Here is a 56186-nt window from a genome sequence, read left to right as displayed (position 1 = left end):
TGCCGTTCACGGGCGGCGAGGATGGCTTGCAGGGTGTTCCACGTGGAACCTTGCTGGGCACGATAGACCTGGCCAACGACACGGTGTTGTACTACGTCGTGCTGGCCATTTTTGTCGCCGGCTTCGCCCTGATCGTGCGCACCATCCATTCGCCGTTCGGACAAGTGCTCAAGGCGATCAAGGAAAACGAACCACGCGCGATCTCGCTCGGCTACGACGTCAACAAGTACAAGCTGATGGCTATCGTGCTGTCGGCGTCGCTGGCCGCGCTGGCCGGCGCCACCAAGACGCTGGTGCTGGGCTTTGAGACCCTGACCGATGTGTACTGGGGCATGTCGGGCCTGGTCGTGCTGATGACCTTGGTGGGCGGCATGGGCACCTTGTCCGGTCCCATCCTCGGCGCCGTATTGATCATCGCGCTGGAAAACAAGCTGGGCGATGTCGGCACCTACCTGGCCACGCACACGGGCATCGAGTGGTTCGGCACCCTGGGTGAATCGGTGGGCATGGTCACGGGCGTGATCTTCGTCATCTGCGTGCTGCTGTTCCGGCGCGGCATCGTCGGCGAAGCCATCGCGCGTTTCGGCGGCAGGAATGCCAAAGCCGCTGTCTGATTTTCAAGCAACGCCGGACGGATCGTCCGGCGTTTTTCATTGTGCGTCCACTGTTACTTCAACGGAGAGAACCACCATGCAAATGACGATCACGCGCGCGGGCACTGTTGGCACGAGCCTGTGCACCCTGCTGGCGTTGGCAGCCTGCGGCAGCAACCATGCGCCGGAAGAACTGAACCAGATGCCCAGCTACCTGGGGACGATTGCGCGCGCCGACTACGACGGCAAGACGAACGATCTGCTGACGGCAGGGCTGGGCAAGACGGGGCTGGCGGGCGCCACCCCCGCGTATGCGAATGCGGAACAGCCGACGCCGCTCGAGCTGCGCCGCAATGCGATCTATGCCAATTACCGCGCCGTGCTCGACATCGCCGCCAACAGCGGCTACGGCACCCTGTACGGGCCGAACGTGGATGCGGCCGGCAACGTGGGGCCGGGCGAGGGACTGGTCGCGGGCAGCGAATACATCGCCTATGCCGATGATGGCACGGGCAAGAAAAATGTCACCCTGATGGTGCAGGTGCCGGCCAGCTTCGACCCGGACCGCGCCTGCATCGTCACGGGCACGTCCAGCGGCTCGCGCGGCATTTACGGCGCCATCGGCAGCTCGGGCGAATGGGGCCTGAAAAAAGGTTGCGCCGTGGCGTATGCGGACAAGGGTTCCGGCACGGGCCTGTATGTGTTCGAGGACGACAGCGTCAACCTGCAGAACGGCGTGCGCGCGGGCAGGGTCGCCGCCGGCAAGAACGCGCTCTTCGCGCCCGACTTGAGCGACGCGGACCGGCTGGCCTGGTCTGGCGCCTATCCGAACCGCATCGCCTTCAAGCATGCGCACTCGCAGCAGAACCCGGAGAAGGACTGGGGCAAGGTCACCTTGCAGGCGGTCGAGATGGCGTATTACGTCTTGAATGAACGCTACGGCGTGCTGGCCCGCGACGGCAGTTCGCGCATCGTGCGCTTGACGCCGAAGAACACCATCACGATCGCCTCAAGCATTTCCAACGGCGCTGGCTCGGCCTTGCTGGCGGCGGAACAGGATACGAAAGGCTTGATCAGCGGCGTGGCGGCCAGCGAACCGCAAATCCAGCCGGTGGCATCTAACGCCTACAGCGTGCGCCAGGGCGGGGCGGTGGTGGCCAATCCGGGCCGCGCGCTGTTCGACTACGCCACCTATGCGGCCCTGTATCAGCCGTGCATCGCTTCCGTGGCCGGCAATGCGGGACGCTGCACGGCGCTGGTGGCCAAGGGCTTATTGAACGGCGCCGACCTGGCGGCGCAGCAGGCGGACGCGAAGCAGCGCTTGCGCGCGTATGGCTGGCTGGTCGATTCCGATCCGCTGCAGGCTTCGCACGCGGGCACGAACATCCTCGTGGCCGTCACGTATGCGTATGCCTACGGGAAATTTTCCGTGACCGATAAAGTCTGCGGTTTCACGTTTGCGCAGACGGACGGCAGCGGCAATCCGATCGCGTTCACGTCGGCGCAAAAGGCGGCCAGCTTTGCCGCGCAAAACGGCATCCTCGGCAATGTCGTGTACGAGAACAGCGTGGGCGGCGCCAAAGTCTACACGGCCGGCGTGTCGCCATCGACCAGCCTGGCGGACCAGTCGCTCGACGGCTTCCTGTGCCTGCGCAGCCTGGCGACGGGGCGCGATGCCGTCAGCGGCGCCAACTTGCAGGGCACCCTGGGCGGGCAGAGCGTGCGCGTGCGGGCTGGCATGGCCGAAGTCGCGGCCAGCGGCAAGTTGAACGGCAAGCCGGCCATCATCGTGCACGGCCGCAGCGACACCTTGATTCCCGTCAATCACGCCTCGCGTGCCTATCTTGGCCTGAACGCCGCGGTGGAAGGGGCAAATAGCCAGCTGCGCTATATCGAGGTGACCAATGCCAACCATTTCGATTCCTTCAGCAGCGCCTTGCCGACCCTGATCGTACCGCTGCACGTCTACCTGAACCGGGCGCTGGACGCCATGTATGCGCACTTGAACGCCAAGCAAGCCTTGCCGCCATCGCAGGTGGTGCGCACGGTGACGCGTGCCGATGCGTCGACCCTGATCACGAATGTCAACGTGCCAGCGATCGCCACGGCGCCGGCGCCCGCCAATGCCGTCAGCGTGACGGGGACTGTCGTCGATATTCCCAACTAGCCAGTATCGTTGGTGGAACCTGCGGCCACGTTTCACGTGGCCGTTTTTATTCCCAGGCCGACTCGGCGATCTGGCCCAGTCCCTGGAAGACGGGCTTGGAAAACCAGTAGCCCTGCATCAGGGAAATGCCGCAGCTGGCTAGGAAGTCGCGCTCGGCGCGTGTCTCGATGCCTTCGGCCAGCACGCGGATACCGAGCTCACGGCACAGGCTGGCGATGGCGCGCACGATCGCCTGGCGCGGCGCCTGCGTATCGATGCCGCGCACCAGGTCCATGTCGATCTTGATGATGTCGGGCTGATATTCGGCCAGCAGGTTCAAGCCCGCATAGCCGGCGCCGAAATCATCGATGGCCGTCTGGAAACCGAAGCGCCGGTAGGCGCGGAAAATCTCGACCAAGTGGGGACGGTCTTGCACCCGTTCGCCTTCCGTCACTTCAAAGATGATTTTATCGGTGGGGAAGCTGTGCAGCCTGGCCGCTTCCAGGGTGCTGCGGATGCACACTTCCGGACGGTAGACGGCGTTGGGCAAAAAATTGATCGACAGGAAGCCCTGCATGCCGAGGCGCGCTGCACCGGCCACGGCCTTGACGCGGCACGCCTGGTCGAAGCGGTAGCGGTTGGCGTCGTTGACTTGCGCCAGCACGCTGGCCGCGCTTTCGCCGTTCGGGCCGCGCACCAGCGCCTCGTGCGCATAGATGCTGCGCGTGGCCAGATCGACGATGGGCTGATAGGCATACTCGAAGGCAAACGGCAGCGGCGCGCTGTCATGGCAGCCGGCACAGGCACCGTACGGAAAGTGGGTGCTGTCGGGATGAATGGGGATGTCGGGAGGCGTCATGGCGTCAGTGTAGCTGGGTGGGTTGGCAGATTCCGTCTGCTGGTTCACAGTGCGGCCGCATAGATGGCGCGCGCATCGGCGCGCGTGAGGGGACGCGGATTGTTGCCCAGCAAGCGCGTTTGCAGCATGGCTTCATCGGCCAGGCGGTCCAGGTCGCCGGACGTGATGCCCACTTCGCGCAGAGTGCGCGCGATACCGGTAGCCACGGCAATCTCCTGCATGGCGTCGATCAGGGCCTCGGCCCGCGCTTCCTCGCTGCCCGTGATGCCGGGTTGCAATACGGTCGCCAGTTGCGCATACAGGGGCGCCGCATGGGATAGATTAAAACGCAGCACGTGCGGCAACACCAGCGCGTTCGACAGGCCATGCGGCACGTGGAACAGGCCGCCGATGGGATAGGCGAGCGCATGTACAGCGGCCACGGGCGCATTGGCAAACGCCTGGCCGGCCAGCATGGCGCCCAGCAGCATGGCTTGCCGCGCCGGCAAGTTGCTGCCATCGCGGCAGGCTGCGAGCAAGTTGCTGGAGAGCAGCGACAGCGCCTGGGTGGCCAGCATGTCGGACAAGGGATTTTTCAGCAGGCGGCTGGTGTACGCTTCGATCGCATGCACCATGGCGTCGATGCCGGTGGCGGCCGTTACGGCGGGCGGCAAGCCCAAGGTCAGCGTGGCGTCGAGGATGGCCAGGTCCGCATACAGTTGCGGCGCGACGACGCCCATCTTGCTGGTGGCGCCCGTGGTGACGATGGCGATGTGCGTGACTTCCGAGCCCGTGCCGGCCGTCGTCGGCAATTGCACCAGCGGCAGGCGCTGACCGTGCACGTTGCCGATGCCGTACAGCTGGGTCAGTTCCTGGTGGCCGGGCGCCAGCACGGCGATCAGCTTGGCCACGTCCAGCGAGCTGCCGCCTCCAAGGCCGATAATCAGTTCCACGTGAAACATCTGCGCCTGGGCCACGCCAGCCAGCACGACGGTTTCGGGCGGATCGGCTTGCACATCGGAAAAGACATGCGCCTCGATGCCCGCCGCTTGCAAGCTGCGCAGCGGTGCATCGGCCAGACCCGTGCGCAAAAAGCCCGCGTCGGTGACGAGCAGGGCGCGGCGCACGGTGGGGAAGTGGTGGGCGATATGGGCGCCCAGTTGGGCAGCGGCGCCCGGTTCAACGATCAGATGCGGCACGGTACGGAACTGGAAGGCGGACATGCATGCTCCTGACAGTGAAGACAGAAGTCCAGCATACTCCGCTTTCCTGCCCCGTGCCTGTTTCACGTGGAACCAAAAGCGGAGCTTACTCCCACTCGAGCGCGCCGCGCTTCCATTCATAGGCCAGGCCAATGGCCAGCGCGCCGAGAAAGCCCATGACGGCCCAGAAGCCGGGCAAGCCCAGTTCGTTGACGTTGGCCGCCCACGGCATCAGGAAGATCACCTCGATATCGAACAGGATGAACAGGATGGCGACCAGGTAGAAGCGGATGTCGAACTTCATGCGCGCATCGCCGAACGCCTCGAAGCCGCATTCGTACGGTGACATTTTTTGCGGATCGGGCTTGTGCGGCCCCAGTACGCGTCCCAGCAGCATGGGCACGATGCCGACCAGGATGCCGATCAGAATGAACAGCAGGACGGGAAAATAGTGTTCGAGGAGCATGGGGATTCCTCTCAGTGGCTCGATGACAGTTTCATCAGCACGATGCCGCACACGATGAGCACGGCGGCGAACACGCGCATAGCATTGACTTGTTCGCCCAGAAAGACGATGCCGACGATAAAGGCGCCGACGGCACCGATGCCCGTCCAGATGGTGTAAGCCGTGCCCAGGGGCAGGGTGCGCATGGCCAGCGACAGCAAGCCGAAGCTGGCGATCATCATGACGACGGTTACAACGGAGGGAGTGAGTCTGGTGAAACCCTCGGAGAGTTTCATCGAGTATGCCCACACGACTTCAAACATGCCGGCAATTATTAACAGTATCCAGGCCATGGCGGCTCCTATACAGAGCGGGCCGTCCCGGTGTGTTCCCATGATGGGGGAGGCCGTCCTCCTGGATGATCGTCGCGCTGGCCACTGGCGTGAGCACGGGGCGAACGATGCGGCAATTGTAGCAAACATTGCCGGACCCCGCAGCGCGGCGCGGGCCTGTCCTGGCACCGCTGCGTGTTCCACGTGAAACAAAAATCGCTGTCGACTTGCCCTCGCTGAGTAAAAATTAAGCAAAAATTGACCCGTGGAAGGTTGCGTTCGCAAAAAGACTCTATAATCGGAGCTCTCTTCCCGCATTTTTACTTGCACTGTTGCCTATTTATCATGTTATTTCCTACAGAATTCGACGTCATCGTTGTCGGTGGTGGTCACGCCGGTACCGAGGCGGCCCTCGCTTCCGCCCGCATGGGGCAGAAGACGCTATTGCTCACGCATAATATTGAGACACTGGGCCAGATGTCGTGCAACCCCTCCATCGGTGGCATCGGCAAGGGCCATCTGGTCAAGGAAGTCGATGCCATGGGCGGCGCGATGGCGATTGCCACCGACGAGTCCGGCATCCAGTTCCGCATCCTGAATTCCTCGAAAGGCCCGGCAGTGCGCGCCACGCGCGCCCAGGCCGACCGTATTTTGTACAAGGCCGCCATCCGCACGCGCCTGGAAAACCAGCCTAACCTGTGGCTGTTCCAGCAAGCGGTCGATGACCTGATCGTCGAAGGCGACCGGGTCGTCGGCGCCGTGACGCAGATCGGCCTGAAGTTCCTCGCGCGCGCCGTCGTGCTGACGGCCGGCACTTTCCTCGACGGCAAGATCCACGTGGGCTTGAATAACTATTCGGCCGGCCGCGCCGGCGATCCGCCCGCCATCTCGCTGTCGGCCCGCTTGAAAGAGCTGAAACTGCCGCAGGGCCGTTTGAAAACGGGCACGCCGCCGCGCATCGATGGTCGCACGATCGACTTTTCCGTGATGCAAGAACAGGCGGGCGACCTCGATCCCGTGCCCGTGTTTTCCGTCATGGGCAACACGGCCATGCACCCGCGCCAGGTGCCATGCTGGGTCACGCACACGAATAGCCAGACGCACGACATCATCCGCGCCGGCCTGGACCGCAGCCCCATGTACACGGGCGTCATCGAAGGCGTGGGCCCGCGTTACTGCCCCTCGATCGAAGACAAGATCCACCGCTTCTCGGGCAAGGAATCGCACCAGATCTTCCTCGAGCCGGAAGGCTTGACGACGCATGAGTTCTATCCGAACGGCATCTCCACGAGCTTGCCGTTCGACGTGCAGATCGCCCTGGTGCAGTCGATGAAGGGCATGGAAAACGCCCACATCCTGCGTCCCGGCTATGCCATCGAATACGATTATTTCGACCCGCGCGGCTTGAAGGCCTCGCTGGAAACGAAGGCCGTTGCCGGCCTGTTCTTCGCCGGCCAGATCAACGGCACCACCGGTTACGAGGAAGCGGCCGCACAAGGCATGCTGGCGGGCCTGAATGCGGCCTTGCTGACGCAGGACAAGGAAGCCTGGGTACCGGGCCGCTCCGAGGCCTATCTGGGCGTGCTGGTCGACGATCTGATCACCCAGGGCGTGCAGGAACCGTACCGCATGTTCACCAGCCGCGCCGAGTACCGTTTGAGCCTGCGCGAAGACAATGCCGACATGCGCCTGACGGAAATCGGGCGCGCGCTGGGCTGCGTGGGCGACGCCCAATGGCAAGCGTTCGAGACCAAGCGCGAAGCGGTGGCGCGCGAGCTCGAGCGCCTGCGTTCCACGTGGGTCAATCCGCGCATCCTGGCGGCCGCCGAATCGGAACGCATCGTCGGCCAGGCCATCGAGCGCGAGTACTCGCTGGCGGACCTGCTGTGCCGCCCGAACGTGGCCTACGACACCCTGATGAGCATGACGGGCATGGAAGGCCAGGCCCTGGCCGGCCCGGGCGTGGAAGACCCCGCCGTGCGCGAGCAGGTGGAAATCCAGCTCAAATATGCGGGCTACATCGAGCGCCAGAGCAAGGAAATCGAGCGCCATGAACACTATGAAAACCTGGCCTTGCCGGAAGGTTTCAATTACCTCGATATCGGCGCGCTGTCGGTCGAAGTGCGGCAAAAACTCGACAAGCAGCGCCCTGAAACCCTGGGCCAGGCATCGCGCATATCGGGCGTGACGCCGGCGGCGATTTCGCTGCTGCTGGTGCATCTGAAAAAGCGCGGTTTTGGCGCAGGGCAAGCCGAAATACAGACCACCACTTTAAAGGACGAGGTTGTTGAATGAAGCAGTTTGACCGGGCCGCATTGGCCCAGATTTTGAATGAAGGCATCGCCGCGCTGGGGCTCGACCTGAGCGCGGATCAGACGGAAAAACTGCTCGATTACCTGGCCTTGCTGGCCAAATGGAACAGCGTGTACAACCTGACGTCGGTGCGCGATCCCCTGCAGATGCTGACCTTGCACGTGCTCGATTCGCTGGCCGCCGTGCCGGCGTTCGCGGATGCAAAGCATGTGCTCGACGTGGGCGCCGGCGGCGGCTTGCCGGGCATGGTCCTGGCCATCGCGCGGCCCGATGTGAAGGTGTCGATGATCGACACGGTGCATAAAAAGACGGCTTTTCTGACGCAAGTGAAGGCGGAACTGGGCCTGGCCAACGTCACCGTGTACACGAAACGGGTGGAACAGCTGGAAGTGGCGCAAAAATTCGACGTGATCACCTCGCGTGCCTTTGCCGACCTGTCCGACTTCGTCAACTGGTCGCACCACGTGCTGGCCGAGGGCGGGCAATTCATCGCCTTGAAAGGGGTGGCGCCGCCAGACGAGCGCGAGCGACTGCCGGCAAACTGGAAAGTGACGGAATTACGGGCGATCCAGGTGCCAGGGCTAAATGCAGAGCGTCATCTGGTCTTTATAGCAAGAATTTAAAGGCCGCGGAATTAAACGGTATAAATCATATAAATAGTTTATACGGTATGAATGATATAAACCATATAAACGATTTATATCGTATAAATAAAATAAACAGTATAAATCGTTTCGGCCAGATGCCGGGGCGCACGATGAAGTTTGCATCTCTTTACAACTAGAAGATACATGGCCAAAATTTTTTGTGTAGCAAATCAAAAGGGTGGTGTTGGTAAAACCACAACGAGCGTCAACCTCTCCGCCGGTCTGGCCAAGTTGAACCAGCGCGTGCTGCTGGTCGACCTCGACCCGCAGGGCAATGCGACCATGGGCGCCGGCATCAACAAGGCCGGCCTGAAGGCGTCGACCTATGAAGTGATGCTGGGCGAGTCCGATGTCAAAACGGCACGCCAGCGTTCGGAAGCGGGGCGCTTCGATGTCTTGCCGTCGAACCGCGAGCTGGCCGGCGCCGAAGTGGAGATGGTCGAACTCGACAACCGCGAACGCCGCCTGAAGGATGCGCTGGCCGAAGTGGACGGCGAATACGATTTCATCCTGGTAGATTGCCCGCCGGCATTGTCGATGCTGACCCTGAATGGCCTGTGCGCCGCGCATGGCGTGATCATCCCGATGCAGTGCGAGTACTACGCGCTGGAAGGCTTGTCCGACCTGGTCAACACCATCAAGAAGGTGCATGCGAACCTGAACCCGGATTTGAAGATCATCGGTTTGCTGCGCGTGATGTTCGATCCGCGCATGACATTATCGCAACAAGTGTCGGCGCAGCTGGAACAGCACTTCGGCGACAAGGTCTTCAATACCATCATCCCGCGCAACGTGCGCCTGGCCGAAGCGCCGTCGTACGGCTTGCCCGGCGTGACCTTCGACCCCAGCTCGAAAGGTGCCCAGGCGTATATCGCCTTCGGCGCCGAGATGGTCGAGCGCATCAAACATATGTAAACAAGAGGCGGGCGCCTGCACAGTTTGATGTAAGCGCTTACTCTGAAAACACGATTAGGACAGCATGGCTACGAAAAAATTAAAAGGACTGGGTCGCGGACTCGACGCCCTGTTGGGCGGCGGCGGCGATTTTGCCAGTCCGGACACGACACAACCGTCGAACTTGCCCGTATCACAAATGCAAGCCGGCAAGTACCAGCCGCGCACGCGCATGGACGAGGGGGCCTTGAATGAACTGGCCGCTTCGATCAAGGCGCAAGGGCTGATGCAGCCGATCCTGGTGCGCCCGATCGGGCAGGACACCCTGAGCGGACTTGTCAAATATGAAATTATCGCAGGCGAGCGCCGTTTCCGCGCCTCGCAGCTGGCCGGCCTGACGGAAGTGCCGGTGCTGGTGCGCGACGTGGACGACCTGGCCGCCGCCGCGATGGCGCTGATCGAGAACATCCAGCGCGAAGACCTCAATCCTTTGGAAGAGGCGCAGGGCATCCACCGCCTGATCGCCGACTTCAGTTTTACGCATGAGCAAGCGGCCACTGCGCTGGGACGCTCGCGCAGCGCCGTGTCGAACCTGTTGCGTTTGATGAACCTGGCCAGTCCCGTGCAAACCATGCTGATGGCCGGCGATATCGACATGGGCCATGCGCGCGCGCTGCTGGCCGTCGATGCGGCCAGCCAGATCACCCTGGCGAACCAGGTCGTGGCCAAGCGCCTGTCGGTGCGCGAAACGGAAAAGCTCGTCACCCGCACGCTCGAGGAAGCGGCCAACCCGGTTGAGCCGCGGCAAAAGGAAAAGTCGGGCGACATCGCGCGCCTGGAAGAAGAGCTGTCCGATGCGCTGGCTACGCCCGTGGTGTTCAAAATGGGCAACAAAGGCCGTGGCCAATTGGTCATCGATTTTGCCGATCTTGACGTGCTCGATGGCTTGTTGACACGTTTGCGTGGTTAAATAGCAAGCTGCAAAGACAGGGGCCATGCGGGTGTGGCCGATCCGGCCATGCTTTCCAGATGCACCACGTGATTCCTTGATAACACGGCTGGAAGCGGCCAGACAAGCGACTTTGCCATATAGTGGTGCAAATGGCGGCGAATAGTCGGTAAAGCGTCAGTTTCACGCAGCAATTGCCCTGCTGCGGTGCACCAACGTTTGACTCTATAGATCAAAGCCAACTATAATCCCGTGTCTTTGCGTGTGTAGATTTTTCTGGGAACTTGGCAATTGAGTGATTCACAACAAAGTATTGCCAAGCCAGTCTACAAAGTAGTTGCATTGCAGCTAGCAATCGCTATCAGTTTTGCCACGGTTACCCTGTTTTTTGGTGGCAGTGTCAGAGGCTGGTCCGCCGCATACGGCGGCGCTATCGCAGTCATCGGTAGCCTGGTGTATGCCCTGTTGGTGGTTCGCGGTTCTAGCGACGCCAATAAGGCATTCCGGGCGCATTTGCGCGCAGAAGTGGTGAAAATATTTATCACAGCGGTGCTGTTTATATTGGCACTGGTGTTGTTTCAGTCGGCCGCCTGGTTATGGCTGATCTTGGGTTTCGCGGTGGCAACCTTAGCATACTGGTTTTCATTGCTCGCTGTTTAATCATTGGTTTTGGGGCCTGTTGAGCTCTGAAACGACAAATCTAAATTCATTATGACCACAGAACACGCTATTGAAGCGGGCCATGCTGCCCCGGCCAACGCCACAGAATACATCAGTCACCATCTGGCCCACCTGAGAAGTGCCGACGGCATGATCAATCTGGATACGTTCTGGATTTCGGCCATTCTGGGCTTTGTTTTCCTGGCTGTTTTCTATATGGCGTCGCGCCGCGCGACGGCTGGTGTCCCTGGCAAGTTGCAAAACTTCGTCGAAATGGTCATGGAAATCGTCAATGACACTATTAATGGGGCCTTCCACGCGAAAAGCAAGGTCATCGCGCCGCTGGCCATCACTATTTTTGTGTGGGTCTGGTTGTTGAACGCGATGGACTTCCTGCCGGTTGACCTGTTGCCGAAGATCCTGAGCTGGTTTGGCGTGCATAAACTGCGCGCCGTGCCGACCGCCGACGTCAACCACACCTTCGCCATGTCGCTGTCCGTCGTGCTGTGCGTGATCGCCTTCTCGATCAAGGCCAAGGGCCTGGGCGGCTGGATCAAGGAACTGTTCACGGCACCGTTCCATGCGAGCGGCCTGATCGGCACGATCGCCCTGGCACCTGTCAATTTCCTGCTGCAAATGGTTGAGCTGGTTGCAAAACTGATCTCCCTGTCGCTGCGACTGTTCGGCAATATGTATGCCGGCGAACTGATTTTCATCTTGATCGCGTTGTTGCCTTGGTGGGCACAGTGGGCGTTGGGTGGTCCATGGGCAATTTTCCATATCTTGATTGTAACTTTGCAAGCTTTTGTGTTTATGGCGTTGACGGTTGTGTATCTGAGCCTTGCGGTTGAGAAACATTAATCATTAACTTTATATTTTGTTTTTTTAGTATCTTTCGTTTTTAAATTTAGGAGAATTTTATGCAAGCTCTGATCGCACAAGTACAAAGCATGACCGTTCTGGCAGCAGCAATCATCATCGGCCTGGCCGCAATCGGCACCGCTCTGGGCTTCGCTATCTTGGGTGGCAAATTCCTGGAAGCTTCGGCACGTCAACCAGAACTGATGCCACAACTGCAAACCAAACTGTTCGTTATCGCTGGTCTGCTGGATGCTATTTCGATGATCGGCGTTGGTGTTGCTCTGCTGTACACGTTCGCTAACCCGTTCCTGTCCGCTCTGACGGCTGTTGCTCAGTAATTCGCTCCAACCCTAGGAGAAACTTTTAGTTAGGAGCAAAGGTATGGACATCAATATGTCGCTCATCGGCCAGATGATCACCTTCGCGGTGTTGGTCTGGTTCTCGATGAAGTTCGTATTTCCAGCGCTGAACAACGCGCTGGATGAGCGTGCCAAACGAATCGCGGATGGATTGGCTGCGGCCGATCAAGGTCAGGCTTCGATGGCAGTCGCTGAAAAGCGTGCGCAAGAGGCATTGAACAGTGCACGTGAAGAAGCGTCGCAACGCGTTGCGGACGCTGAAAAGCGCGCGCAGCTGGTTGCTGAAGAGATCAAGCAAAATGCACAAGCTGAAGCTGCGCGTATCATTGCGCAAGCCCAGTCGGACGCCGAACAGCAACTGTCGAAAGCACGCGAACAATTGCGCGCTCAGGTGGCTGACCTGGCTGTCAAGGGTGCCGAGCAGATCCTGAAGCGTGAAGTCAACGCTACGGCTCACGCCGAAATGTTGCAGCGTCTTGCTGTCGAGCTGTAATCATGGCAGAACTCGCAACCGTCGCCCGTCCCTACGCGGAAGCTTTGTTCCGCGTAGCCCAAGCTGGTAAGGAGTCAAGCAACCTCGCGGCGTGGTCCGAGCTGGTGTCCGAACTGGCACAGATCGGTAGCCACCCCGAGGTACAGGCGTACGCGCGCAATCCGAAGGTTTCGGAAAGCGACGTCGCCGCCACCATCCTGTCGTTGTTGAAATCGCCGCTCAATGAGGAAGTGAAAAACTTCGTCACGATGTTGATCGAAAATGGCCGCATCAGCCTGCTGCCGGAAATCGGCGCGCAATTCCATGCCTTGAAAAATGGCCTGGAAGGTGCGGCTGACGCCGAGATCACGAGCGCTTTCGATCTGAGCGAAGGCCAAACGGCCGAGCTGGTCGCAACGCTGGAAAAGAAATTCAGTCGTAAGCTCAACCCTGCCGTCACAGTGGATCCATCGCTGCTCGGCGGCGTGCGCGTGGTTGTTGGCGACCAAGTGCTCGATACCTCGGTGCGCGCCAAGCTGCAGCAACTGCACGCTGCACTGGTGTCGTAAGACACGCGCTTCGGCAGGCCAGCTTAGACAGACCCTTACCCCTCGCGCAAGCTGAGAGAAACACTTTTAGGAGTTAGTATGCAACTCAACCCATCTGAAATCAGCGAGTTGATCAAGAGCCGGATCCAAGGTCTTGACGGCGGCGCTGAAGTGCGTAATCAAGGCACGGTTATTTCCGTCGCCGACGGTATCTGCCGCATCCACGGTTTGTCGGACGTGATGCAAGGCGAGATGCTGGAATTCCCAGGCAACACGTTTGGCCTGGCAATGAATCTGGAACGCGACTCCGTCGGTTCCGTGATTCTGGGTGCCTACGAGCACATCTCCGAAGGCGACACGGTGAAATGCACCGGCCGCATTCTGGAAGTGCCAGTCGGTCCTGAGCTGCTCGGCCGCGTAGTCAACGCGCTGGGCCAGCCGATCGACGGCAAAGGCGCCATCGAGACCAAACTGACGGCCGCGATTGAAAAAATCGCTCCGGGCGTGATCGCCCGTGAATCCGTTTCGCAACCAATGCAAACCGGCCTGAAGTCGATCGATGCGATGGTTCCCGTTGGCCGCGGCCAGCGCGAACTGATCATCGGCGACCGTCAAACCGGCAAGTCGGCCGTGGCGATTGATGCGATCATCAATCAAAAAGGCCAGGGCATGAAATGTATCTACGTCGCGATTGGCCAAAAAGCCTCGTCGATCAAGAACATCGTGCGCTCGCTGGAACAGCACGGCGCGATGGAATACACCATCGTTGTCGCCGCTTCCGCTTCGGAATCGGCCGCCATGCAATACATCTCGCCGTACTCCGGTTGCGCCATGGGCGAATACTTCCGTGACCGCGGTGAAGATGCACTGATCGTCTACGATGATCTGTCCAAACAAGCTGTTGCATACCGTCAAATCTCGCTGCTGCTGCGCCGTCCACCAGGTCGCGAAGCGTACCCAGGCGACGTGTTCTACCTGCACAGCCGCCTGCTGGAACGCGCAGCACGCGTGAACGCCGACTACGTCGAGAAGTTCACCGACGGCGCCGTCAAAGGCAAGACCGGTTCCCTGACGGCACTGCCGATCATTGAAACGCAAGCTGGCGACGTGTCCGCATTCGTTCCAACCAACGTGATTTCGATTACCGACGGTCAGATCTTCCTGGAAACCTCGCTGTTCAACGCCGGTATCCGTCCTGCGATTAACGCCGGTATTTCCGTATCGCGCGTCGGTGGCGCCGCCCAGACCAAGGTCATCAAAAACCTGTCCGGCGGTATCCGTACCGACTTGGCGCAGTACCGTGAACTGGCCGCGTTTGCGCAGTTCGCTTCGGACCTGGATGAATCGACCCGCAAGCAGCTGGACCGTGGTGCCCGCGTAACGGAATTGCTCAAGCAAGCCCAATACTCGCCACTGTCGATCTCGCTGATGGCCGTATCGCTGTTCTCGGTGAACAAAGGCTTCATGGACGACGTGCCAGTCAAGCAAGTGCTGTCGTTCGAAGCTGGTGTCCACGCTTACATGAAGACCAAGCAAGCTGCTCTGCTGGCCAAGATCGAAGAAACCAAGCAACTCGACAAAGACAGCGAAGCAACTCTGTCGGCGGCCATTGCTGATTTCAAGAAATCCGGCGCATATTAAGCGGCCAGGCGGCGCCCGCCTCGAGTGAGGCGCCGCCCTACGCGCAGAAGGAGTAAGGACTCATGGCATCAAGCAAAGAGATACGAGGCAAGATCAAGAGCGTAGAGAATACGAAGAAGATCACCAAGGCGATGGAAATGGTCGCCGCGTCCAAAATGCGCAAGGCGCAAGACCGGATGCGGGCCGCTCGTCCCTACAGTGACAAGATTCGGAATATCGCCGCCAATCTGGCGAACGCCAATCCGGAATACACGCACCCGTTCCTGGCAGTTGCCCAGGGTACGCAAGCGAAGGCAGTGGGTTTCATCGTTGTCACGACCGACAAAGGTCTGTGCGGCGGCATGAACACCAACATCCTGCGCCAGGTGACGTCGAAGTCGCGCGAGCTGGAAGCAGCTGGCAACCGGATTGAAGCAGTTGCCATCGGTAACAAGGGTTTGGGTTTTTTGAATCGCATCGGCGTCAAGATCGTCGCCTCTGCCATTCAAACCGGTGATACGCCGCACCTGGATAAATTGATCGGACCTGTCAAGGTCATGCTCGAAGAATTCCAGGCTGGCAAGCTCGACGCAGTGTACCTGTGCTACACCAAATTCATCAACACGATGAAGCAGGAACCAGTGGTCGAACAGTTGCTGCCGTTGACGGCTGACAAAATGGTCGCCGACAAGAGCGCACACTCGTGGGATTACATCTACGAGCCGGATGCACAAAGCATCATCGACGAATTGCTGGAGCGCTATGTAGAAGCGCTGGTGTACCAGGCAGTCGCGGAGAATCTGGCGTCCGAGCAATCGGCACGGATGGTCGCGATGAAAGCTGCAAGCGACAACGCGGGTAGTGTGATCGGCGAATTGAAGCTGATCTACAACAAGACCCGCCAAGCTGCGATTACCAAAGAACTCTCCGAAATCGTCGCCGGTGCGGCTGCGGTTTAAACGAATTTAACTATATTGAAGGAACGAACATGGCTGATGGCAAAATCGTTCAGTGTATCGGCGCTGTGGTGGACGTTGAGTTTCCCCGCAACGCGATGCCTAAGGTATTTGATGCCTTGAAGATGGCAGGCTCGGAACTGACCCTGGAAGTACAACAGCAGTTGGGCGACGGCATTGTCCGTACCATTGCACTCGGCTCGTCCGATGGCCTGCGTCGCGGTATGATGATCCAGAACACCGGCAAACCTATCATGGTGCCAGTCGGTAAAGCAACCCTGGGTCGCATCATGGACGTGCTGGGCAACCCGATCGACGAATGCGGCCCCGTGTCGCACGAGCAGATCGCGTCGATCCACCGCACCGCTCCCGCATACGACGAACTGTCGCCATCGCAAGAACTGCTGGAAACCGGCATCAAGGTGATCGACCTGGTGTGCCCGTTTGCAAAAGGCGGTAAAGTTGGTCTGTTCGGCGGCGCTGGCGTAGGCAAGACCGTCAACATGATGGAACTGATTAACAACATCGCCAAGGCGCACAGCGGCGTGTCCGTGTTCGCCGGCGTCGGTGAGCGTACCCGTGAAGGTAACGACTTCTACCACGAGATGGCTGACGCGAAAGTGGTTGATCTGGAAAACCCGGAGAACTCCAAAGTGGCGATGGTCTACGGTCAGATGAATGAACCGCCAGGTAACCGTCTGCGCGTCGCGCTGACCGGCCTGACGATCGCTGAATCGTTCCGTGATGAAGGCAAGGACGTGTTGTTCTTCGTCGACAACATCTACCGCTTTACGCTGGCCGGTACCGAAGTGTCGGCACTGCTGGGCCGTATGCCGTCGGCTGTGGGTTACCAACCGACCCTGGCGGAAGAAATGGGCCGTCTGCAAGAGCGTATTACGTCGACCAAGACCGGTTCGATCACCTCGATCCAGGCCGTCTACGTTCCAGCCGATGATTACACCGATCCGTCGCCTGCTACCACGTTTGCTCACTTGGATTCGACCGTTGCGCTGTCGCGTGACATCGCTTCCCTGGGTATCTACCCAGCCGTGGACCCGCTGGATTCGACCTCGCGTCAGCTCGATCCGTTGATCGTTGGTCAAGAGCACTATGACACCGCGCGTGCCGTGCAAACGACCCTGCAACGCTACAAGGAATTGCGCGACATTATCGCGATTCTGGGTATGGACGAGCTGGCACCGGAAGACAAACTGCTGGTTGCCCGTGCACGTAAGATGCAGCGTTTCCTGTCGCAGCCTTTCCACGTCGCTGAAGTCTTTACCGGCGCGCCTGGTAAATACGTTTCGCTCAAAGACACGATCAAGGGCTTCAAAATGATCGCTTCGGGCGAACTCGATCACCTGCCGGAACAAGCGTTCTACATGGTCGGCACGATCGAAGAAGCAATCGAAAAAGCCAAGAAACTTAACTAAGTTAAGTCTGGGCCTAACCCCGCCCGTTAGACGGCGGGGTTCTTCAACCCGATAGGACACACATGGCACACACAATTCACGTTGACGTGGTTTCCGCTGAAGAACTGATTTTTTCAGGCGAAGCAGAATTCGTCGCGTTGCCGGGTGAACAGGGCGAGCTGGGTATCTACCCACGCCACACGCCTTTGATTACCCGCATCCGTCCGGGCGCGGTCCGCATCAAGGTAGTCGGCCAGGCTGAAGAAGAGTTCGTCTTCGTTGCCGGCGGCCTGCTGGAAGTGCAACCGGATACCGTGACCGTCCTGGCCGATACCGCGATCCGCGGTCACGACCTCGACGAAGCGAAAGCGCTGGAAGCGAAGAAGTTGGCGGAAGAAAATATCCACAACAAGGATTCGGGCATCGACTACGCGCAAGCGCAAGCCGAGCTGGCCAGCGCGATTGCGCAGCTGGCAGCGATCCAGAAGCTGCGCAAGCATTAATTTGCTCGCATGCAGTAATACAAGAAGGCAGCCTGCGGGCTGCCTTTTTTATGCTTCAGCCGCTTGGCTTATTCGCAGCTTGGCTGCCAGGCGCTATCGCGCAACTGGGCAGCCAGGCTGGCATTGCCCTCATTGACCAGCTTCAGGCTAGCCTGCCTGCCCGCCGCTGACTGGTCCGCGCCCGCCGGTGTCTTTACCGCATATTGAAACTGCAGCAGGCCACCACAGGCGGCAGCGCCATGAAAGCTCTTGCTGACGTTCGATTCATACACGGGGTTGGCCGCATCCGGTTCATATACCGACCGCATCAGCACGTGGCCGTTCTCGACAGTGACGGAGGAAATGGGTTCCGGCTTGGTGGCTGCCAGCGACTTGAGCAGGGCGGCCGAGAAGTCCAAGGGATCGGTCTTGGAATTGCCTTCGTAGAGTATGGTAATCAGGCTGCTCCATTTTTCCACCGCTTCGCCATTCGTCGTATATTCATACAAGGCCCGTTTGCTGTTGCGACCCTGCGGCGCGGTAAACGCCAGCGTGTAGACTTTGTCGGCATGGTGAATCTCTTGCGGCACGATCAGCTTCTGCGCGAACAGCGAGCTGCTGGCGAACAGGCAAGCTGACAATGTACTCAGTAGTAAAACGGTTTTTCCCTTGAACACAGTGCATCCTCATGTCATGGTTGGCGGACCGCGCGCATTGCGTGCGGGGCATCTCTGTTGGTAGTGCATTTGACTATACCTTGCATATTTCTCAATTGCAACTTTGATATATTCCAGCATCCTGGCTGTGGCTCGGCTGTTCACGCCATTCCATCCTTGTCACGTTGCCTGAAGGCCTTCATCGTCACTTTCCACTTGGCGCGCGCTGCGCTGCGCTCGAGCGGCGTCTCCTCGCTGCGGCGTGCGTCGCGCAGCAGCTTGTGATAGTTGCGCAGGCGGTCCCCGTCGACGGCGCCACGCACCTGGCAACCGGGTTCGCTGGCATGCTGGCAATCGCGGAACTGGCACGTTGCGGCAAGCGCCGCGATGTCGTCGAACGTGGCCGCCAGGGTCTGCGCATCGGCGTCGGCGCGCCAGCTGCGCAAGCCCGGCGTGTCGATGATGCAGGCGCCATCCGCACACAGGTGCAGCGAGCGGGCCGTTGTCGTGTGCCGGCCGCGGCCGTCGCCATGGCGCACGCCGTTGGTCGCTTGATCCGCCGCGCACAAGGTATTGGTCAGGCTGGACTTTCCCGCGCCCGATGAGCCGAGCAGTACCAGGGTCTGGCCGGCACCCAGCCAGGGTTCCAGGATGGCCACGTCATACGCATGGCGTGTATCGATGGCGAACAGCGGGACGTGGGGCGGCAGGCGCTGTTTCAGCAGCGCCAGCTTGCCCGGCACGTCGTCGGCCACGTCGGCCTTGCTCAGCACCACCACGGGGCTGACCTGGGCCGCCAGCACGATGGCCAGATAACGCTCCAGGCGGCGCGGATTAAAATCCTCATCGAGTCCCATCACCAGCAGGGCCGTGTCGACATTGCTGGCCAGCACCTGGCGCCGGCCGTCATTGCCGCGCCGCGCGATCTGCGTGACTGGGGATAAGTGCGCCGTTATCCACAGCGCGCCGTGAAGATCGGGTTCGGCGGCGATCCAGTCGCCGACAGCAAGGATGGTGTCGTGTTCCAGCAGCGCGTGCAGCAGGCGCGGCAGGATCTGCGCCGGCTGTTCCAGGCTGCCGTCGTGCACGCCGATGCTGTCGCGGTGCACGGAGCTCACGCGCATCAGCTGCGCGGCGGGGGAAGATAAGTCGAGTTGGGTGGCTGCGCTGGCGATGGCCTGCTGCAGCCCGATAAGGCGTAGTTGCGCAAAATCGAATGCGATCATGGTAGCGTGATTCCAAATTCTGTCGTCCGCGTGCGGACGTGTAGCCTGCGCGTGCAGGCACCGCCAGTCGCGATGACTGGCACGAAAGAAGGGGAAGTCGGCTACGCGATCACGCGTATGGGGAATTGCGGGCTAAGGGGCTTAGCCGGGAAATACAGTGATCAGGCAGCCGACAGCACGGCAGTATCCGAATGGCGCATGTTGTCTACTCCTGTTGTGTGATGGAAAACGCCAGTGTGCCAGCGGCACGCACTGCCGTCAATGGACGGTGTGGTTCAGCTGCACATGCCGTATGCCTGGCGTTCGGGGAAATAGCGGTACGTAAACGTGCGTACCGGGTAGCGCTTGCCGCCGACGAGCATGTCGGGCATGGACAGATCAAAGCGCTGCGGCAGCTGGCGCGGCAGTTGCAGGCGCAAGCGCCACTGGGTTTCCTTGCTGTTGCCGACGGCGGCAAACATGATGGGCAACTGCTCGATGACGTCGACGATCTCCGCCTTCTGGTTCATGCCGCGCTGGTAAATGGTGAGTATCTTGGCTTCCGCGAAAGGCGGCTTTTTCGGTTCTTCCAGCAGGAAGGACAGGCGCGTAAAACTGGCTTGGGTGCCGACGGGCAAGGTAAAAATCAGCGCCAGCTCCGTGCCGCCTTCCTTCAGGGTGACAGGCGGCGTGGCGTAGATGCTGATACCGCGCGGCAGTTCGAAACGCGAGCCATCCGTCCACGTCTTGCACTCGGGCGTGGTGGCCTGGTACAGGCTGGGCGCCGTGTAGTCATCGCAGGCGGAAACCAGCAGCAGCAGGGGCAGGGCAAGGAGGGCGGAACGGCGCATGGGAGTCACGGTTGGGGGATCAGCCGACAGTGTAAGCGATCCCCGCGCGATCCACCAGCGACGCCAGGCCTACCCGGGCGGGGCGCGCCGCACGGACTGCAGCTGGCAATGCGCCGGTTGCAGCGCCGCCTGGATGATGTCCAGCGCCAGCTGCGGCCGGGCCGCGCCGCACATGAAGATGTCGACGGCAGCAAAGCCCACTTCGGGCCAGGTATGCAGCGAGATGTGCGACTCGGCCAGCAGCAGCACTCCCGTGACGCCCTGGCCCGGGCCAAAGCTGTGGAAATGGCCGTGCAGTACTTGCGCGCCGGCCGCGATGGCAGCGTCGCGCAGCAGGCGCTCGAGCGCGGCGCAGTCGCGCAGGCGTTCCGGGGCGATGCCCGACAGGTCGGCCAGCAGATGGATGCCCAGTGGCAGATGCGGTGCGGACGCCATGCTTATTTGTGGCTGCCGCCGCTGGAGCCGCCGCCATAGCTGCCGCCGCCGCTGCCCGTGCGCGAACTCCAGCTGCTGCCGCCGCTGCTGCCGCTGCCGGCCACCTTGAACATGCGCACCCAGTTGGCGGCCGTGACACTGAAGGTCACCATCAGGGCGTAGATCACGTATTTACTCATGGGGGATTCTTTGCATTCTTGTCGAGGAAAACGGCGGGCAGGAACAGCGCAAGGCAGCCCAGCAAACTCCACATCAAGGTGCTGGAGAACGACACGAACATGGGGATCGCATTCAAGACCAGCACGATGACGATGAAGACCTTGGCGATGCCGCGGTGACTGAGCTGGATATTCCGCACCTGGTCGCCGCCATGGAAGGCGGCGCCGAACCAGGCGGCCATCTGGTCGTAGGCGACGGGCGCGGAGCGCGACCAGGTCATTTCCTCGCTCGTGAGTTCCGCCGCCAGCTTGGTCTGTCCCTGCTCGAATTCATAGACGCGCGTGCTGTCGCCGACGGCCACCTTCCAGTTGAAGGCGCCGGCCGCATACACGACCTGCGAGCCGTAGTCATACAGTTTGCGGTAGGTGGCGCCATCGAGCGTGCAGCTGGCGGCGTCCAGCGAGGCCCAGCTGGGCCAGTTCGGCAGCACGTTCGAGCGCGACCAGCCCTCGTCCGTTTCCACCAGCCAGAAGAAGCCGGCGCGCGCGTTGTACAGCAGGTATTCGTTCCACTCGCTGCCCTCGTCGTCGGCGCGGCGCATCATGCCGATCACCGTGAAATCCACATTGCTGATCTTCGCGCTGGCGCCCAGTTCCAGCGTGATGTCGGCGTTCTCGTGCACCTGCTTGCCGATGGCCAGCACCTGCGCTTCCGGGCCGCTGGCGTCGAGCTGCGCGTGGCAGGCGGGACACACGAGCTGCGCCGCCGCACCCGGCACATATTGAATGCCGCTGCCGCAGGAGGGGCAGTCGAGCGCATCGAGCTTGCCGCGGTACTTGCCGGCGCTCCTGGCGATGGCCTCGTCGTCGCGCAGCAGCTGGCACTGCAAACTGTCCAGGGTGACGGCGACACCCTGGTAGACGACCGGTTGCGGGCCATCCGTGTAGTCGAGCGTGACGAAGCTCGCGTAGTTGCGGAAATCCGCCACCTGGATGCGCCAGCCGGCGCCCACCTTGAAGGGCTGCTCGCCCTGGCCGGCGATGCACTCGGCGTTGCGGATCTCGGCGGCCGTATAGGGCTCGCCGCAGATCGTGTAGCGCCTGCCCGGCGCCAGCTCGCCAAAGGCGGGCAGTGCGTCCTGCGTGCCGCGCTCGCGCGTCAGCGTGTACAGGCCGGACGAGTCGCCCAGCCACGCCGTGCTGGCGTCGTCGAACAGCAGATACCACTCGTTCCACGTGCCGGCGCTGTAGCGCTGCTGGATGCGCCCGACGACGGTGAAGTGCACGCCGTCGTGCACGCCGGCCGTGCCGATCTGGATCGGCGAATAGTCTTCCAGGACGGCCGACATCTTGCCCACGTCCCTGACGGAATCGGCGTCCTTGAGGATGGTGCTGTGGCAGTACTCGCACACGGCGAGCACGGAAGCATGCGAGCGGAAATGCACTTCCGCGCCGCAGCTGGGACAGGAAACAGTTTGCATGCAGTCGTATTTCGCCCTAATCAGCCGATCAGTTTTTTCAGCAGTTCAGCCTTGGCGCCATCGTAGTCGGCGGGCGAAATGAGTCCCTTGTCCAATAAACCCTTGAGTTTTTCCAGGCGCGCCTCGATCGGTTCTTCCGCGGGTGCCGGTGGCGCCGCCGGAGCGGGGGCCGGGGCGGGCTGCTGCAGCGCACCGCCCATGCTTTGCGCCATCACCTGGCCGATCGACAGCCCGGCGCCGAGGCCCGCGCCGATGCCGGCCATGCCGCCCTCGTTCTGCGCCGCCAGCGGGATCGCGTTGGCCACCTGGAATTTGGTGTAGCCGCTCATCTTGTCGGCGCCCAGGCCGCCCTTCATGCCGGCGGAAATACGCTCGTCGAGCGCCGCCTGCAATTCCTCGGGCAGGCTGATGCTGGCCACGTTGAATTCATCGAGGCCCACGCCGTAGCGGGCAAACGCCTGCGCCAGGCCATCCTTGACCTCTTGCGCCATCAGCGCCTGGTTGGCCGCCATGTCGAGGAAGGGGACATTCGCGCCGCCCAGCGAGCTGGCCATGCTCGACATCAGAATGCCGCGCAACTGGTCTTCCACCTCGTCGCGCGTATAGACTTCGCGCGTGCCGCTGATCTCGGTGAAGAAGGTGCGGGCGTCGGCGATGCGGTACGAATACATGCCGAAGGCGCGCACGCGGATCATGTCGAAATCCTTGTCGCGGATGGTGATCGGCTGCGGCGTGCCCCACTTGCGGCCGGTCTGCACGCGCGTGCTGAAGTAATACACGTCCGACTTGAACGGCGAATCGAACAGCTTGTCCCAGTTTTTCAGGTTGGTCAGCAACGGTAACGTTTGCGTCGTCAGCTTGTGCGTGCCGGGACCGAAGACGTCGGCGATCTTGCCTTCATTGACGAAGACGGCGACCTGCGATTCGCGCACATTCAGGATGGCGCCGTTCTGGATCTCGAAATCGTGCATGGGGAAGCGCCAGGCCAGCACGCCTTCCGTCTCTTCGTTCCACTGCAGTACGTCGATAAACTGCTTCTTGATAAAGCTGCCGAGGCTCATGATGGATGTCCTTGAATAAGATAAAGCGGTGTCAGGAAATGCAGGCGGCGTTGATGGCGCCGATCGACAGCGAGATGGCGCCCAGCAGGCCGCCGAAGGCGCTGTTGTTCGATTCGATCTGATCCTTCGACATGCGCAGCAGGCGCGTGGTGACCACATACGCGAGCAATTGCACCACCATGGCGCCGAAGGCCCAGGCGAAGAATTGCTGGTAGTCGGCCGTGTGCATCAGGGACGAGGCGATGGTGGCGGAAAAGCCCAGCAGCGCGCCGCCCAGCGACAGGGCCGCCGCCTGGTTGCCCTGTCGGATCAGCAGCACTTCGTTATACGGCGTGACGCGCGTGTAGATGATAAAAAAGGCAATCAGCAGCGCGGCGGCCAGTATAAGATGGATCAGATAGTTTAGGATGGCGGGCACGGCTTTCCTCGCAATGAGTATTTGATAACGTCAACGCATATTAGAACAAAAAAAAGTCCAATGAACAAAAAGATTCTGATTTTGTCCGTCTTCGTGGTCGCCTCCTGCGGCCTCGCGTATGAACTGATCGCCGGCGCCATGTCCAGCTACCTGCTCGGCGATTCCATCCTGCAGTTTTCGACCATCATCGGCTGCTATCTGTTTGCCATGGGGGTGGGCGCCCACTTTTCCAAGTATGTGCGGGACGACGACGTGCTCTCGCGCTTCGTCGACATCGAGCTGGCCGTGGGCCTGATCGGCGGCTTGTCGGCCGCCATCCTGTTCATGACGTTCTCGTGGATGGCCGCGCCATTTCGCACCTTATTGTATGTGATGGTGTTCCTGATCGGCGCACTGGTCGGCATGGAAGTGCCGCTGGTGATGCGCGCCCTGAATTCGCGCCAGACGGAGTTTTCCGAACTGGTCAGCCGCGTGCTCACCTTCGATTACCTGGGTGCGCTGGCCGTCTCCCTGCTGTTCCCGCTGGTGCTGTCGCCCTACCTGGGCCTGGTGCGCACGGGCTTTTTGTTCGGCATGCTCAATGTGGGCGTGGGCCTGTGGACGATTTACGTGTTCCGCGCGGAGCTGAAGAACCTCACGGGGCGCTTCCTGCGCGCCTGCGCCGTGATGCTGGTGCTGGTCGCCGGCTTTGCCATGTCCGACCGCATGGTGGCCTGGGGCGAGCACGGCCTGTTCGGCGACCAGATCGTGTATTCCACCACCACGCCCTACCAGCGCCTGGTGATCACGCGCTGGAAGGACGATACGCGGCTCTACATCAACGGCAACCTGCAGTTTTCCTCGCGCGACGAGTACCGCTACCACGAGGCGCTCGTGCACCCCGTGCTCGAAGCGCTGCCGTGGGCGCGCCGCGTGCTGGTGCTGGGCGGCGGCGATGGCCTGGCGCTGCGCGAAATCCTCCGTTATCCACAGATCGAACACGTCACCGTGGTCGACCTCGATCCTGCCATGACGGCCGCGTTTACCACGCGCCCGGAACTGGCAAAGTTAAATAACAACTCGTTCTCGGACAAGCGCGTCACCGTCGTCAATGCCGATGCCGCCGTCTGGCTGCGCAACAACGGCGACATGTTCGACGCGGCCATCGTCGATTTCCCCGATCCGTCCAGCTTCGCGCTCGGCAAACTGTACTCGGTGCCGTTCTATGACCTGGTGAAAAAACACCTTGCCGCCAAGGGCCTGATGGTGGTGCAATCGACGTCGCCGTTCTTTGCCCCCCACGCCTACTGGACCATCAATTCGACCCTGCGCGAAGTGGGCATGCGCACCTGGCCTTATCACGCCTACGTGCCCTCGTTCGGCGAATGGGGTTTTATCCTCGCCTCGCCCCAGCTCGACTACGCACCGCCGACGCAATACCGCCTGCCGATGCGCTACCTGAATGCGGACACCACGCGCGAGATGTTCATCTTCCCGCCCGACATGCAGTCGCTGCCCATGGCGCCGAACCGCTTGAATACCCAGTCGCTCGTGCATGAATTCGAGCAGGACTGGAACCGGGTGATCCGCTGATGCAGCGCCGTTCCTTCATGCTGTGGGCCGCCGGCGGCACCGCGGCGGCGGCCGCCGGCATCGGCAGCATCGCCGCGTATCTGCGCTGGCAGGAAATCACGCCCAAGGTGCTGTATCCGGGCCGCAGCGAGGGGCATTATTTGCGCAAGCTGCTGCGCGAGGGCACGGCGCTGCCGCCGCCTGCACGCACCTTGACGACCGATGTGGCCATCCTCGGCTCCGGCATCGCGGGCCTGACGGCCGCCTGGCGTTTGAACAAGCTGGGGCACAGGGATTTTCTCATGATCGATGGCCCGCAGCCGTATGGCAACGCGGCCGGCGGCCACTTCGGCGACCTGGCCTATCCGACCGGTGGCCATTACCTGCCGTTGCCGTCGCCCGAATCGACCCATGTGCGAGAGATTTTGTTCGACCTGGGGATTATCCAGCGCGATCCGCAGGCGGAAAAGCCATATTACGACGAGCGCTACATCCTGCACGCTCCGGAAGAGCGATTGCTGTTCAACGGCCACTGGCAGGACGGCTTCATTCCCACCGAAGGCGTGCCGCCTGCGGAACTGGCGCAGCATGAACGCTTCTTTGCCGAGGTGCGGCGTTTGCGCCAGGCGCATGGCAACGATGGCAAGCGCGTCTTCGTCTTTCCTACCGTGGAGTCGTCGCAAGATCCGGCCTGGCAGGCGCTCGACACCATCACCTTGAAGCAGTGGATGGAGCGCGAAGGCTATACCTCGCCCACCCTGCACTGGTATCTGAATTACTGCTGCCGCGACGATTACGGCACGCGCTACGACCAGGTCTCGGCCTGGGCCGGCCTGCATTACTACTGCAGCCGCTGGGGCCAGGCGGCCAACGCGGGCAATGGCGCCTGGCTGACCTGGCCGGGCGGCATGCAGCCGGTCGCCACGGCCATGGAACAGGCGTCCAAGGTCCGGCGCCATGCGGGCACGGTGGTGTCCGTGACCACCACAAAACAGGGCGTGGAAGCGCTGTGCCTGGAGCTGGTCGACGGCCAGCCGCGTACCTACCTGGTCAAGGCGCGCAAGGCCATCTGCGCCATGCCGCTGTACGTGGCGGCGCGCGTGGTGAAGAACATCGCCGAGTATGGCTTCGACGCGAAACGCGATACGCCCGCGTATGCGCCGTGGATGGTGGCGAATTTTTTACTGAAACGCTTTCCCGACGAACTGTCGCATGCGCCCCTGTGCTGGGACAACGTGGTGTACCAGGAACCGGGCCTCGGCTATGTCGTCTCGACCCACCAGGACATCCGCGTGCGCCCGCCCGAGAAGACCGTCTTCAGCGCTTACGTGGCCCTGTCCGACCGCACGCCGCAGCAAGCGCGCAAGTGGCTCGACACGGCCAGCCCCGAAGAACTGCTGGCGCTGGCCAGCATCGATTTAAAGACGGCGTATGGGCGCGATTTTGCCAGCTGCGTCGAGCGCGTCGACATCACCGTGCGTGGCCACGCCATGGCGGCACCCTTGCCGGGATTTCGCAGCAACGCGGGCTTGAAGGCCTTGCGCGAGCACGACGGCGCCATCCTGTTCGCGCATGCGGATTTGTCGGGCTTTTCCGTGTTCGAGGAGGCGGCATGGTGGGGGGATAGGGCGGCGCGGCTGGCGGCTGTCTGACGCGATGCAAAAGTCGCCTTAGATGATTTCTGTCAACCTCTTCATTTTTTTCCAAAACATAATAAATAGCTGTACCGCTTGTGCGGACAGCTTTCTTTTTGTGTTAACAATGGAGCGAAAATGAAGCAGACAAAGCATCGGTTTGAGGACGGCAGGATGGAAAAAATACGCCGTAGTGTCACGTCTATTTTCTTTCCGCTAGCAAAGTGGCGCTACTTTGTGCTGTTTCAATCCAAGGCCCAGGCAACTTCCTGGATCGTTACCCTGCTGATATGCATGGTAGCCATCACTTATCTTTTTTCTCTGGATCGTGAATCGAAGGCGCCACTTGAGGTGGTATTGCTGGGGGCGGGGATAGGATCGTCGTTCTCGCTGATAGCCGTCCTTCCGGCCGCATTCAAGGTACGGGATAATGGACTTGGCATGCTTGGGGAAATAGAAGTGCGTCTGTTAAAAATGCATTATGTCGAGGAAGCGCGCCATACTGGCATCGTTATCTATCGGCAGAATTTGCCGCGCTTGCTGCGCTGGGATGAGGGCAATATCGAGATCAGGAACGAGGAAGGTGTTTTCGTGGTCAGTGGTGGGTATCTTTCGTTGCGAAAGCTTCGTGGTGGCTTGCTGAAATCATATTGATGATGTGAATGGAATAAAAAAGGCCGGCGCGAACGCCGGCCAGAGCCCCCTAAGGCTCGAACCTGTGCTTCCTTGTTCTTCTCATTTATTTTTATTAATCACGTCAATGAACACGGCCGCCAGCAGCACCAGGCCCTTGATCACCTGCTGGTAATCGATGCCGATGCCCATGATGGACATGCCGTTGTTCATCACGCCCATGATGAAGGCGCCGATGACGGCTCCCATCACCTTGCCCACGCCACCCGAGGCCGAGGCGCCGCCGATGAAGCAGGCGGCGATCACGTCCAGCTCGAAACCCGTGCCCGCCTTCGGTGTGGCCGTGTTCAGGCGCGCCGCGAAGATCAGGCCGGCCAGCGCGGCCAGCATGCCCATGTTGACGAAGGTGTAGAAGCTGACCCGTTCCGTCTTGATGCCCGACAGGCGCGCCGCCTTTTCGTTGCCGCCCACGGCATACACGCGGCGGCCCAGCACGGTGCGGTTGGTGATGAAGGTGTAGGCGACGATGAGCAGCGACATCACGGCCAGCACGTTGGGAAAACCACGGTACGACGCCAGCAGGTAGCTGAAATACACCATCACGGCGGCGAAAATGGCATTTTTCAGCAGGAAGAAGGCGCGCGGCTCGTTTTCCATGCCGTGTTTCAGTTGCTTGGCGCGGCTGCGCAGCGAGGTGACGATCAGCGCCGCGGCGGCGATCACGCCCAGCAGCAGCGACAGGCCGCGCAGGTTGTCGCCGCCGAACGGGTCGGGCAGGAAGCCGGAGCTGAGCATCTGGAAGCCTTCCGGGAAGGGACCGACCGACTGGCCTGCCAGCAGCGCCAGGGTCAGGCCCTTGAACACCAGCATGCCGGCCAGCGTGACGATGAAGGACGGAATTTTAAAGAAGGCGACGAAATAGCCTTGCGCGCCGCCGATGACGGCGCCGGCCAGCAGGCAGAGGATGCTGGCGGCGACAAAATGCATGTGGTAGTTGACGATCAGGACGGCGGCCAGCGCGCCGACGAAGCCGACCACCGAGCCGACGGACAAATCGATATGGCCGGCCACGATGACCATCAGCATGCCCAGCGCCATGATGACGATGTAGCTGTTTTGCAGCACCAGGTTCGTCAGGTTCAGCGGCTGCATCAGGGTGCCGTCGGTCATGTACTGGAAAAAACCCATGATGACGATCAGCGAGAGCAGCATGCCGTAGTCGCGCATATTGTTTTTCAAGAAGCCGGCATAGCTTTTCGCTTGCGGCGCGGCCGCTGGCGCTGCTGCCGCCGGCGCGCCTGCTGTCAATTTATTGTCCATTGTTTTCTCCGTGTGTAACGATCGCGCGCATGATGCGTTCCTGCGATGCTTCTGCCGCGCTCAGTTCTGCCGCGAAGCGGCCTTCGTTCATGACATAGATCCGGTCGCACATGCCCAGCAATTCCGGCATTTCCGAGGAAATCATGATGATGCATTTGCCTTCGGCGGCCAGCTCGCTGATGATGCTGTAGATCTCGTACTTGGCACCCACGTCGATGCCGCGGCTCGGTTCATCGAGGATCAGCACGTCGGGGCGCGAAAACAGCCATTTCGCCAGCACCACTTTCTGCTGGTTGCCGCCGGACAGGTTGACCACCTTCTGCGCCACGCTCGAGCAACGGGTCTTGAGCTTGCGGCGGAACTCCTCGGCCACGCCGAATTCACGCTGCTCGTCGATCACCATGTGCCGCGAAATCGCGTCCAGGTTGGCCAGGCTGGTGTTCTTCTGGATGTCTTCCTCGAGGATCAGGCCCAGGCCCTTGCGGTCTTCCGTGACATAGGCGAGGCCGTGCGCGATCGCCTTGCCGATGGTGCTGACGTCGATCTCCTGGCCGTGCTTGAGCACCGTGCCGCTGATGCGCTGGCCGTAGGCGCGCCCGAACAGGCTCATCGCCAGTTCCGTGCGCCCGGAGCCCATCAAGCCCGCGATGCCGATGATCTCGCCCTTTTTCGCGTGCAGATTGATGCCCTTGATGACGGGGCGGTCGGCATGCTCGGGATGGAAGACGCGCCAGTCGCGTACTTCGAAAATGGTCTCGCCGATGGTGGGCGTGCGCGGCGGATAGCGGTCCGCCATTTCGCGCCCGACCATTTTTTCGATGATGCGGTCTTCGCTGACGGGCTCCGTGCGGCAGTCGAAACTGTCGACCGTGTTGCCGTCGCGCAGCACCGTGATGGCATCGGCGACCCGCGAGATTTCATTGAGCTTGTGCGAAATCAGGATCGAGGCGATGCCCTGGGCTTTCAGGCCCAGCAGCAGGTCGAGCAGGGCCGCGCTGTCGCTTTCATTCAGGCTGGCCGTCGGCTCGTCGAGGATCAGCAGCTTGACGTCCTTGCACAGCGCCTTGGCGATCTCGATCAGCTGCTGCTTGCCCACGCCCAGGTTGGTGATCAGGGTGTCGGGGGACTCCTTCAGGCCGACTTTGTGCAGCAGTTCGCGCGTCTTCGCTTGCGCGTATTCCCAGTCGATGACGCCCATGCGGGCCGGCTCGTTGCCGAGAAAGATATTCTCGGCGATCGACAGCTGGGGCACCAGCGCCAGTTCCTGGTGGATGATGATGATGCCGATTTCTTCGCTGTCCTTGATGCTGCGGAAGTGCCGCGTCTGGCCCAGGTAATCGATGTCGCCCGTATAGCTGCCATGGCCGTAGACGCCGCTCAGCACTTTCATCAGGGTCGATTTGCCGGCGCCGTTTTCGCCGACGATGGCGTGGATCTCGCCGCTGCGTACCCGCAGGTTGACATTGTCGAGCGCAACGACGCCCGGGAATGTTTTGCGTATCCCGCGCATTTCCAGGATAGTGTTCGTCATATAACCTCTCTGGCACGGCCGCGCTGGTGGGCAGCGGCCGTGCGGCAGTCTTGTTCTTGATCGTGCGTGAAGCGAAAGGCCCGGCAATGCCGGGCCTTCAGTACCATGGATGCTTATTTCACTTGCGCTTCCGTGTAGTAGCCGCTGCCGGTGACGAGCACCTGCTTCCAGTTCGCCTTGTCGACGGTGACCGGTTTCAACAGGTAGGACGGCACGACCTTCACGCCGTTGTTATAGGTCTTGGTATCGTTGACGGCCGGCGTCTTGCCGCTCATCATCGCGTCGACCATATTGGCCGTGACCTTGGCCAGTTCGCGCGTGTCCTTGAACACGGTCGATGCCTGTTCGCCGCGGATGATCGATTTCACCGACGGAATTTCCGCATCCTGGCCCGTCACGACGGGGAACGGCTGTTTCGGCGTGCCGTAGCCGACGCCCTTGAGCGAGGACAGGATGCCGATGCTCAAGCCGTCATACGGCGACAGCACCGCGTCGACTCTCGCATTGCCGTAGTAGGCGCTGAGCAGGTTGTCCATGCGGGCCTGCGCCACGGCGCCGTCCCAGCGCAGGGTGGCGACCTTTTCCATGCCCATCTGCTTCGAGCGCACCACCAGCTTGCCGCTGTCGATGTACGGTTTCAGGACCGACAGCGCGCCGTTGTAGAAGAAGTGCGCATTGTTGTCGTCGGCCGAGCCGCCGAACAGTTCGATATTGAACGGACCCTTGCCTTCCTTGAGTTTCAGCGCCGATTCGATATAGCCCGCTTGCAGCACGCCGACCTGGAAGTTGTCGAAGGTGGCGTAGTAATCGATGTTTTTCGTGCCGCGGATCAGACGGTCATACGAAATGACCTTGATGCCCTTGTCGGCCGCCTTTTGCAGCACGTTCGACAAGGTGGTGCCGTCGATGGCGGCGATCACCAGCACCTTGGCGCCCTTGGTGATCATGTTTTCCACCTGCGCCAGCTGGTTCGGGATATCGTCGTCGGCAAACTGCAAGTCCGTCTTGTAGCCGCGCTCCTTGAATACCTTGACCATGTTGTCGCCGTCGGCGATCCAGCGCATGGACGATTTGGTCGGCATCGAGATGCCGATCGCGCCCTTGTCCGCGGCGCTTGCCACGGGCATTACCGCCATGCCGGAGATGGCCAGCGCCAGGCTCGCGGTCAGCATTTTCATTGTTGTTTTCATTTCAGGTCTCCACCGTCTTCGATAGTTGAATGTGCCAGGGCCGTCGTCCAGCGGGCGGGCTCCGTGCGAATGGCCGATTGCGGGCCACGGCTGATACTAGTTTGTCCATCCATCCCTCACCAATCACTTTTTTCGCATAGCCGATATCCAAAACGATATCGATAGGCCAATTGATGCAATGCGCCATAGTGCCCCTTCCCGCCTGCGGACAGGGCGGGAGCGCAGGCCGGGCGGCGGCTTTTTTTTGTGCGCTGCAATACCAATAATCATCATTCAATTTGGTGATTTTCGTAATTGCGGCGACACAGGGCGGCGCGCAGAATCGGTCCGAACTTGAAGACCAGCCATCCCGTCACGACCTTTTGAAAGCTTGTCATGCAGCCGATTTCCCCCGCCTCCCTGTTGCCCGCCGACCTGGCGCAGGCTCTCCTCATCGGCCGCATCTGGCGTGACGGCCCCTGCGTCGTCGCCGTGCGCGGCGGCGAGGTGGTCGACATCACGCAGACGGTAGCGACGGTGGCCGAGCTGTTCGAACGCAGCGATGCGCTCGATATCGCCCGCCATGCGCCCGGCACTGCGCTCGGCTCCGTGCAGGCGCTGCTGGAGCAGGCGCTGGCCGCGCCGGCCGGCGAGCCGCTGCTACTGGCACCGTGCGACCTGCAGGCCGTCAAGGCCTGCGGCGTGACCTTCGCCGTCAGCCTGCTCGAACGGGTGATCGAGGAACAGGCGGGCGGCGACGCGGCGCGCGCGGCAAGCTTGCGCGCCGCGCTGCAAACGACGCTGGGCGGCGACTTGTCCGCATTAAAACCCGGCTCGGAGGCGGCGCAGCGCTTGAAACAGCAGCTGCAGCAGCGCGGCGCCTGGTCGCAATACATGGAAGTGGGCATCGGCCCCGATGCGGAAGTGTTTACCAAGGCGCAGCCGATGTCGTCGGTCGGCTGCGGCGCGCAGGTGGGCTTGCTGCCATCGTCCGCCTGGAACAACCCGGAGCCCGAGATCGTCCTGGCCGTCAACAGCCGCGGCGAGGTGCTGGGGGCGACCCTGGGCAACGACGTCAACCTGCGCGACATCGAAGGGCGCAGCGCCCTCTTGCTGGGCAAGGCCAAGGATAACAACGGTTCCTGCGCCATCGGCCCCTTCATCCGCCTGTTCGACGAGCACTTCACGCTCGACACCGTGCGCGAGGCGGAAGTGTCGCTGCTGATCGAAGGCGCGGACGACGGCTTTGTGCTCGAAGGCGCCAGCTTCATGCGCGAGATCAGCCGCGACCCGCTCGACCTGGTGCGCCAGACGGCAGGCCAGTACCACCAGTATCCAGACGGCTTCATGCTGTTCCTGGGCACCATGTTCTCGCCCGTGAAGGACCGCGGCGCGCAGGGCGGCGGCTTCACGCACCACCTGGGCGACCGCGTGACGATTGCCAGCGCCGCGCTGGGCGCGCTGGTCAACGAAGTGCAGCGCTGCGATGCGATTGCCCCCTGGACGTTCGGCGTGCGCGCGCTGTACCAGAACCTGGCCCGCCGCGGTTTGCTTTGATCCGATTATTTTAAAAAGAGAGACACCATGCAGCATGCAACTTACCCCAGCCTGGCCGGCAAGCGCGTCGTCATCACGGGCGGCGGCACCGGCATCGGCGTGGCCATCGTCGAGGCGTTCGCGCGCCAGGGCGCCCACGTCACCTTCCTCGACATCGCCCGCGAGGCGTCGCTGGCGCTGCAGGAAAAGCTGGCGCACCTGGCGCAGCCGCCCGTTTTCCGCTATTGCGACCTGACGGACCTGGCAGCCCTGGCCGCCACCTTCGCCGAGATTGAACACAGCGCGGGCGCCACGGATATCCTCGTCAACAACGCGGCCAATGACGACCGCCACCAGCTGCAGGACGTCACGCCCGCCTACTGGGACGAGCGCATGGCCGTCAACCTGCGCCACCAGTATTTCTGCGCCCAGGCAGTGGCGCCGGGCATGCGCGCCAAGGGCAGCGGCGTGATCCTCAACCTGGGCTCGATTTCCTGGCACCTGGCGCAGGCAAACCTGTCGATCTACATGACGGCGAAAGCCGGCATCGAAGGGCTGACGCGCGGCCTGGCGCGCGACCTGGGTGCCGACGGCATCCGCGTCAACTGCATCATTCCCGGCGCCGTGCGCACGCCGCGCCAGGAGCGGCTGTGGCATACGCCGGAAGCGGAAGCCGTGATCCTGCAGGGACAATGCCTGCAACTGCGCGTGGAGCCGGAAGACGTGGCGGCGCTGGCGCTGTTCCTCGCGTCCGACAACGCCGCCAAGTGCGCCGGCCGCGAATACTATGTCGACGCAGGCTGGTACGGCGCATGAGTACCCCAGGCAACCGCCAGGCGCGGCGCTTCCGTTCGCAGGACTGGTTCGACAATCCCGATCACATCGACATGACGGCGCTGTACCTGGAGCGCTTCATGAACTACGGGATCACGGCCGAGGAACTGCGTTCGGGCCGGCCCATCATCGGCATCGCGCAAAGCGGCAGCGATATCAGTCCCTGCAACCGCATCCACCTGGAGTTGGCCCAGCGCGTGCGCGACGGCATCCGCGACGCGGGCGGCATCCCGATGGAATTCCCGCTGCACCCGATCTTCGAGAACTGCCGCCGTCCCACGGCCGCGCTGGACCGCAACCTCGCGTATCTGGGCCTGGTGGAGATCCTGCATGGCTATCCGATCGACGCCGTGGTGCTGACGACGGGCTGCGACAAGACCACGCCGGCCCAGCTGATGGCCGCGGCCACGGTGGACATTCCCGCCATCGTGCTGTCGGGCGGCCCCATGCTTGATGGCTGGATGGACGGCGAACTGGTCGGTTCCGGCGCGGCCATCTGGAAGGGCCGCCGCCAGCTGTCCGCCGGCTTGATCGACAACGACAAATTCCTGCAGATCGCCGCCGCCTCGGCGCCGTCGGCCGGCCACTGCAACACCATGGGCACGGCATCGACCATGAATGCGCTGGCCGAAGTGCTGGGCATGTCCCTGACGGGCTGCTCGGCCATCCCCGCGCCGTATCGCGAACGGGGCCAGATCGCCTATGCAACGGGGCGCCGCATCGTCGGCATGGCGCATGACGACGTGCGCCCGTCGAGCATCCTCACGCGCGAGGCCTTCCTGGACGCCATCATCGTCAACGCGGCCATCGGCGGCTCCACCAACGCCCAGCCGCACCTGATGGCCATGGCGCGCCATGCGGGCGTGGCATTGCACTCGAGCGACTGGATGGAACATGGCTACGACGTGCCGCTGCTGTTGAACATGCAGCCGGCCGGGAAGTATCTGGGCGAGCGCTTCCACCGCGCCGGCGGCGTGCCGGCCGTGATGTGGGAGTTGCAGCAGGCGGGCCTGCTGCATGCGGACCGGTTGACGGTCACGGGCCAGAGCATGGCGGCCAACTTGCAAGGCCGCGAATGCGCGGACCGCGAGATGATCCGCCCGTTTGCCGCGCCGCTGAAGGAAAAGGCCGGTTTCATGGCCTTGCAGGGCAACCTGTTCGATTTTGCCATCATGAAAACCAGCGTGATCTCGCCCGCTTTCCGCGAGCGCTACCTGTCGCGTCCCGGCAGCGAGGGCGTGTTCGAGGCGCGCGCCATCGTCTTTGACGGTTCTGCTGACTATCACGCGCGCATCAATGACCCGGCGCTCAATATCGATGACAGCTGCATGCTGGTCATGCGCGGCGCCGGCCCTGTCGGCTGGCCCGGTTCGGCCGAGGTGGTCAACATGCAGCCGCCCGATGCCTTGCTCAAGGCGGGCATTCTGAACCTGCCGACCCTGGGCGATGGGCGCCAGTCGGGCACCTCGGACAGCCCCTCGATCCTGAACGCGTCGCCGGAAAGCGCCGTGGGCGGCGGCCTGGCGCTGCTGCGCACGGGCGACATCATCCGCGTGGACCTGAACGGGGGCCAGTGCGACATGCTGGTCGATGCGGCTGAACTGGCGCGCCGCGCCCAGGAACTGCCGCCGCCCGTCAACGGCAGCGCCACGCCGTGGCAGGAAATCTACCGCGCCAGCGTGGGCCAGCTGGAAACGGGCGCCTGCATGGAGCTGGCCCTGAAATACCGCGCCGTGGGCCAGACCCTGCCGCGCCACAACCATTAGCAGTCGCAGCACGTAGGTCGGGTTAGCGCTGCGCGCGTAACCCGACACCACCACAGACATAAATTTTTTCAGCAGTACCCGCAGTTAAAAAATGTAGCTAAAAAATCCACAAGGAGACACACAATGAACAAGATCATCAGTGCAGCCATCATGACCGCCATGCTGGCATTGAGCAGCAGCGCCGCCCTGGCCGATGCGAAAAACCCGAAGATCGGCTTTTCCATCGACGACTTGCGCGTCGAGCGCTGGACGCGCGACCGCGATTTCTTCATCGCCGCCGCCGAAAAGCAGGGCGCCAAGGTCTTCGTGCAGTCGGCCGACGCCAGCGAGCAGCGCCAGATTTCGCAGATCGAAAACCTGATCTCGCGCGGCGTCGATGTGCTGGTGATCGTGCCGTTCAATGCCACGGTGCTCAACAACACCGTCAAGGAAGCGAAAAAGGCCGGCATCAAGGTGTTGTCGTATGACCGCCTGATCCTGAACGCCGATATCGATGCGTATATCTCGTTCGACAACGAGAAAGTGGGAGAGATGCAGGCCGAAGGCGTGACCAAGCTGCAGCCGAAGGGCAATTACTATTTGCTGGGCGGCTCGCCCACCGACAACAACGCCAAGATGCTGCGCGAAGGCCAGATGAAGGTGCTCAAACCGTTCATCGACAAGGGCGATATCAAGATCGTCGGCCAGCAGTGGGTGAAGGACTGGAGCGCCACCGAAGCGCTGTCCATCGTGGAAAACGCGCTGACGGCCAACGGCAACAAGATCGACGCCATCGTCGCCTCGAACGACGGCACGGCCGGCGGCGCCATCCAGGCCCTGGCCGCGCAAAAACTGGCCGGCAAGGTACCGGTCTCGGGCCAGGACGCCGATCTGGCGGCGGTCAAACGCGTCATCGCCGGCACGCAATCGATGACCGTCTACAAACCCCTGAAAACCATCGCCGCCGAAGCGGCCAAGCTGGCCGTGCAACTGGCGCGCAATGAAAAGCCCGCCTACAACTCCAGCTATGACAACGGCCTGAAAAAAGTCAGCACGGTGCTGCTCAAACCCACGCCCTTGACCAAGGCGAACGTGAACATTCTCGTCGATGACGGTTTCTATACCAAGGCGCAGCTGGGTAATTGATTACCCGCTTGCTGTCGGCTTACGCGCTGCGCGCTAAGCCGACCTACGATTGCCCGCATCGGCCGTTATCCGACAATCGCCGGCTCCGGAAACGCCGGTGGTGGTGTCGGCCGTCCGCATCGACCGTAGGTCGGATTAGCGGCGCCATGGGCGCCGCGTAATCCGACATTTCCCCCGTATCCGCAACGAGAGTGAGCATGTCTGAATATCTGCTTGAAATGAAAGGCATCGTCAAACAGTTTGGCGGTGTCCGCGCGCTCGACGGCATCGACCTGCAGGTGCGGGCCGGCGAGTGCATCGGCTTGTGCGGCGAGAATGGCGCCGGCAAGTCGACCCTGATGAAGGTGCTGTCCGGCGTGTACCCGCATGGCACCTGGGATGGCGAGATCCTGTGGGATGGCCAGCCCCTGCGCGCGCAATCGATCCGCGACACGGAAGACGCGGGCATCATCATCATCCACCAGGAACTGATGCTGGTGCCGCAGTTGTCCGTGGCCGAGAATATCTTCATGGGCCGCGAGCTCACTCTGCCCGGCGGGCGCATGCATTACGCGGCCATGTACAAGCGCGCCGACGAGCTGCTGCGCGAACTGAAAATTCCCGAACTGAACGTAGCGCAACCCGTGATGAATTACGGCGGCGGCCACCAGCAGCTGGTGGAAATCGCCAAGGCGCTCAACAAGAATGCGCGATTGCTGATACTCGACGAGCCGTCGTCGTCGCTGACGGCCTCGGAAATCGCCGTGCTGCTCGATATCCTGCGCGCGCTGAAGGCCAAGGGCGTCACCTGCATCTATATTTCGCACAAGCTCGATGAGGTGGCGGCCATCTGCGACACCATCGTCGTCATCCGCGACGGCAAGCATATCGCCACCACGCCGATGGCGCAGATGAACGTCGAGCGCATCATCGCGCAAATGGTGGGCCGCGAAATGAGCCAGCTGTATCCGCAGCGTGCGCAGCCGGCACCTATCGGCGAAGTGCTGTTCGAGGCGCGCCACGTAAGCTGCATCGACGCCGACAACCCGCAGCGCAAGCGGGTCGACGATGTGTCGTTCACCCTGCGAAAGGGCGAGATCCTCGGCATCGCCGGCCTGGTGGGGGCGGGGCGCACGGAGCTCGTCTCTGCCCTGTTCGGCGCCTACCAGGGGCCGTGCCAGGCCGAAGTGTGGCTCGATGGCCGCCGCATCGACACTTCGTCTCCGCAAAAGGCGATTGCCATGGGCCTGGCCATGGTGCCGGAAGACCGCAAGCATCACGGCATCGTGCCGGATCTGGACGTGGGGCAGAACATCACCCTGGCCGTGCTGGAGCAATTCGCGCGTGCCACGCGCATCGATGGCGAGGCGGAATTGACGGCCGTGCGCGGCGAGATCGCGCAGCTGGAACTGAAGGCGGCCAGCCCGTCGCTGCCCATTACCAGCCTGTCGGGCGGCAACCAGCAAAAGGCCGTGCTGGCCAAGATGCTGCTGACGCGCCCGCGCGTGCTGATCCTCGACGAACCCACGCGCGGCGTGGACGTGGGCGCCAAATATGAAATCTACAAACTGATGCTGGCGCTGGCCGACCGTGGCGTGGCCATCATCATGGTCTCGTCGGAACTGGCCGAAGTGCTGGGCGTGTCCGACCGCGTGCTGGTGATGGGCGAAGGCCGCCTGCGCGGAGACTTTATCAACGATGGCCTGAGCCAGGAAACCGTGCTGGCGGCGGCGCTGGACCAGCGCCCGGCGCCCGCCGCCAATACAGCAAACAAGGAACCCGCAGCATGAAACCGCACAGTATCAAACAGCTGTTCACCCAATACAAGATGCTGGCCCTGCTGATCGCCGTGGCGCTGATCTGGGCCTTCTTTTGGTGGAAGACGGAGGGCAGCTTCCTCACGCCGCGCAACCTGTCGAATCTGCTGCGCCAGATGTCCGTCACCGGCATCCTCGCCTGCGGCATGGTGCTGGTGATTATCGCCGGCGAGATCGATCTGTCGATCGGCTCCCTGCTGGGGCTACTGGGAGGCATCGCCGCCGTGCTGGACGTCACGCAGCACTGGCCGCTGGCGCTGAACCTGATGGCGGTGCTGGGCTGCGGCCTGGTGATCGGCCTCTTGAATGGCTACCTGACGGCGTACCGGGGCATCCCGTCCTTCATCGTCGGCCTGGGCGGCATGCTCGCGTACCGCGGCATCCTGCTGGGCATCACGGGCGGCATCACGATCGCGCCCGTCTCCGAGCCCATGGTCTACCTGGGGCAGGGCTACCTGCCCGCGGTGCCCGGCATCGTGCTGGGCATCGGCCTGTTCCTGCTGGCCGCCTTCCTGACATGGCGCGCGCGCGCCAGCCGCGCCCATCACGGCTTGCCGCAGACGGCGCCGTGGGCGGACGGCCTGCGCCTGGCCGTCATCGGCGCCGTGCTGTATGCCTTCGTGCGGACCCTGAACGGCTATGAAGGCATTCCGCTGCCCGTGCTGCTGCTGCTGGCCTTGCTGGGACTGTTCAGCTACATCACCAGCCAGACCGTGTTCGGCCGCCGCATCTACGCCGTGGGCAGCAATATGGAAGCGACGCGCCTGTCCGGCATCAACGTCAAAGCCGTCAAGCTGTGGATCTTCGGCATCATGGGCCTGATGTGCGCGCTCGCTGGCCTGATCAACACGGGCCGCCTGGCGGCCGGTTCGCCGTCGGCCGGCACCTTCAGCGAACTCGACGCCATCGCTGCCTGCTTCATCGGGGGCACCTCGATGCGCGGCGGCTCGGGCACCGTGTACGGCGCCCTGATCGGCGCGCTGGTGATGGCCAGCCTCGATAACGGCATGTCCATGCTGGACGTGGACACCTACTGGCAGATGATCGTGAAAGGCAGTATCCTCACCCTCGCCGTGTGGGTCGATGTCAGCACGCGAGCCGGACGCAGATAGCCGTGAAACGATCTGGCACGGGAGGAGACACCATGAAGATGCCGACCGCGCACCGGATCGCGCTGCTGTTTAACGGGAATAAAATCTACGACCGCGACATCATCGCGGGCATCGCCGCCTACCTGAACACCACGCGCGTGTCGTGGGACCTGTTCCTGGAAGAGGATTTCCGCTGCCGCCTGCCCGGCATCGAGCGCTGGCAGGGCGATGGCATCATCGCCGATTTCGACGATCCCGCCGTCTGCGCGGCGCTGGCGCACAGCCGCCTGCCCGTGGTGGCCGTGGGCGGCTCGTATGCGCGCGAGGACGATTACCCGGCCGGCATCCCGTACGTGGCGACCGATAATTTCAAGATCGTCAAGCTGGCCTATGAACACCTGGTGGAAGCGGGCCTGAGCCGCTTTGCCTGCTTCAGCCTGCCCGAGGCCGATGTCAACCGCTGGGCCCAAGAGCGCGAAACAGCGTTTTGCGCCCTGATGGAGCGCGACCACATGCGCGCCGACGTGTACCGGGGCGTGGCCACCAGCGCGCCGTCTTGGGACGAGGCGGTGGAGCAGCAGATCGCCTGGCTCAACAGCCTGGAAAAGCCCGTCGGCATCATCGCCGTGAGCGACGCGCGCGCGCGCCAGCTGCTGCAAGCGTGCATGCACGCGGGGATCGCCGTGCCGGAGCAAGTGGCCCTGATCGGCATCGACAACGACCCGCTGGCGCGCATGCTCACGCGCATTCCCTTGAGCTCCGTGATCCAGGGCACCGAGGAAATGGGCCGCACGGCCGCGCATTTGCTGCACCAGATGCTCAACGGCGCGCGCCTGTCCGGCACGCGCATCCTCGTGCCGCCGGCGGGCCTGAACGTGCTCGCGTCCACGCGCCACCAGCCCTTCCAGCATCCGCAGGTGATGCAGGCGCGCCACTTCATCCGCCAGTACGCCTGCCAGGGCATCAAGACGGAGCAGGTGGCCGATTACGTGGGCGTGTCGCGCTCCTCGCTCGAAGCGCACTTCCGTCACGAGCTGGGGCGCAGCGTGCACGACGAGATCCTGCATTTCAAGCTCGATGCGGCCAAGACCCTGCTGGCGCGCGGTCCGGGACAGGTGGCCGAGGTGGCCGTGCGTTGCGGCTTTACCACGGTGCAGTACATGCACGCCGTCTTCAAGCGCGAACTCGGCTGCACGCCGCGCGAATTCCAGCAGCGCAGCCGGCCACCGCCAGCCCCCGGGCAGGCGCCATGATGCATCTGCTGCGCAATGCGCGCGGCATGCGCGTGGCCATCGACGCGCACGATGCCAGCGTGCGGGCCTGGTGGGCGCCCGACCGTTATGGCCGCCTGGCCGACGTGCTGGGCGCCGCGCCCCCTGCGTGTCGGTCGTCCACGGTCTGGCAGTGCGCGCCGCCGGACGACGGCCGCTTGCTGCTGCGCCTGGCGCACGACGGCCTGTCGGTGCGACTGGCCTACCGGCTTGACGACGATGGCAGCTTGCACCTCGACTGCGCCGCCACAGCCGATGCGGTTTCCCGTTTTGCGCTTGCCGCGCCCCGCTTCAATCTGCAGGGCGGCCGCGCTGCAGTGGGAGACCATGTGCTGCGTCTGGCAGCGGACCGCTACTGGCCTGGCGGCCACTCTTGCAGCGCTCCGCTCGACGTGGCGGGCAGCGCGTTTGACTTCCGCCAGCCGGCACCGCTTGCTTCACGCCTGGCCTGGCCCGCGCTGGCGCAATCGGCGGGATTCCGGCATGACTTTTACTGGACGGGCAGCGGCCAGCTGCGCGAGGCGGCGCGGGTTGCCGACCCCGCTTCCGGCCGGGTCCTGCGTTTTTCCAGCACCCAGGACAGCTGCCATCTGTATTCCGATGCGCGCTGTTTTTCCCTGCTGGCGCAGGGCGTGCAATTGCAGCCGGGACAGGTGAGGCGGTTCCAGCTCGCCTACCGTTTGGGCGTGCAGGATATCGATGCGTTTGACATATCCGAACCGGTATCAATGATGTCAAATAAGTGATTGGTCAGATATGCGGGGCAGTTCTACCATGGGGTAGTTTTTCCCTCATTTATTTTTGCCCTTACCGACGCTGCGAACCTGCCCATGAACATACTCACCATCGATGCCGGCACCACCAATACGCGTACCTTGCTGTGGCGCGGCGGCGCCGTCGTCGCCCAGGCGCAGCTGGAAACGGGCGTGCGCAATACCGCCATCGATGGCCATAACGGCGCGCTGAAACAGGCGCTGCGCGACACCATCGCCAGCGTGCTGGCCAGCGCCGGCATCGCGCCGTCGGCCGTGGACCTGGCGCTCGCTTCGGGCATGATCAGTTCGCCCATGGGGGTGCAGGAAGTGCCGCATTTGCCGGCGCCCGCCGGCCTGGCCCAGCTGGCGCAAGGCATGCAGGCGGTGGACTTGCCCGACGTGCTGGCGCAGCCCCTGTGGCTGATTCCCGGCGTGCGCAACCAGCATGGCGCCGTCGGCCTGCATAACGTCGAAGCGATGGACATGATGCGCGGCGAAGAGACGGAAGTCGTCGCGCTGCTCGAGCGCCTGCAGTTGCGGGGCGCGGCGACCCTGATCATGCCCGGCTCGCATACCAAATTGATCAGCGTGGACGAGCAGCGCCGCATCCTCGGCTGCAGCACCACCATCGCTGGGGAACTGCTGCAGGCGATCACGCAGCACACCCTGATCAAGCAATCGGTCGATGGCGGTTTTGCCCAGACCCTGGTGCCGAAAATGCTGCTGGCCGGCGCGGCCGCGGCGCAAAAAACGGGGCTGGCGCGCGCCTGTTTCAGCGTGCGAACCCTGGGCCAGTTCAGCGCCATCGAATGCAATGAGCGGGCCAATTTCCTGATGGGCGCCGTCCTCAGCGGCGACCTGCTGGCGCTGCGCAACAGCACCGCCATCCAGATGCGGCCCGAAACGCCGCTCGTCATTACCGGCAAGCCCATGTTGCGCCAGGCGCTCGGGCTGCTGATCGAGGAACATGGATTTTTTTATGGCAAGCGCATCATCGTCGACGACCAGCAGCAAGACTATCTGGCCGGTCACGGTGCGCTGCTGATCGCCGCCGCGCGCGGCTTGATTTCCCCGCAGGAGACAGTATGAGCAGCAACAAGAACAAGCGTCCCTTGCGTTCGCAAGCGTGGTTTGGCGGCGACGACAAGGACAGTTTCATTCACCGCAGCTGGATGAAGAACCAGGGCTATCCCAGCGACGCTTTCGATGGCCGTCCCGTCATCGGCATCTGCAATACCTGGTCCGAACTGACGCCCTGCAATGGGCATTTCCGCGACCTGGCCGAGATGGTCAAGCGCGGCGTGCTCGAAGCGGGCGGCTTTCCCGTCGAATTTCCCGTCATGTCGCTGGGCGAGACGAATCTGCGCCCGACGGCCATGCTGTTCCGTAACCTGGCCAGCATGGACGTCGAGGAATCGATCCGCGCCAATCCGATCGACGGCGTGGTGCTGCTGACGGGCTGCGACAAGACCACCCCGGCCCTGCTGATGGGCGCGGCCAGCGTGGACTTGCCCACCATCGTGCTGTCTGGCGGCCCCATGCTGAACGGGAATTACCGGGGCAAGCCGATCGGCTCGGGCACGGACGTGTGGAAGTTTTCCGAAGACGTGCGCGCCGGGCGCATGACCTCAAACGAATTCAAGCAGGCCGAATCGTGCATGTCGCGCTCCGCCGGCCACTGCATGACCATGGGCACGGCATCGACCATGGCCAGCATGGTCGAAGCGCTGGGCGTGACCCTGCCCGGCAACGCGGCCATTCCCGCCGTCGATGCGCGCCGCAAGCTGCAGGCGCAGCTGACGGGCCGGCGCATCGTCGACATGGTGCATGAAGACCTGAAACTGTCGCAGATCCTCACGCGCGAAGCGTTTGAAAACGCCATCATGATCAACGGCGCCATCGGCGGCTCGACCAATGCCGTGATCCACCTGCTGGCCATTGCCGGGCGTATCGGCGTGGACATGCGCCTGGGCGACTGGGACCGCCTGGGCCGCGACATTCCCTGTTTGCTCAACCTGATGCCGTCGGGCCAGTACCTGATGGAAGATTTTTATTATGCGGGAGGCCTGCCCGTGATCATCCGCGACCTGCTGGGCAAATTGCATGGCGGGGCGCTCACCGTCACGGGGGCGACCATGGCCGTCAACGTGGCCGAAGCGGAAAATTTCAATCCCGAAGTGATCACCCCGCTGGCGCAGCCATTCAAGGACGAAGGCGGCATCGCCGTCCTGCAGGGCAACCTGGCCCCGCGCGGCGCCGTCATCAAGCCCTCGGCCGCGTCGCCCGAGCTGATGCAGCACCGTGGCCGCGCCGTCGTCTTCAACAGCATCGAGCATTACAAAAAGCGCGTCGACGATCCCGCGCTCGACATCGATGCCAGCTGCGTGATGGTGCTGCAAAATTGCGGCCCGCAGGGCTACCCTGGCATGGCCGAGGTGGGCAATATGGGGTTGCCGAAAAAACTGCTGGAGCAGGGCGTGCGCGACATGGTGCGCATCTCGGACGCGCGCATGAGCGGCACGGCCTACGGCACGGTGGTGCTGCACGTGGCGCCGGAAGCGGCCGTGGGCGGGCCGCTGGCCCTGGTGCGCGACGGCGACATGATCGAACTGGACGTGGCGGGACGGCGCTTGCACCTCGACGTCGACGAGGCCGAGCTGGCGCGCCGGCGCGCAGAATGGCGCGCCCCCGAACCGGCCATGAAGGGCGGCTACCAGTCCATGTACATCAAGCACGTGACGCAGGCCGACGAAGGCGCGGACCTCGATTTCCTCGTCGGCTGCCGTGGTTCGGCCGTTCCGCGCGAGTCACATTGATAACGCACGATCAAACCTGCTGCGCGTCTCGGCCACAACTGACTTCCGCTCGCGACGGTTTTATCATGCGTTATACAGAGTTAAAGGAAAAAAAATGATGGGGACACAGGCCCAATTACTGGTCGATGCGCAGAACTTCCTGGGCGAGGGCGTGCGCTGGTGCGAACGCAGCGGCCGCGTTTTCTGGACGAATATCGAAGGCTGCCAGCTGCATGCGCTGGTGCTGGCCACGGGGGAGCGCCAGCGCTGGGACATGCCCGAGCGCCTGGCCTGTTTCGCGCTGACGGAGCGCGACGACATCCTGTTGCTGGGACTGGCCTCGCGCCTGGCGTGGTTCGACGCGTGCAGCGGGGCCGTCACGCCCTTGCACACGGTGGAGGGCGACCTGCCCATGACGCGCCTGAACGATGGCCGCTGCGACCGCCAGGGGCGCTTTGTCTTCGGCACGCTCGATGAACGCCCGTGCCGCGATGCGATCGCCAGCTTCTACCGCCTCAACCTGGACCTGAGCCTGGAACGGCTGCCGCTGCCGCAGATCGCCATCTCGAACAGCATCTGCTTCAGCGTCGATGGCACGGCCATGTATTTTTGCGATTCGATGAAGAAGGCGATCTACCGCTGGGATGATTACCTGGGCGGCGACGCCAGCCGGGTGCGTGTGTTTGCCGTGCTCGATCCGGGGCCGGGCGCCGCCGACGGCGCCACCATCGATGCGGATGACCACTTGTGGAGCGCGCAGTGGGGCGCCGGCAGGGTCTTGCGCTTCGCGCCGGACGGCAGCGTCGAACGGGCGATAGCCTTGCCCGTCTCGCAGCCCAGCTGCGTGAGCCTGGGCGGCCCGCACTACGACGAATTGTTCGTCACGACGGCGCAGGAAAGCTTGACCCCGGCCCAGCTGGCGGGCGAACCGCTGGCCGGCGGATTGTTTCATGCGCGTCAGGTGGGCGTGCGCGGTTTGCCGGAAGTGCGCTTTGGCGCCCTGCCGGCCTGACAGGAGAGAGCAGATGCAAAAGCACTTGGTTTTCAATGGCATCCTCGAACGGGGCATGGTCGGTATCGTGCGCGCCGACTCGCCCGATGCGGCGCTGCAGATCGCCGAGGCGTGCATCGCCGGCGGCATCACGGCCCTGGAAGTGGCATTTACCACGCCCGACACCCTGGGCGTGCTGCGCACCTTGCGCGAACGCCACGGCCATGACGTGCTGCTGGGCGCGGGCACGGTGCTCGATACGGAGACGGCGCGCGCCGCCATCCTGGCCGGCGCCCAGTTCATCATCTCGCCCAGCGTGAACATGGAGACGATTACGCTGTGCCAGCGCTACCAGGTGCTGTCCATGCCGGGGGCGATGACGCCGACGGAGATCGTCACGGCCCTGCAGACGGGCGCCGACATCGTCAAGGTTTTCCCCGCCGAGATGTTCGGCCCCGCCTACATCAAGGCCCTGCGCGCCCCGTTGCCGCAAGCGCCGCTGATGCCGACGGGCGGCGTGACGGTGGAGAACCTGCCGGAATGGTTTGCCAGCGGCGCCGTGGCCGTGGGCATCGGCAGCAGCCTGAGTGGCCCGGGCGCCACGGGAGATTACGCGGCCGTGACGGCGCGCGCGCAGGCTTTTGTCGCGCAGATGGCGGCCGTGCGTATGGCTAAGAGCCTATCCCAGTAGATGAATCCATCCCCTGCTGACGCCCCTCAGGAGCGGGGACTGCGTTGATCGTCGTCGCGTGGCTCGCCACGCGTCCTCCTCACGCCTTGTCCGCGCTCCTGATGCGTTGCCAGCAGAAGACGCTCCCTACCGGGATAGGCTCTAAGTCTTCTGGCTAGCTCCCGGCGGGACGGGAATCTGCTACGCTAGGCGGGCAATGTCGCACGCCTCATAGACCAGAATATGTCCAACATCGCCCGCATCCTGCAAGACAGCCGCATCATCGCCATCGTCGGCATGTCCGACAAGCCCGAACGCGCCAGCCACGAAGTGGCCGACTACCTGCTGCGGCATGGCTATCGCGTATTGCCCGTCAATCCGGCCCTGGCCGGGCGCGACGTGCTGGGCCAGCGCGCTTACGCCACCTTGACGCAGGCTGCGGCTGCCGTCGCGCCGGCGCGCATCGACATCGTCGACTGCTTCCGCAAGCCGGCAGATATCCTGCCCATCGCCGAGGAAGCCATCGCCGTCAAGGCGGGCTGCCTGTGGCTGCAGCTCGACGTCATCAATGAGGAGGCGGCGCAGCTGGCGCGGGCGGCGGGCCTGGACGTGGTGATGGACCATTGCACAAAAATCGAGCACCGCAAGCTGGCGGTGGCGGCATGAAGGCGCGCACGCAATTCCGGGCCGGCAAAGGTTTTGATCTGAACGAGGAATTCGCCGGCAAGCGCCTGCTGGGCGCGGCCACCAAGGCGGCCAACAAGAAGCTGACCCCAGCCCAGTGCAAGGCCCTGGACCGCGAGGAAACCGTGGCGTTGACGGCGCAGATCGCCGAGTGCCAGAGCATGCTGTACGCGCAGCACAAGAAGAAGGTGCTGCTGGTCCTGCAGGGCATGGACACCTCGGGCAAGGATGGCACGGTGAAGGCCATCTTCAGCAATATCAACCCGATGGGCATCCGCGCCGTGGCGTTCAAGGGCCCCACCGATATCGAACTGGCGCACGACTACCTGTGGCGCGTGCACCAGCACGTGCCCGTCAAGGGCGAGATCGCCATCTTCAACCGCAGCCATTACGAGGATGTGCTGATCACGCGCGTGCAGGATATGATCGACAAGGCCGAATGCCAGCGCCGCTACGCGCAGATCCGCGATTTCGAGCGCATGCTGAGCGAGACGGGCACCGTCATCCTGAAAGTCTTCCTGCATATTTCGAAGGACGAGCAGCGGGGACGGCTGCAGGAGCGGCTCGACGATCCCGACCGCCAGTGGAAGTTCGATCCCAACGATATCGCCCAGCGCAAGAAGTGGGATGGCTACCAGCGCGCCTATGAAACGGCGATCCGCGAGACCGATGCCGATCACGCGCCGTGGTACGTCGTGCCATCGAATTCCAAGACGCAGCGCAACCTGGTGGTGGCCTCGCTGCTGCTGGAAACGCTGCAGGCCATGAAGCTCGAATACCCGGCGCCGGACCCGAAACTGTCGTCTTTCAAGGTCGAGTAGTTCCGCCCATCGCCTGCGGAATCGGCCGCGCTGTGGCATAGTATCCCTCGTCGATAATTCAAACCAGACCGGAGATCCATATGCTGCAGTTGAAAGATCCTACCTTGTTGCGTCACCAGGCTTACGTGAATGGAGCCTGGGCGGATGCCGATGGTGGCCAGACGATTAATGTGAGCAATCCCGCCACCGGCGAGCATATAGGCACGGTGCCCCTGATGGGCGCAGCCGAGACGCGCCGCGCCATCGAGGCGGCCAATGCCGCCTGGCCCGCCTGGCGCAAGAAGACGGCCAAGGAGCGCGCGGCCGTGCTGCGCCGCTGGCATGACCTGATCCTGGAAAACGCCGACGACCTGGCGCTGATCATGACCACCGAGCAGGGCAAGCCCCTGCCGGAAGCGAAGGGCGAAGTGCAGTTCGGCGCCTCGTTCATCGAGTGGTTTGCCGAAGAAGGCAAGCGCGTTGCAGGCGATACCCTGCAATCGCCGTGGCCGGACCGCCGCCTGGTCATCACCAAGGAGCCGATCGGCGTGTGCGCCGCCATCACGCCGTGGAATTTCCCCGCCGCCATGATCACGCGCAAAGTCGGCCCGGCCCTGGCCGCCGGCTGCCCGATGGTCTTGAAACCGGCCGAGGCAACGCCGTTTTCCGCGCTGGCGCTGGCGGTGCTGGCCGAGCGCGCGGGCGTGCCTGCGGGCGTGTTCAGCATCGTCACGGGCGCGCCGAAAGACATCGGCGGCGAAATGACGTCGAACCCCATCGTGCGCAAGCTGACGTTTACAGGTTCCACGCAAGTGGGCCGTTTGCTGGCGGAACAGTGCGCGCCGACGATCAAGAAACTGTCGCTGGAACTGGGCGGCAATGCGCCGTTCATCGTCTTCGACGACGCCGACCTGGATGCGGCAGTGGAAGGCGCCATCGCCTCCAAATACCGCAATGCGGGTCAGACCTGCGTGTGCGCCAACCGCCTGTACGTGCAGGACAGCGTGTATGACGCGTTTGCCGACAAGCTGGTGGCCGCCGTGGCCAAGCTGAAAGTCGGCAATGGCATCGAGGCGGGCGTCACGCAAGGCCCGCTGATCGATGCCAAGGCCGTCGCCAAGGTGGAAGAGCACGTGGCCGACGCGCTGGGCAAGGGCGGCCGCCTGCTGGCCGGCGGCAAGCGCCATGCGCTGGGCAACGGCTTCTTCGAGCCGACCATCATCGCCGACGTGACGAACGACATGCGCGTGGCCACCGAGGAAACCTTCGGCCCGCTGGCGCCCCTGTTCCGCTTCAAGACGGACGATGAAGTCATCGCCCTGGCCAACAACACGGAATTCGGCCTGGCCGCCTACTTCTATTCGCGCGACATCGGCCGCATCTGGCGCGTGGCAGAAGGCTTGGAAACGGGCATGGTCGGCGTCAACACGGGCCTGATCTCGAACGAGATCGCCCCCTTCGGCGGCGTCAAGCAATCGGGCCTGGGCCGTGAAGGATCGACCTACGGTATCGAAGACTATCTCGTTATCAAATACATCTGCATGGGCGGGATCTAAGGCCGCTTAACGCGAGCCGCGGCGCGCGGCGAGGCGGTCCAGCATGCCCTTGACCGCTTCCATCTGCGTGCCGCTCTTGCGGTAGAAATCCGGGTCGATCGGGTTGATGCTGGTGTAGCCCCAGAAATCCCAGCAGCCTTTCGGGTTGTACGGGTAGACGGGGCTCGGTTCGGCCTGCGGATACAGCACGATGATCTTGTTGGCGTCCGCCACCTGGTTGTAGCCGGTGCTGGTATAGAAACGGTCGCCGATCGCCTGCGTCGTTTGCAGGCAGCCGTGGAACACCACGTGCACGCGGCAGCTCTCGCTGTCGCACGCTTTCGGGATGTAGGCATAGCCCGTATTGTTCATGCTCGAATACGCGTTCTGGATGAAGCTGCGCTGGTTGAATGCGATCAGCTTGCCCGTCAGGGTGGTCGACGACGGTTGCAGGTCCGGGTACAGGTGCTGCAGGATGTCGCGCGCCTGGACGTAGTCGCAGTCGTTGATGAACGGCGACTCCGTCACGGCGCACGGCTTGTCCTGATTGCTGTCGGTCAAGATGGCGTGGCCCGCGCCTAGCGTGTCGACGAAGCGGATCTGCGCCGCCGGCGTGCCTGCCAGTTGATAGAATTTCCCCACCTGTTCCACCACCGGCCGCGTCACGGTCTGGTCTTTCGTTCCGCTGAACAGATACACGCGCTGGCGTTTCAGGTTGGCCGTGTCATCGATGAGACGTTCGCGCGCAAAATCGTTCGCCGCGCGCAGCAATTCGCTGGCGACGGGCGGCGCCACTTGCGCGCTGCCCGGATTCATGCAGGTGGTCAGGGCATTCGTCAGGTAGGGAATATACGGGAAGCGGCCCGGCTGGCCCGAGCAGAAATACGGGCCGCCCGCGATGATGCCGGCGCCGGCGACGGTGGCCGAGTAGGCGACGGCAAACTGCGCCGCCATGAAGCCGCCCGAGGACAGGCCGGACACTGTGGTCTGGCTCAGATCGGCCTGGTAGCCGGGCAGGGCGGGGGCGTCCTTTGTTGCGGCGGGTTTGACGGCTTTGGCCGTCGTGGCGGCGTGCGTGCTGGCTGGCGCCAGGATGAGCAGGCTGGCGGCGAGCAGGGCGGTGGGTAATGCGGTCAGGTGCGGGTAGGGCATGGCAACTCCACAAGGCAGGGACAGGAAGGCCGAGCATAGGTAAAAAAACTGTGCGCTGGGCAAGTACTGCACCGTCGTTGATGTCGCTCAAGCTATCGCTGTTGTTGTCCGTCTTGTACGCGCGCGCGGCGTTTGACATAGAATGGTTTTTTTTCGTTCAACCATGGTGCCCCTCATGTCCAAGACCCTTGCCCAGCTGTTTGCGCTCACCACCCTTGCCGCCGGCGCCAGCCTGGCCATGCCGGCCCATGCCGCCGAAACCGCGCCAGCTGCCATAGCTCCGGCCGCCTGCCCCGCCATCCTCAAGCAGACCTTCAACCGCCTGCAGGATGAAGCGCCGCAAAACCTGTGCCAGTACGCAGGCAAGGTCGTGCTGGTGGTCAATACGGCCAGTTATTGCGGTTTTACCAATCAATATGAAGGGCTTGAGGCGCTGTACGCCAAGTACGGCAGCAAGGGCCTGGTGGTGCTGGGTTTCCCGTCGAACGATTTCGGCAAGCAGGAGCCGGGCAACAGCAAGGAAATCGCCGATTTCTGCTACAACACCTATGGCGTGAAGTTCCCCATGTTTTCGAAGTCCGTCGTCTCCGGCCCCAATCCGAACCCGCTGTATGTGGACCTGATCAAGCAGACGGGCAAGACCCCGGCCTGGAATTTCCACAAATACCTGATCGACCGCCACGGTAAAGTGGTGGAAAGCTTCCCCAGCAAGGTGACGCCGGACGACAAGAAACTCGTTGGCGCGGTGGAAAAAGCGCTGGCGATGTAAATTGCAGATACACAAGCAGGCTTGAACGCCTGCTTTTTTTTTTAATGCCGTGCTTGTCGTCTTGCCATCATTATCCTAAGCTGGTTGTTCGCGTTTGTCACAACAAAGGAGATCATCATGGCATATGTCGATGGATTTGTGGTGCCCGTACCGAAAGCCAAGCTCGATGCTTACCTGGCCATGTCGCGCAGTTGCGGCGCCGTCTGGCGCGAATATGGCGCGCTGGAATTTCGCGAGTGCGTGGGTGACGATGTCAAGCCGGGCAAGCTGACTTCGTTCCCGCAGGCGGTGGACTTGCAGGATGGCGAAGTGGTGGTGTTTTCATGGATTGTGTATGAGTCGCGCGCCAAGCGCGATGAAATCAACGACAAGGTCATGAAAGACCCGCGCCTGGCCGAGATGATGGACCCGGCCAAGCTGCCGTTCGATGGCAAGCGGATGATCTACGGCGGCTACGAGATGCGTGTCGATCTTTAAATAAGAGCAGCCGGCATCGCCCCGCGCAGCGCATTGCACACGACGATGGCCTCGGCCCGCGCCAGCATGGCGCGCGTGATGATGGTTTCCTGCGTGTTCCAGGCGGGATCGGCCAGCATGGCTGCGCGTTGCACGCCGGGCAGCAGGCCGCAGGACAGGGGCGGCGTATGCCAGCGGCCATCGAGCCGGACGAAGACATTGCTGCGCCCGCCCTCCGTCAGCTCGCCCCGCTCGTTAAAGAACAGCATGTCGAAGGCGCCTTGCGCCTCGGCCGCGCGCCACGCTGCGTCATAGCGCGCGCGCACGCTGCTCTTGTGGCGCAGGAACAGGTCGTCGGCATTCGTGGCGTCGGGCGCCAGCAGGATGTTGACCGTCTCCGGCAAGGGCGACAGGGCACCGCTTTGCGTCGTAAACTGGCCGTCCTGGCGCAGCGCCAGGCGCAGGCGGAAGGGCGCATCGTCGGGGCGCGCGGCGCAGGCCGCCTGCAGCGCGGCGCGGGCCACGTCCGCATCCCAGGCAAAACCGAAGTAGGCACAGGAGGCGGCCAGGCGCGCCAGGTGGCGCTCCTGCTGGCGGCAGCCGCCGGCGCGGCTCGCGTGCAGGGTCTCGAACAGTTCGAAGTCATTGGTCAGCCCCGTCAGGAAGCGGGCCTTGAGCTGGCATTCCGCAAATTCCTCGTGCGGGTCGCTGTCCAAGACGATGCCGGCGCCCACGCCCATTTCGCCGCGCCGCAGGCCGCCAGGGCCCGCCGGCTGCAGGGCCAGGGTGCGGATCGGCACGGACATGCAGAAGTCACCCACCGGGTGGGCCGCGCCGATGGCCGGCGGATCGAACCAGCCGATGGCGCCCGTGTAGATACCGCGCGGCGCCGGTTCCAGTTCGGCGATGATCTCCATGGTGCGGCGTTTGGGCGCGCCCGTGATCGAGCCGCACGGATACAAGGCCTGGAAGATGTCGGCCAGGCTGGCGTCGCCGCGCAAACGCGCCTGCACGGTGGACGTCATCTGCAGCACGCTGCTGTAGCGCGTCACCTGGAACAGGGCCGGCACCTTGACGGAGCCCGTGGCGGCGATGCGGCCGATGTCGTTGCGCAGCAGGTCGACGATCATCAGGTTTTCCGCGCGGTTTTTTGGATCATTGGCCAGGACGGCCGCGCGGCGCGCGTTCTCGTCCGTTTGTTCAGGCGGCGCCGCCGGCGCCGTGCCTTTCATCGGGCGCGCCGTCAGCTCGCCCTGCGCATGGCGCACGAACAGCTCCGGCGACAGCGACAGCAGGGCGCCGCCATCGGGCAGCATCACCAGCGCGCCATACGGCACGGGCTGGCGGGCGCGCAGCCGCGCATACAGTGCCAGGGGCGAGCCGAAGGCGTCGAAGCGCAAGCGATACGTGTAATTGACCTGATAGGTGTCGCCGGCCACGATGTAGTCGTGGATGCGCCCCAGCGCGCGCGTGAATTCGGCCTGATCCACGTTGGCGCGGATGCCGGCGATGCCGGCCGGCGTTTCCTCCGCTGGCGTACGAGCGGCCAGCCACTGCGCCACCTCGTCCTGCGACAGCTGGGTGCAATGTTCGAAGACGAGCACCTGCGCCAGCGGCGGCGCGCCGGGATCCGCCGCGCGCGGCGGCACGGCCAGCAAGTGCGCGCCCAGCTCGTAGCTGCACACGCTGACGGCATACTGGCCGCGTTCCAAGGCCGCTTGCAGCCCTTCGAGCAGGGCCGGCCACTGCTCCCCCTCGCTGCACCGCAAGACCGCCGTCAGGCCCGTGTACAGGCGCGATGCGGCGCCGGGCGTGCTGGCGTCGTCGAGCAGGGCGAAACAGTCGGTATGCATGGGGACAGCCGCGGCGGTGACTTACCCCAGCAGCATGGCGATTTGCAGCGCCGCTTCCTGGGAGGGATTGATCTTGAAGCCGCTCTTGGCGTAGCGGTGCCAGCGTCCGATGACGAAGCTGACGATCAGGGTGGCGCGCGCCGCCACTTCGCTTTCCTTGCCATGGCCTTCGGCGGCGGCCACGCGCAAGGCCTGCTTGAGCGCCAGCTCCACGCGGTCGTAGAACTGGTTCATGCGCACTTGCAGGCGCTCGTCCTCATTGACCAGCGCATCGCCGATCAGCACGCGCGTCATGCCCGGATTGCTGATGGCGAAATTGAGCAGCATGCCGATGATGTCGCGCGTCTGAGTCATCCCGTCGCTGTGCTTTTCCGCGATCTGGTTGATCAGGCCGAAGACGCTCGACTCGATGAATTCGATCAGCCCTTCGAACATTTGCGCCTTGCTGGCGAAATGGCGGTACAGGGCCGCTTCCGAGACGGCCAGTCTGGCCGCCAGTGCGGCGGTGGTGATCTTTTCGCCTTTCGGCTGCTCCAGCATTGCGGCGAGGGCCTGAAGAATTTGTAGCCTGCGTTGGCCCGGCGGTGTGCTTGCCATATTTTCTCTTGTCGTTAAAAAAAATGCTGCCTTGATGGGGAAGTCCGTCACCGCCGCTAGCGGTGCAGCTTCCGGCGTCAGCCGGAAGTCCAGGAGTCCCCTTCAACGCAGACGGTGAAGGCGGCGTGCCAAATGCCGGACAGATTTTACTTTGACATCGACGTAAGCGGGGCGATTTAACGCCTTGGGCAACTTCGCCACGCCGATCGGGTCGGCCATTTTCAGGTATTGCGTGACCCAGGCCGTGCGCAGGCCCAGTCTTTTTGCGCCCTTCAGGTTGGCGAGGGTGTCTTCCACCAGGATGCAGCGGCCAGGGCGGATCTGGTGCTTGCGCATCAGTTTGCGCAGCATCAGCGTCGATGGCTTGGGCCGCAGCTGGCGGTGCACCTGCATCGCCTCGATGGCGACGTGGTGTGAAAAGTGCCGGCGCAGTCCCAGGTGGCGCATCACGTCGCTCGAATAGCGCAGCGGCGCGTTGGTGAGTAAAATTTTACGGCCAGGCAGGCGTTTGAGTAAAGCCCCCAGTCCCCGCTCGGCGCGTATCATGGCGCGCAAATCGTCGAAGGCGTGCGTCTCGTGCAAAAAATGCGCGGCCTGCACCTGATGGTGCTTGACCATGCCCAGCAAGGTGGCGCCATAGCGGCGCCAGTAGGCCGCGCGCGCCGCATTGACGATGGCGTCGTCGGCCGGCGTCACGCCGTCGCCCAGCACCCGGGCAATATACGTGTTCATATTGGCCGTGATGGTGGGGAAGATGGCGTGCGAGGCATTGTGCAGCGTGTTGTCGAGGTCAAACAGCCAGACCGGCGACGAGCGGTTAAGATGGGACACAGGCACGAGAGTCTTTGCTAGCGAGAGAAGATGAAAAATTCAACAATCAGGAAAACCATGCGACGCCAGATTATAGTGATGTTTTGCGGATTATTCTTGCTGCCGTTGCAGGCGGCCTTCGCCGAAGCGTCGCCCGTGGCGCAAAACCGCGGCGCGCTGTTCAAGGTGCAGGACGCGGCCCACACCCTGTATCTGTTCGGCACCATCCATGTCGGCGCGCCCGATTTTTACCCGCTCGAGCCGACAGTAACGCAGGCGCTGCACCGGGCCGGGGCGCTGGCGCTGGAGATCGACCCCGGCGCCGATCCGCGCAAGGCTGTGAGCGCCGTGCTGAAATACGGCATGGAGGCGCCGGGCAGCAAAGTGCCGGCCGACTGCCGCCAGACCCTGGCCCCGCGCCTGGCGCCGTTGTTGCAAAAATACGGCATTCCGGCCGAATCGGTGGCGCCGATGAAGCCATGGATGCTCGCCAGCGTGCTGGCCATCGGCGAATTTTCCACCCTCGGTTACCGCTCCGACCTGGCCGTCGACAATTATCTGTCGCAGCAGGCCAAGGCGCGCAAGATCCCCGTGGTGGAACTCGAATCGATGGAAGGCCAGATGGCGCTGTTTGGCGCCATGTCGCCGTTTGAGCAGTGCCGCTTCCTGGAAGACGGCGTGGCATCGATCGAGGATCAGGAACAAAGCCAGGAAGCGCGCGAGATCGCCGATGCGTGGCGCAACGCCGACGCGGCCGCCTTCGACAAGCTGGCGGCAAAGGCAGCGACGGACCCCTCGTTCGCCGCGCAGTTCGTGCAAAAGGTGTTGCTGGACGGCCGCAACCCGGCCCTGGCCGACGGCATCGCCAAACTCCTGGCGCGCGAAAAGCACAGCCTGGCCGCCATCGGCGTGCTGCACCTGGTCGGAGAAAAAAGCGTGCCGGATTTACTGCGTCAGAAGGGCTTGAAGGTCGAGCGGGTGTATTGAAACGCGGAGGAGATGCGGGCGACGGATAGCAGAGCAGATGGAAAAATGTTCAGGGCAAGGCGGACTGACGAAGACAGGTAC

55 protein-coding genes (1 of these 55 running past the window's edge) are annotated in these 56186 nt (G+C 62.8%); 36 read left to right on the top strand and 19 right to left on the bottom strand.

All coding sequences use genetic code 11. From position 1 onward, the window contains the following. Positions 1 to 614 carry the 3' portion of a branched-chain amino acid ABC transporter permease gene (locus AC1RBA_RS14020; protein ID WP_492418688.1) on the top strand. The gene continues 367 nt to the left of window position 1, outside the view, so 614 of the gene's 981 nt are visible here — the last part of the coding sequence; its start codon lies off the left edge, out of view; it ends in the stop codon at positions 612 to 614. An 82-nt stretch (positions 615 to 696) separates the two neighbouring features. Continuing rightward, positions 697 to 2760, top strand: coding sequence for a 3-hydroxybutyrate oligomer hydrolase family protein (locus AC1RBA_RS14015; RefSeq protein ID WP_492418802.1), 2064 nt, complete (start codon positions 697 to 699; stop codon positions 2758 to 2760). A 46-nt stretch (positions 2761 to 2806) separates the two neighbouring features. Here AC1RBA_RS14015 and AC1RBA_RS14010 read toward each other — a convergent pair whose 3' ends face one another. The 4 genes from AC1RBA_RS14010 to sugE all read right to left on the bottom strand — a co-directional run bounded on the left by AC1RBA_RS14010 (position 2807) and on the right by sugE (position 5577). Next, positions 2807 to 3598, bottom strand: coding sequence for an EAL domain-containing protein (locus AC1RBA_RS14010; protein ID WP_492418686.1), 792 nt, complete (start codon positions 3596 to 3598; stop codon positions 2807 to 2809). A gap of 44 nt (positions 3599 to 3642) precedes the next feature. Next, entirely contained in the window at positions 3643 to 4800 is a 1158-nt protein-coding gene (locus AC1RBA_RS14005) for an iron-containing alcohol dehydrogenase (protein WP_492418684.1), read from the bottom strand. A gap of 85 nt (positions 4801 to 4885) precedes the next feature. Next, entirely contained in the window at positions 4886 to 5245 is a 360-nt protein-coding gene (locus AC1RBA_RS14000) for an NADH-quinone oxidoreductase subunit A (RefSeq protein ID WP_492418682.1), read from the bottom strand. An 11-nt stretch (positions 5246 to 5256) separates the two neighbouring features. Then, entirely contained in the window at positions 5257 to 5577 is a 321-nt protein-coding gene (sugE, locus tag AC1RBA_RS13995) for a quaternary ammonium compound efflux SMR transporter SugE (protein WP_492418680.1), read from the bottom strand. Positions 5578 to 5901: 324 nt separating this feature from the next. Between sugE and mnmG the strand changes: the two genes are divergently transcribed. From mnmG to AC1RBA_RS13930, 13 genes are all read left to right on the top strand, one after another. Continuing rightward, entirely contained in the window at positions 5902 to 7851 is a 1950-nt protein-coding gene (mnmG, locus tag AC1RBA_RS13990; RefSeq protein WP_492418678.1) for a tRNA uridine-5-carboxymethylaminomethyl(34) synthesis enzyme MnmG, read from the top strand. Next, positions 7848 to 8492, top strand: a complete 645-nt coding sequence (gene rsmG, locus AC1RBA_RS13985; RefSeq protein WP_492418677.1) for a 16S rRNA (guanine(527)-N(7))-methyltransferase RsmG — start codon at positions 7848 to 7850, stop codon at positions 8490 to 8492. Before mnmG ends, rsmG begins: the two co-directional genes overlap by 4 nt. 168 nt (positions 8493 to 8660) lie before the next feature. After that, positions 8661 to 9431 (top strand): ParA family protein, encoded by a 771-nt coding sequence (locus AC1RBA_RS13980; protein WP_034752687.1) that lies wholly within the window; start codon positions 8661 to 8663, stop codon positions 9429 to 9431. A 64-nt stretch (positions 9432 to 9495) separates the two neighbouring features. Further along, positions 9496 to 10380 (top strand): ParB/RepB/Spo0J family partition protein, encoded by an 885-nt coding sequence (locus AC1RBA_RS13975; RefSeq protein ID WP_492418675.1) that lies wholly within the window; start codon positions 9496 to 9498, stop codon positions 10378 to 10380. A 270-nt stretch (positions 10381 to 10650) separates the two neighbouring features. Further along, positions 10651 to 11019 carry an ATP synthase subunit I gene (locus tag AC1RBA_RS13970; protein WP_034752692.1) on the top strand — a complete coding sequence of 123 codons (369 nt, stop codon included), beginning with the start codon at positions 10651 to 10653 and terminating at the stop codon, positions 11017 to 11019. Positions 11020 to 11070: 51 nt separating this feature from the next. After that, complete coding sequence (gene atpB, locus AC1RBA_RS13965) at positions 11071 to 11880, top strand: F0F1 ATP synthase subunit A (RefSeq protein ID WP_046681851.1); 810 nt, start codon at positions 11071 to 11073, stop codon at positions 11878 to 11880. Between the two features lie 59 nt (positions 11881 to 11939). Then, a complete protein-coding gene (atpE, locus tag AC1RBA_RS13960; RefSeq protein WP_034752695.1) occupies positions 11940 to 12218 on the top strand; it encodes a F0F1 ATP synthase subunit C in 279 nt (92 codons plus the stop codon). A gap of 43 nt (positions 12219 to 12261) precedes the next feature. Continuing rightward, entirely contained in the window at positions 12262 to 12732 is a 471-nt protein-coding gene (locus AC1RBA_RS13955; protein ID WP_034752697.1) for a F0F1 ATP synthase subunit B, read from the top strand. Positions 12733 to 12734: 2 nt separating this feature from the next. Then, positions 12735 to 13280 carry a F0F1 ATP synthase subunit delta gene (locus tag AC1RBA_RS13950; RefSeq protein WP_034752699.1) on the top strand — a complete coding sequence of 182 codons (546 nt, stop codon included), beginning with the start codon at positions 12735 to 12737 and terminating at the stop codon, positions 13278 to 13280. Positions 13281 to 13358: 78 nt separating this feature from the next. Further along, the gene (gene atpA / locus AC1RBA_RS13945; RefSeq protein ID WP_034752701.1) at positions 13359 to 14900 is read left to right on the top strand and encodes a F0F1 ATP synthase subunit alpha; all 1542 of its coding nucleotides are present in this window, start codon (positions 13359 to 13361) and stop codon (positions 14898 to 14900) included. A 62-nt stretch (positions 14901 to 14962) separates the two neighbouring features. Further along, positions 14963 to 15838: a F0F1 ATP synthase subunit gamma gene (gene atpG / locus AC1RBA_RS13940; protein ID WP_070218929.1), complete on the top strand. Its 876-nt coding sequence runs from the start codon at positions 14963 to 14965 to the stop codon at positions 15836 to 15838. A gap of 29 nt (positions 15839 to 15867) precedes the next feature. Next, complete coding sequence (gene atpD, locus AC1RBA_RS13935; RefSeq protein WP_034752705.1) at positions 15868 to 17268, top strand: F0F1 ATP synthase subunit beta; 1401 nt, start codon at positions 15868 to 15870, stop codon at positions 17266 to 17268. A gap of 62 nt (positions 17269 to 17330) precedes the next feature. Continuing rightward, positions 17331 to 17750 (top strand): F0F1 ATP synthase subunit epsilon, encoded by a 420-nt coding sequence (locus AC1RBA_RS13930; protein ID WP_065307860.1) that lies wholly within the window; start codon positions 17331 to 17333, stop codon positions 17748 to 17750. A gap of 68 nt (positions 17751 to 17818) precedes the next feature. On the opposite strand, the gene AC1RBA_RS13925 is transcribed toward AC1RBA_RS13930, so the two are convergent. From AC1RBA_RS13925 to AC1RBA_RS13890, 8 genes are all read right to left on the bottom strand, one after another. Further along, positions 17819 to 18406 carry an HI_0983 family protein gene (locus AC1RBA_RS13925; protein WP_139143704.1) on the bottom strand — a complete coding sequence of 196 codons (588 nt, stop codon included), beginning with the start codon at positions 18404 to 18406 and terminating at the stop codon, positions 17819 to 17821. A 140-nt stretch (positions 18407 to 18546) separates the two neighbouring features. After that, entirely contained in the window at positions 18547 to 19611 is a 1065-nt protein-coding gene (rsgA, locus tag AC1RBA_RS13920) for a ribosome small subunit-dependent GTPase A (RefSeq protein ID WP_492418672.1), read from the bottom strand. A gap of 275 nt (positions 19612 to 19886) precedes the next feature. Continuing rightward, positions 19887 to 20441, bottom strand: coding sequence for a hypothetical protein (locus tag AC1RBA_RS13915; protein ID WP_070218932.1), 555 nt, complete (start codon positions 20439 to 20441; stop codon positions 19887 to 19889). A gap of 69 nt (positions 20442 to 20510) precedes the next feature. Continuing rightward, entirely contained in the window at positions 20511 to 20876 is a 366-nt protein-coding gene (gene speD, locus AC1RBA_RS13910; protein ID WP_492418670.1) for an adenosylmethionine decarboxylase, read from the bottom strand. Between the two features lie 2 nt (positions 20877 to 20878). Further along, on the bottom strand, positions 20879 to 21055 hold the full coding sequence (locus AC1RBA_RS13905) for a hypothetical protein (protein WP_175539277.1): 177 nt from the start codon (positions 21053 to 21055) through the stop codon (positions 20879 to 20881). Further along, entirely contained in the window at positions 21052 to 22515 is a 1464-nt protein-coding gene (locus tag AC1RBA_RS13900; RefSeq protein ID WP_492418668.1) for a DUF4178 domain-containing protein, read from the bottom strand. Before AC1RBA_RS13900 ends, AC1RBA_RS13905 begins: the two co-directional genes overlap by 4 nt. A gap of 20 nt (positions 22516 to 22535) precedes the next feature. Continuing rightward, positions 22536 to 23576: an SPFH domain-containing protein gene (locus AC1RBA_RS13895; protein WP_492418666.1), complete on the bottom strand. Its 1041-nt coding sequence runs from the start codon at positions 23574 to 23576 to the stop codon at positions 22536 to 22538. Between the two features lie 31 nt (positions 23577 to 23607). After that, the gene (locus AC1RBA_RS13890) at positions 23608 to 23994 is read right to left on the bottom strand and encodes a DUF350 domain-containing protein (protein WP_070288892.1); all 387 of its coding nucleotides are present in this window, start codon (positions 23992 to 23994) and stop codon (positions 23608 to 23610) included. 60 nt (positions 23995 to 24054) lie between these two features. Here AC1RBA_RS13890 and AC1RBA_RS13885 point away from each other — a divergent pair, with 60 nt between their 5' ends. From AC1RBA_RS13885 to AC1RBA_RS13875, 3 genes are all read left to right on the top strand, one after another. Beyond that, on the top strand, positions 24055 to 25566 hold the full coding sequence (locus tag AC1RBA_RS13885) for a polyamine aminopropyltransferase (protein ID WP_492418665.1): 1512 nt from the start codon (positions 24055 to 24057) through the stop codon (positions 25564 to 25566). Then, entirely contained in the window at positions 25566 to 27197 is a 1632-nt protein-coding gene (locus AC1RBA_RS13880) for an NAD(P)-binding protein (RefSeq protein ID WP_070288891.1), read from the top strand. Before AC1RBA_RS13885 ends, AC1RBA_RS13880 begins: the two co-directional genes overlap by 1 nt. A 120-nt stretch (positions 27198 to 27317) precedes the next feature. Beyond that, entirely contained in the window at positions 27318 to 27833 is a 516-nt protein-coding gene (locus AC1RBA_RS13875) for a hypothetical protein (RefSeq protein ID WP_070288890.1), read from the top strand. Positions 27834 to 27914: 81 nt separating this feature from the next. Here the strand turns inward: AC1RBA_RS13875 and mmsB are convergent, their stop codons facing one another. From mmsB to chvE, 3 genes are all read right to left on the bottom strand, one after another. Beyond that, a complete protein-coding gene (gene mmsB, locus AC1RBA_RS13870) occupies positions 27915 to 29132 on the bottom strand; it encodes a multiple monosaccharide ABC transporter permease (protein WP_070218940.1) in 1218 nt (405 codons plus the stop codon). Then, the gene (gene mmsA, locus AC1RBA_RS13865) at positions 29122 to 30663 is read right to left on the bottom strand and encodes a multiple monosaccharide ABC transporter ATP-binding protein (protein ID WP_070288889.1); all 1542 of its coding nucleotides are present in this window, start codon (positions 30661 to 30663) and stop codon (positions 29122 to 29124) included. The genes mmsB and mmsA overlap by 11 nt, the downstream gene beginning before the upstream one ends. Before the next feature lie 113 nt (positions 30664 to 30776). Next, positions 30777 to 31799: a multiple monosaccharide ABC transporter substrate-binding protein gene (gene chvE, locus AC1RBA_RS13860; RefSeq protein ID WP_225243237.1), complete on the bottom strand. Its 1023-nt coding sequence runs from the start codon at positions 31797 to 31799 to the stop codon at positions 30777 to 30779. A gap of 429 nt (positions 31800 to 32228) precedes the next feature. Between chvE and AC1RBA_RS13855 the strand changes: the two genes are divergently transcribed. The 15 genes from AC1RBA_RS13855 to gabD all read left to right on the top strand — a co-directional run bounded on the left by AC1RBA_RS13855 (position 32229) and on the right by gabD (position 49502). Beyond that, positions 32229 to 33389: a fumarylacetoacetate hydrolase family protein gene (locus tag AC1RBA_RS13855; RefSeq protein WP_070288888.1), complete on the top strand. Its 1161-nt coding sequence runs from the start codon at positions 32229 to 32231 to the stop codon at positions 33387 to 33389. A gap of 27 nt (positions 33390 to 33416) precedes the next feature. Next, positions 33417 to 34184 carry a D-xylose 1-dehydrogenase gene (gene xylB, locus AC1RBA_RS13850; protein ID WP_070288887.1) on the top strand — a complete coding sequence of 256 codons (768 nt, stop codon included), beginning with the start codon at positions 33417 to 33419 and terminating at the stop codon, positions 34182 to 34184. Then, the gene (locus tag AC1RBA_RS13845; RefSeq protein ID WP_492418662.1) at positions 34181 to 35968 is read left to right on the top strand and encodes an IlvD/Edd family dehydratase; all 1788 of its coding nucleotides are present in this window, start codon (positions 34181 to 34183) and stop codon (positions 35966 to 35968) included. The genes xylB and AC1RBA_RS13845 overlap by 4 nt, the downstream gene beginning before the upstream one ends. Before the next feature lie 150 nt (positions 35969 to 36118). Then, positions 36119 to 37093 carry a D-xylose ABC transporter substrate-binding protein gene (xylF, locus tag AC1RBA_RS13840; RefSeq protein ID WP_099377905.1) on the top strand — a complete coding sequence of 325 codons (975 nt, stop codon included), beginning with the start codon at positions 36119 to 36121 and terminating at the stop codon, positions 37091 to 37093. Positions 37094 to 37290: 197 nt separating this feature from the next. After that, positions 37291 to 38862, top strand: a complete 1572-nt coding sequence (xylG, locus tag AC1RBA_RS13835; RefSeq protein ID WP_492418660.1) for a D-xylose ABC transporter ATP-binding protein — start codon at positions 37291 to 37293, stop codon at positions 38860 to 38862. Then, the gene (locus AC1RBA_RS13830) at positions 38859 to 40001 is read left to right on the top strand and encodes a sugar ABC transporter permease (protein ID WP_492418658.1); all 1143 of its coding nucleotides are present in this window, start codon (positions 38859 to 38861) and stop codon (positions 39999 to 40001) included. Before xylG ends, AC1RBA_RS13830 begins: the two co-directional genes overlap by 4 nt. Before the next feature lie 32 nt (positions 40002 to 40033). Then, positions 40034 to 41233: a XylR family transcriptional regulator gene (locus tag AC1RBA_RS13825; protein ID WP_070218948.1), complete on the top strand. Its 1200-nt coding sequence runs from the start codon at positions 40034 to 40036 to the stop codon at positions 41231 to 41233. Then, positions 41230 to 41997 (top strand): aldose epimerase family protein, encoded by a 768-nt coding sequence (locus AC1RBA_RS13820; RefSeq protein ID WP_492418656.1) that lies wholly within the window; start codon positions 41230 to 41232, stop codon positions 41995 to 41997. Before AC1RBA_RS13825 ends, AC1RBA_RS13820 begins: the two co-directional genes overlap by 4 nt. Positions 41998 to 42081: 84 nt before the next feature. Further along, the gene (locus AC1RBA_RS13815; RefSeq protein ID WP_099408148.1) at positions 42082 to 43095 is read left to right on the top strand and encodes a 2-dehydro-3-deoxygalactonokinase; all 1014 of its coding nucleotides are present in this window, start codon (positions 42082 to 42084) and stop codon (positions 43093 to 43095) included. Next, positions 43092 to 44822: an L-arabinonate dehydratase gene (gene araD / locus AC1RBA_RS13810; RefSeq protein WP_492418654.1), complete on the top strand. Its 1731-nt coding sequence runs from the start codon at positions 43092 to 43094 to the stop codon at positions 44820 to 44822. Before AC1RBA_RS13815 ends, araD begins: the two co-directional genes overlap by 4 nt. A 94-nt stretch (positions 44823 to 44916) precedes the next feature. Next, a complete protein-coding gene (locus AC1RBA_RS13805; protein ID WP_492418652.1) occupies positions 44917 to 45813 on the top strand; it encodes an SMP-30/gluconolactonase/LRE family protein in 897 nt (298 codons plus the stop codon). 13 nt (positions 45814 to 45826) lie between these two features. After that, positions 45827 to 46483, top strand: a complete 657-nt coding sequence (locus tag AC1RBA_RS13800) for a bifunctional 2-keto-4-hydroxyglutarate aldolase/2-keto-3-deoxy-6-phosphogluconate aldolase (RefSeq protein WP_492418650.1) — start codon at positions 45827 to 45829, stop codon at positions 46481 to 46483. Positions 46484 to 46705: 222 nt separating this feature from the next. Next, positions 46706 to 47128 carry a CoA-binding protein gene (locus tag AC1RBA_RS13795; protein WP_070218954.1) on the top strand — a complete coding sequence of 141 codons (423 nt, stop codon included), beginning with the start codon at positions 46706 to 46708 and terminating at the stop codon, positions 47126 to 47128. Next, positions 47125 to 47967 (top strand): PPK2 family polyphosphate kinase, encoded by an 843-nt coding sequence (locus AC1RBA_RS13790; RefSeq protein WP_121670809.1) that lies wholly within the window; start codon positions 47125 to 47127, stop codon positions 47965 to 47967. Before AC1RBA_RS13795 ends, AC1RBA_RS13790 begins: the two co-directional genes overlap by 4 nt. An 80-nt stretch (positions 47968 to 48047) precedes the next feature. Further along, entirely contained in the window at positions 48048 to 49502 is a 1455-nt protein-coding gene (gabD, locus tag AC1RBA_RS13785; protein WP_070218955.1) for an NADP-dependent succinate-semialdehyde dehydrogenase, read from the top strand. 6 nt (positions 49503 to 49508) lie between these two features. On the opposite strand, the gene AC1RBA_RS13780 is transcribed toward gabD, so the two are convergent. Then, on the bottom strand, positions 49509 to 50633 hold the full coding sequence (locus AC1RBA_RS13780) for an extracellular catalytic domain type 2 short-chain-length polyhydroxyalkanoate depolymerase (RefSeq protein ID WP_070218956.1): 1125 nt from the start codon (positions 50631 to 50633) through the stop codon (positions 49509 to 49511). Between the two features lie 175 nt (positions 50634 to 50808). Here AC1RBA_RS13780 and AC1RBA_RS13775 point away from each other — a divergent pair, with 175 nt between their 5' ends. After that, on the top strand, positions 50809 to 51402 hold the full coding sequence (locus AC1RBA_RS13775) for a glutathione peroxidase (protein ID WP_070219106.1): 594 nt from the start codon (positions 50809 to 50811) through the stop codon (positions 51400 to 51402). 117 nt (positions 51403 to 51519) lie between these two features. After that, complete coding sequence (locus AC1RBA_RS13770; RefSeq protein WP_070218957.1) at positions 51520 to 51879, top strand: DUF1428 domain-containing protein; 360 nt, start codon at positions 51520 to 51522, stop codon at positions 51877 to 51879. Here AC1RBA_RS13770 and pabB read toward each other — a convergent pair. The 3 genes from pabB to AC1RBA_RS13755 all read right to left on the bottom strand — a co-directional run bounded on the left by pabB (position 51876) and on the right by AC1RBA_RS13755 (position 55145). Next, positions 51876 to 53711, bottom strand: coding sequence for an aminodeoxychorismate synthase component I (gene pabB / locus AC1RBA_RS13765; protein ID WP_492418648.1), 1836 nt, complete (start codon positions 53709 to 53711; stop codon positions 51876 to 51878). The genes AC1RBA_RS13770 and pabB overlap by 4 nt on opposite strands. Before the next feature lie 21 nt (positions 53712 to 53732). Next, the gene (gene slmA / locus AC1RBA_RS13760) at positions 53733 to 54308 is read right to left on the bottom strand and encodes a nucleoid occlusion factor SlmA (protein WP_070313104.1); all 576 of its coding nucleotides are present in this window, start codon (positions 54306 to 54308) and stop codon (positions 53733 to 53735) included. Between the two features lie 102 nt (positions 54309 to 54410). Further along, positions 54411 to 55145 (bottom strand): pyrimidine 5'-nucleotidase, encoded by a 735-nt coding sequence (locus AC1RBA_RS13755; protein WP_121670813.1) that lies wholly within the window; start codon positions 55143 to 55145, stop codon positions 54411 to 54413. 90 nt (positions 55146 to 55235) lie between these two features. Here AC1RBA_RS13755 and AC1RBA_RS13750 point away from each other — a divergent pair, with 90 nt between their 5' ends. Then, on the top strand, positions 55236 to 56105 hold the full coding sequence (locus AC1RBA_RS13750; protein ID WP_492418646.1) for a TraB/GumN family protein: 870 nt from the start codon (positions 55236 to 55238) through the stop codon (positions 56103 to 56105). Positions 56106 to 56186: the final 81 nt, after the last annotated feature.

The organism is Janthinobacterium sp. GW823-FHT03B06 (assembly GCF_058796955.1).
The sequence above is the reverse complement of the archived record's forward strand: the minus strand, read 5'-3'. Positions and strand labels throughout refer to the sequence as shown.

Bases quoted from the DNA above. Each gene is read 5' to 3' on its own strand.
- AC1RBA_RS13825 (WP_070218948.1), top strand. From the start codon at position 40,034: ATGAAGATGCCGACCGCGCACCGGATCGCGCTGCTGTTTAACGGGAAT.
- xylF (WP_099377905.1), top strand. From the start codon at position 36,119: ATGACCGCCATGCTGGCATTGAGCAGCAGCGCCGCCCTGGCCGATGCG.
- AC1RBA_RS13875 (WP_070288890.1), top strand. From the start codon at position 27,318: ATGAAGCAGACAAAGCATCGGTTTGAGGACGGCAGGATGGAAAAAATA.
- atpE (WP_034752695.1), top strand. From the start codon at position 11,940: ATGCAAGCTCTGATCGCACAAGTACAAAGCATGACCGTTCTGGCAGCA.
- AC1RBA_RS13815 (WP_099408148.1), top strand. From the start codon at position 42,082: ATGAACATACTCACCATCGATGCCGGCACCACCAATACGCGTACCTTG.
- gabD (WP_070218955.1), top strand. From the start codon at position 48,048: ATGCTGCAGTTGAAAGATCCTACCTTGTTGCGTCACCAGGCTTACGTG.
- mnmG (WP_492418678.1), top strand. From the start codon at position 5,902: ATGTTATTTCCTACAGAATTCGACGTCATCGTTGTCGGTGGTGGTCAC.
- AC1RBA_RS13780 (WP_070218956.1), bottom strand. From the start codon at position 50,633: ATGCCCTACCCGCACCTGACCGCATTACCCACCGCCCTGCTCGCCGCC.
- AC1RBA_RS13795 (WP_070218954.1), top strand. From the start codon at position 46,706: ATGTCCAACATCGCCCGCATCCTGCAAGACAGCCGCATCATCGCCATC.
- AC1RBA_RS13950 (WP_034752699.1), top strand. From the start codon at position 12,735: ATGGCAGAACTCGCAACCGTCGCCCGTCCCTACGCGGAAGCTTTGTTC.
- AC1RBA_RS13885 (WP_492418665.1), top strand. From the start codon at position 24,055: ATGAACAAAAAGATTCTGATTTTGTCCGTCTTCGTGGTCGCCTCCTGC.
- AC1RBA_RS13775 (WP_070219106.1), top strand. From the start codon at position 50,809: ATGTCCAAGACCCTTGCCCAGCTGTTTGCGCTCACCACCCTTGCCGCC.
- atpB (WP_046681851.1), top strand. From the start codon at position 11,071: ATGACCACAGAACACGCTATTGAAGCGGGCCATGCTGCCCCGGCCAAC.
- atpD (WP_034752705.1), top strand. From the start codon at position 15,868: ATGGCTGATGGCAAAATCGTTCAGTGTATCGGCGCTGTGGTGGACGTT.
- sugE (WP_492418680.1), bottom strand. From the start codon at position 5,577: ATGGCCTGGATACTGTTAATAATTGCCGGCATGTTTGAAGTCGTGTGG.
- AC1RBA_RS13975 (WP_492418675.1), top strand. From the start codon at position 9,496: ATGGCTACGAAAAAATTAAAAGGACTGGGTCGCGGACTCGACGCCCTG.
- AC1RBA_RS13770 (WP_070218957.1), top strand. From the start codon at position 51,520: ATGGCATATGTCGATGGATTTGTGGTGCCCGTACCGAAAGCCAAGCTC.
- speD (WP_492418670.1), bottom strand. From the start codon at position 20,876: ATGGCGTCCGCACCGCATCTGCCACTGGGCATCCATCTGCTGGCCGAC.
- AC1RBA_RS13820 (WP_492418656.1), top strand. From the start codon at position 41,230: ATGATGCATCTGCTGCGCAATGCGCGCGGCATGCGCGTGGCCATCGAC.
- AC1RBA_RS13900 (WP_492418668.1), bottom strand. From the start codon at position 22,515: ATGCAAACTGTTTCCTGTCCCAGCTGCGGCGCGGAAGTGCATTTCCGC.
- AC1RBA_RS13805 (WP_492418652.1), top strand. From the start codon at position 44,917: ATGATGGGGACACAGGCCCAATTACTGGTCGATGCGCAGAACTTCCTG.
- AC1RBA_RS13915 (WP_070218932.1), bottom strand. From the start codon at position 20,441: ATGCGCCGTTCCGCCCTCCTTGCCCTGCCCCTGCTGCTGCTGGTTTCC.
- rsgA (WP_492418672.1), bottom strand. From the start codon at position 19,611: ATGATCGCATTCGATTTTGCGCAACTACGCCTTATCGGGCTGCAGCAG.
- xylG (WP_492418660.1), top strand. From the start codon at position 37,291: ATGTCTGAATATCTGCTTGAAATGAAAGGCATCGTCAAACAGTTTGGC.
- AC1RBA_RS13845 (WP_492418662.1), top strand. From the start codon at position 34,181: ATGAGTACCCCAGGCAACCGCCAGGCGCGGCGCTTCCGTTCGCAGGAC.
- chvE (WP_225243237.1), bottom strand. From the start codon at position 31,799: ATGGCGGTAATGCCCGTGGCAAGCGCCGCGGACAAGGGCGCGATCGGC.
- AC1RBA_RS13855 (WP_070288888.1), top strand. From the start codon at position 32,229: ATGCAGCCGATTTCCCCCGCCTCCCTGTTGCCCGCCGACCTGGCGCAG.
- AC1RBA_RS13790 (WP_121670809.1), top strand. From the start codon at position 47,125: ATGAAGGCGCGCACGCAATTCCGGGCCGGCAAAGGTTTTGATCTGAAC.
- AC1RBA_RS13930 (WP_065307860.1), top strand. From the start codon at position 17,331: ATGGCACACACAATTCACGTTGACGTGGTTTCCGCTGAAGAACTGATT.
- araD (WP_492418654.1), top strand. From the start codon at position 43,092: ATGAGCAGCAACAAGAACAAGCGTCCCTTGCGTTCGCAAGCGTGGTTT.
- rsmG (WP_492418677.1), top strand. From the start codon at position 7,848: ATGAAGCAGTTTGACCGGGCCGCATTGGCCCAGATTTTGAATGAAGGC.
- AC1RBA_RS14015 (WP_492418802.1), top strand. From the start codon at position 697: ATGACGATCACGCGCGCGGGCACTGTTGGCACGAGCCTGTGCACCCTG.
- AC1RBA_RS13905 (WP_175539277.1), bottom strand. From the start codon at position 21,055: ATGAGTAAATACGTGATCTACGCCCTGATGGTGACCTTCAGTGTCACG.
- AC1RBA_RS13895 (WP_492418666.1), bottom strand. From the start codon at position 23,576: ATGAGCCTCGGCAGCTTTATCAAGAAGCAGTTTATCGACGTACTGCAG.
- AC1RBA_RS14005 (WP_492418684.1), bottom strand. From the start codon at position 4,800: ATGTCCGCCTTCCAGTTCCGTACCGTGCCGCATCTGATCGTTGAACCG.
- mmsB (WP_070218940.1), bottom strand. From the start codon at position 29,132: ATGGACAATAAATTGACAGCAGGCGCGCCGGCGGCAGCAGCGCCAGCG.
- atpA (WP_034752701.1), top strand. From the start codon at position 13,359: ATGCAACTCAACCCATCTGAAATCAGCGAGTTGATCAAGAGCCGGATC.
- AC1RBA_RS13800 (WP_492418650.1), top strand. From the start codon at position 45,827: ATGCAAAAGCACTTGGTTTTCAATGGCATCCTCGAACGGGGCATGGTC.
- AC1RBA_RS13980 (WP_034752687.1), top strand. From the start codon at position 8,661: ATGGCCAAAATTTTTTGTGTAGCAAATCAAAAGGGTGGTGTTGGTAAA.
- atpG (WP_070218929.1), top strand. From the start codon at position 14,963: ATGGCATCAAGCAAAGAGATACGAGGCAAGATCAAGAGCGTAGAGAAT.
- AC1RBA_RS14010 (WP_492418686.1), bottom strand. From the start codon at position 3,598: ATGACGCCTCCCGACATCCCCATTCATCCCGACAGCACCCACTTTCCG.
- pabB (WP_492418648.1), bottom strand. From the start codon at position 53,711: ATGCATACCGACTGTTTCGCCCTGCTCGACGACGCCAGCACGCCCGGC.
- mmsA (WP_070288889.1), bottom strand. From the start codon at position 30,663: ATGACGAACACTATCCTGGAAATGCGCGGGATACGCAAAACATTCCCG.
- AC1RBA_RS14000 (WP_492418682.1), bottom strand. From the start codon at position 5,245: ATGCTCCTCGAACACTATTTTCCCGTCCTGCTGTTCATTCTGATCGGC.
- AC1RBA_RS13955 (WP_034752697.1), top strand. From the start codon at position 12,262: ATGGACATCAATATGTCGCTCATCGGCCAGATGATCACCTTCGCGGTG.
- slmA (WP_070313104.1), bottom strand. From the start codon at position 54,308: ATGGCAAGCACACCGCCGGGCCAACGCAGGCTACAAATTCTTCAGGCC.
- AC1RBA_RS13830 (WP_492418658.1), top strand. From the start codon at position 38,859: ATGAAACCGCACAGTATCAAACAGCTGTTCACCCAATACAAGATGCTG.
- AC1RBA_RS13880 (WP_070288891.1), top strand. From the start codon at position 25,566: ATGCAGCGCCGTTCCTTCATGCTGTGGGCCGCCGGCGGCACCGCGGCG.
- xylB (WP_070288887.1), top strand. From the start codon at position 33,417: ATGCAGCATGCAACTTACCCCAGCCTGGCCGGCAAGCGCGTCGTCATC.